A 54,853-nucleotide genomic window follows, 5' to 3' on the forward strand; every position below is an offset into this window, starting at 1 on the left:
GAAGGTGACGTGGACGGGCTCGTTGCCCAGCTCGCCGGTGCAGGTGGTCAGCGAGTGGTAGAAGCAGTCGTGGGTCTGGTTCACGTAGGGGGCGATGGACATGTAGGTCTCGTCCTCGGGCATGGGCAGGCTGGTCTCGCCGGTGTCGTCGGAGAGGATCAGTTCGTCGATGCGGATGGAGGCCATCAGTTCGGTGGAACGCTCGGCCCTGGGCGTCTGGTCCAGCTCGGTGATGATCTCGCGGGCGTCCTTGCCCTCCAGGCCGTGGGCGGCGAGGAGGTCGGCCTGGGAAATGGCGGCGTCGTCCCGGCCGGAATCGGTGGCCGCGCAGCCCGTCAGGGTCAGGGCGAGGGCGGTGACGAGAATGGCGGCGCGTTTCATGGGTTCTCCTTGCGGGCGGGACAGGGTCTTCATTGTTGATAGCACAGAACCGTGTTCCCTTTGAACAGGGAGAACGCTGGGGTGGGCGTCGATAAGCGGGGAGGTGGTGAAGCGCGCCACTGGCCGTGGGGTGGGGGAGCGGGCGATTCTGCAGGACAAGGGGAACCACGATGTTTCACGTGAAACGTGAAACATGGGCTTTGTCTAGGTTTCATGAAGATCGGCGGGGATTCGCGTTCGTGGGGTGGCGGAAAGGGTGATACTGGGGGCCATGACTGAACGCATTCTGGTCGTCGACGACGAAAAGCCGCTCGCGCAGATGGTGGCGTCGTACCTCGACCGCGCGGGGTTCGAGACGACCCAGGCGCACACCGGGCCGCAGGCGGTGGAGCTCGCGCGTTCCTTCACTCCGGACGTCGTCATCCTGGACCTCGGTCTGCCGGGGCTGGACGGGCTGGAGGTCTGCCGCCGCATCCGGGAATTCTCCGACTGCTACATCCTCATGCTCACCGCGCGCGGTGGCGAGGACGACAGGATCACCGGGCTGACGCTGGGGGCGGACGACTACGTCACCAAACCCTTCAGCGTCCGGGAACTGGTCACGCGGGTGCATGCGGTGCTGCGGCGACCGCGCTCGACGACACGGCGGCCGTACGCCTTCGGCGACCTGGAGATCGATCCGGCGGCGCGGATCGTGACGGTCGGCGGGGAAGAAGTGGACGTGACGCGCACTGAATTCGACCTGCTGGCCGCCCTCGCCAGCCGCCCCGGAGAGGTGCTCGACCGGCGCGAGCTCGTCACCGAGGTCTGGGACACCACCTGGGTCGGCGACGAGCGGATCGTGGACGTCCACATCGGGAACCTGCGCCGGAAGGTGGGGGTCGGGCACATCGCCACCGTTCGCGGCGTCGGCTACCGGATGGGGCAGGAATGAACCTTCCGCTCCGTTTCCTGCTCGCGCAGGCGATGGTGGTGGCGGTCAGTCTGCTGGTCGCCGCCGGCGTCGCGTCCCTCGTCGGTCCGCAGCTCTTCCATGACCATCTGCTCATGGCCGGCCTCGAGGATCCCTCCGCCGGCCTGCTCCACACGGAACGGGCCTACCGCGACGCCAGCCTCATCACCCTCGGTGTCGCGTTGCCGACCGCGCTGCTCGCGGCGCTGCTGGTGAGCCTGTGGTTCTCACGTCGCCTCCGGGAGCCGCTGCGTGACCTGACCCGCGCGGCCAGCGCCATGAGCGACGGCGACTACGAGGTCCGCGTCACGGCCGGCCACGCCGGCCCCGAGGTGGCGACGCTGGCGACGGCGTTCAACACGATGGCGGGCAGGCTCGGCGACACCGAGGCCGTGCGCCGCCGCATGCTCTCCGACCTCGCCCACGAGATGAGCACGCCGGTCTCCGTCCTGGCCGTGTACCTCGACGGCCTCGAGGACGGCGTCGTCGACTGGGGGCCGTCGACGCAGTCGGTCATGTCCGATCAGCTCACCCGGTTGACCCGGCTCGTCGAGGATCTCGACGAGGTCTCCCGCGCCGAGGAAAAACGCATTGACCTAGACCTGGCCGAGGAACCGCTCGGAGAACTCCTCCACGTCGCCGCGCTGACGGCCCGGGAGGCCTACGAACGCAAAGGCGTCAGCCTGTCCGTCGTGCCCGGGACCGGAACGGTCACCGTGGACCGCCAACGCTTTCAGCAGATCCTCGGCAACCTGCTGGCCAACGCCCTGCGCCACACCCCGGCGGGCGGGCGCGTCACAGTCGGCGCCACCCGGGTCGGCGCCGACGCCGTCCGCGTCGACGTCACCGATACCGGCGACGGCATGACCCCCGAGGAGCTGGAGCACGTCTTCGAACGCTTCTACCGCGGCGACTCCGCCCGCAGCCGTGAGCACGGCGGCTCCGGCATCGGCCTGACCATCTCCCGCGCGCTCGCCGACGCCCACGGCGGCACCCTGAGCGCCACCTCCCCCGGACCAGGGCGGGGCTCCGTCTTCTCTCTCACCCTGCCGCTGAAGCCATGAACGTCACCGACCGACGCGACCGGTCACCGCCGGATCGCCGTTGTTTCCGATCACCCGCATTCCACGAAAGGATCCACCATGAAACGACTGCTGACCGCCATCACCCTGACCTCCGCCCTCGCCCTCGCCGCCTGCGCCGACACCACGGAGAGCACGGAGAGCTCCCCGACCCTGACCACCGCAGAAGCCGAGTCCGCGGACAACGGTCACGGCGACCACCCCGCCGACGGCGGCCCGGCGCCGGCCGGCATCGTCGAGGCCGAGGACCCCACCTACCCGGTGGGCACGAAGGTCATCCTCAACGCCGACCACATGTCCGGCATGGAGGGTGCCGAGGCGACCATCGCGGGCGCCTTCGACACCACCACGTACTCCGTCAGCTACACCCCGACCGACGGAGGCGAGCCGGTGACCGACCACAAGTGGGTCGTGCACGAGGAACTCGAGGACCCGGGCGAGGCCCCGCTGGCCGAGGGCTCCACGGTCGTGCTCGACGCCGATCACATGTCCGGCATGGACGGCGCCGAGGCGACCATCGACTCCGCCACCGAGGAAACGGTCTACATGGTCGACTTCAGCGCCGACGGCATGGAGATGACCAACCACAAGTGGGTCGTCGAGTCCGAGATCAGCCCGGCGGAGTAACCGCAGTTCCGCAATTCTCCTGTTCTCCGGCCTCATCCGAGCGTGTGATTGCACGGTCGGATGAGCGGCCCGGGGCCGGTTCTTACCCGCGCCCCCGCTCCGCTAGCTCAGGTGCGCCGCGACGCTGACCACGTTGCCGTCGGCGTCGCGGTAGAAGAAGCGGCGGACGCCGAACTTTTCGTCGGTGAGCGGGTAGACGATCTCGATGCCGTGGGCGGAGGCGTCCTCGGCGCGTCGATAAGCGGCGTTGACGTCGGTGACGAACACCGTCGCGTCCGGGCGCGGCGCGGGCGTGGCCTCCGCGACGAGGTTGAGCTGGGGGCCGTCGACCTCGCCGAGCGCGCGCATGAAACCGTGATCCAGGATGATGTCCATGCCCAGCACGGCGCTGTGCGCGTGGGAGGATTCGTGGAGGTTGCTGACGACGAGGTTGGGGATGACGCGCTCGACGTCGGTGCGGTGCCGGGTCGGAGTGATGATCTCGAGCATCATGTCGGCGGCCTCGCTCGGCGTCTTGCCGACGGCCACGCCGACCGCCTCGAAGGCCTCCTTCTTCGCCTGGGCGGTACCGACCGAACCGGTGACGATCGCGCCTGCGTGACCCATGCGCTGACCCTCCGGGGCGGTGAAGCCGGCGACGTAGGCGACCACGGGCTTGCTCACGTGCTCGGCGATGTAGGCCGCCGCGCGCTCCTCGGCGTCGCCGCCGATCTCGCCGATCAGCACGATCGCCTCGGTCTGCGGATCGGCCTCGAAGGCCTCAAGCGCGTCGATGTAGTCGGTGCCGATGAGCGGATCGCCGCCGATGCCGACCGCGGTGGACACGCCGACGTCGGCGAGCTCGTACATCATCTGGTACGTCAATGTGCCCGACTTCGAGATCAGCCCGACCGGGCCTGACCCGGTGATCGTCGCCGGGATGATCCCCGCCAGGGACTCGCCCGGGGTGATGACGCCCGGGCAGTTCGGGCCGATGATGCGCGTGTGGCCGACGTTGCGGGCGTGCGCCAGCGCCTCGGCGGTGTCGCGGACCGGGATGCCCTCGGTGATGACGACGGCCAGGTCGATGCGCGCGTCGACGGCATCGACGATCGCGGCCTTGGCGAACGCCGGCGGCACGAAGATGACCGAGACGTTCGCCCCGGTGGCGGCCATGGCGTCGGCGACGGTGGCGAAGACGGGCAGCTTCTGCCCGCTGACGGTCACCGTGTGTCCGGCCTTGCGGGGGTTGGTGCCGCCGACGACTGTCGTGCCGGCGGCGATCATGCGCTGGGCGTGCTTCATGCCTTCGGCGCCGGTGATGCCCTGGATGATGACCCTGGAATCGCTGTCGAGGAAGATTGACATGGTTTCTGGGACCTTTCTCAGTGGGCCTGGGCCAGTGCGGCGGCTCGGTGGGCGGCGGCGTCCATCGACCCCATGACGGTGACCAGCGGATGCTGGAAATCGGAGAGTATGCGGCGGCCCTCGTCGACGTTGTTGCCGTCGAGGCGCACCACGATCGGGACGTTGGCGTCCCGGCCCAGGACCGCGAGGGCGCCGACGATGCCCTTCGCCACGACGTCGCAGGCGGTGATGCCGCCGAAGACGTTGATGAACACCGACCTCACCTGCCTGTCGGAGAGCACGAGCTTCAGGCTCGTCTCCATGACCTCCTGGGAGGCGCCGCCGCCGATGTCGAGGAAGTTCGCCGGCTTCTGGTTGCCGTAGAGCTTCCCCGCGGCCGCCACGACGTCGAGGCTGGCCATGACCAGACCGGCGCCGTTGCCAATGACGCCGACGGAGCCGTCGAGCTTCACGTAATTGAGGTCATGCTCCCGGGCGATCGCCTCGAGCTCACCGGCGTCACCGTCGCTCTGGTCCGGGTCCGGGTAATCGTTGTGGCGGAACTCCGCGTTGGCGTCGAGCGTGACCTTCGCGTCCAGCGCCAGGATCTCGCCGCCGGCGGTGCGGACCAGGGGGTTGACCTCCACGAGGGTGGCGTCGGAGTCGTGGTACGCGCGCCACAGTTTCTGCAGCACCGGGACCACGCGGTAGGCGACGTCACCGGTGAACCCGGCGGAGTCGGCGATCTCCCGCGCCTTGGCCTCGTCGACGCCGACGAGCGGATCGACGCTGACCCGGGCCAGCTTGTCGGGGTGCTCCTCGGCGAGGGTCTCGATGTCCACGCCGCCCTCGGTGGAGCACAGCGCCAGGTAGGAGCGGTTCGTGCGGTCGAGCAGCAGGGAGAAGTAGTACTCCTCGGCGATGTCGACGCCCTGGGCCACCATCACCTTGTGCACGGTGTGGCCCTTGATGTCCATGCCGAGAATCTTGGCGGCCGCGTTCTCGGCCTCCTCGGGGGAGTGCACCACCTTCACGCCGCCGGCCTTGCCGCGCCCGCCGGTGTGGACCTGGGCCTTGACCACGACCGTCCCCCCGAAGGCCTCGGCGGCCTCGCGGGCCTCGGCCGGGGTGGTGGCGACGCGCCCCTGCGCCGTCGGGACGCCGAAGCTCTCCAGAAGCTCACGGGCCTGGTACTCGTAGAGGTTCATGGTCACTCCTAAACGCCGCAGCCGCTGGACGTGACGCTGTAGGACCCGGAGGCGCTGTGGGAGCGCACCGAGCTGAACTCGACCGGGATTCCCGGGGACTGGGTGACGGTGACGTCGACGTCGACAAGCCCCGGTCCGACGTCCCAGCGCTCGGCGCCGAGGATGGCGCCGTTGATGCCGTACTGGGTGCCGCTGCCGCGCTGGCCGGTGTCCCGGTTGTGCCAGCTGATCTCGGCGGTCGTGTGCACGAAGGGAACCCAGCTGGAGACGTGGAAGGTGTCGGCCATCAACCGTTCCCAGGCGGCGTCGCGGGTGGTCACCGACAGGGTGGCCAGGCCCGGGGCGTCGTCGACGGGGGTGCAGCCGGTGGAGACGCCCACGTCGAGGGTGCGCGCCGGGCCACCCCAGGGATCGCCGATAACGAGGCGGCCTTCGTTGTAGGGGACGGTGGCGGAGGCGGTGACGGCGGGCGCGAGCATCACCAGTGCGGTGAGGGCGGCGGCCAGCGGCTTAGTGATACCCATGGTGACCATCATCACACGCCCGGCCGCGCACGTCCACCGTTCGCCTAATGGTCGCGCAGCGCCTTGATCAGCTCCGCCTTGTTCATGCTGGAACGCCCCTCGATCTCGAGCTCGGCGGCCCGCTTGTGCAGCTCGTCGACGGTCCAGTCCTCGTAGCTGCCCGCCTCGCCGCCCTTCTCACCGACCTCGCTGCGTGAGGTGTTGGCGGCGGCGTTGGCGATGCGGGCGGCCTTTTCCTTGCTGGCGCCGTCCTCGCGCAGGGACTGGTAGAGCTCGCCGTCCTTGACGGAGGCGCCGCCGGGGGTCTTGTCCGGGTTCTTGTCCTTGGTCATGACCTCCACGCTAGGCCCGGTCCCTGGCCCCTTCCTGTGGTCCACCTTCAATCCTGCGCAGTCGTCCCGCGCATCGAGGATAATCGCCCCATGGCCCACAAATTCCTGGAAATCGACGTCTTCGCCACCGGCCCCTTCACCGGCAATCCGCTCGCCGTCATCGCCGACGCCGACGATCTCAGCACCGGGCAGATGCGGGCCATCGCCCGCTGGCTGAACCTCTCGGAGACGACGTTCCTGCTCACGCCCACCACCGAGGAGGCCGACTACCGCGTCCGGATCTTCACGCCCACGGAGGAGTTCCCCTTCGCCGGCCACCCGACCCTCGGCTCCGCCCGGGCCTGGCTCGAACTGGGCGGGATCGCCCGCGGCGGGCGCGTCGTCCAGGAATGCGGCGTCGGCCTGGTGCCGGTGCGCGTCGACGGCGAGATGCTCTCCTTCGCCACGCCGCCGCGCACCCGCACGGGACCCCTGTCCGACGCCGAGCTCGAGCGGGCCGCGCAGATCCTGGGCGTCGGCACCGAGGAAATCCTCGCCCACGCCTGGGGCGTCAACGGCCCGACCTGGCAGCTGATCCAGCTTGCCGACGCTGACGCGGTCCGCGCCCTCCGTCCCGCCGGGGACCGCACGGGCGCCCACCTGGGCGTGGTCGGCCTGGCGCCCTCGGTCAGGGAGGTGGAGGTGCGCGCGATCCTCGAGTTCGGCGAGGATCCCGTGACCGGTTCCCTCAACGGGGCACTGGCGCAGTGGCTGCGCGAACGCGGCGTGATCGGGCCGGACTACGTGGCCCGGCAGGGCTCGGCGGCCGGCGCGGATGGGGAGGTGTTCGTCCACGATGACGGCGCCGATATCTGGGTCGGCGGGCGCACAGCTGTGCGGATCAGTGGAACCCTCGCCATGTGACCTGTGAATCTTAAGGATTCGTTGAAGAAGGAAAATCTTCTGGCTTGACTGGGGTTTGATGGCCCGAATCACACCGAGCGAGGAGACACCATGCGCATTGCAGTTGTCGGAGCGACGGGGAACGCGGGTACCGCCGTGCTCCGTGCCGCCCACCGTCACCCGGAGATCACGGAGGTCGTGGGCATCGCCCGCCGACTTCCCGACCAGAGTATTGAACCCTACGACCAGGCGGAATGGCGCTCGATAGACATCGCCGCCGGAACCGGGGAAGACGAGGCCGTGGCGGCCCTGACCGAGGCCTTCCAGGGCGTCGACGCGGTCATCCACCTCGCCTGGCTGGTGCAGCCGAACAACCGCCGCGAGCTGCTGCGGCGCGTCAACGTTGAGGGAACCAGGCGGGTGGCGGAGGCCGCGGCGGCGGCGGGCGTCGGCCAGCTCGTGGTCGCCAGCTCCGTCGGCGCCTACTCGCCCGATGAGGCACGCAAGCAGCTTCTCGACGACGGGAGCGAGCCGCCGCGGCGCGATGAATCCTTCCCGACCGAGGGGATCGACACCTCCCACTACAGCGTGGACAAGGCCTCCCAGGAGGACGTGCTCGACGCCTTCGAAGACGCGCACCCGGAGGTGACGGTCACCCGGCTGCGCCCGGCGCTGCTCTTCCAGTCGGACGCAGCCTCCGAGATCCAGCGCTACTTCCTCGGCAGTTCCGTGCCGCCCCAGATGCTGGCGCCGAAGTCGCTGCCGACCCTGCCGCTGCCGGCGGGGCTGCGCCTGCAGGCGCTGCACACCCAGGATGTGGGCGAGGCCTACGTGGCGGCGGTCGTCGCGAAGCGGCCCGGCGCCTTCAACGTCTGCGCCGACGACGTTCTCGGGCCGAAGGAGCTGGCGGGCATCCTCACCAGCTCCGGCCGCTATTTCGAGCTGCCTCCGGGGATCGTCCGGGCGGCGCTCGTCGCCGGGCACGCCTCGGGTGTGGTGCCCGCTGACGCGGGATGGCTGGACATGGGCATGCAGGTGCCGCTGATGGACAACGCGCGCGCCAAGAGCGAGCTCGGCTGGGCGCCCACCCACACCGCGGCGGAAGCGCTGACGGAACTGCTCGAGGGCCTCGCCGAGGGACGCGGCCACGCCTCCCCGCCCCTCATTCCGCGCAACAAGGTGGACAAGAACCTCCGGGGCACCGACCAGGGGGCCGGGGAGGGGGCGGGCGACGACCGGGTCACGTTGCCGGAGCACATCGACAGGGAGCTGTTCGAGCTCTACCTCTCCGACCACCTCACCGGCGCGACCGGCGGTCTCAACCGCAGCCAGCGCATGGCCAACGACTACGTGGACACCCCCGTCTACGCCCAGCTGGGCGAGTTCGCCGAACAGCTGGCGGGGGAGCGCGACTTCCTCGAGCAGCTGATTCACGATTTCGGCCTGAGCAGGAAGCCCTACCGGCAGGCGGTGGCCTGGACCGGAGAAAGAATCGGCCGCCTCAAGGGCAACGGACACGCGGTGACCCGATCGCCGATGACACTGCTGCTGGAAACCGACCTCATGCGGGGCGCGATCAACGGCAAGGTCGGCCTGTGGGAAACCCTGCGCGATCTCGCCCCCTCTCTCGGCCTGGAGGAAAAGGTGTTCACCGACCTCATCGACGCCGTGGCCCACCAGCGGGACCTTCTTGACCAGGTCCACGCCTACGCCCGGCCGCGCGCATTCACAGACACGGAAAGGAACTAGATCATGAAGGCACTGACCTGGCAGGGAAAGCGAAACGTCACCGTCGAAACGGTCCCGGATCCGGAGCTCAAGGAGGACACCGACGTCATCATCGAGGTCACCTCCACCGGAATCTGCGGCTCCGACCTGCACCTCTACGAGGTCCTGGGCCCGTTCATGGAACCCGGCGACATCATCGGGCACGAGCCGATGGGTCGCGTGGTGGAGGCGGGCAGCGCCAGCGGGCTGAGCGAGGGGGAACGCATCGTCGTCCCCTTCTCCATCGCCTGCGGCCACTGCTGGATGTGTGAGCGCGGACTGTTCTCCCAGTGCGAGACCACGCAGGTCCGCGAGCACGGTTCCGGCTCCGCGATGTTCGGCTACTCCAAGCTCTACGGTTCCGTGCCGGGCGGGCAGGCGCAGTATCTGCGGGTCCCGCACGCGGACTTCGGGGCGATTCGCGTCGGGGAGGAGCTCGAGGACCATCGCTACCTCTTCCTCAGCGACGTCGTCCCCACCGCCTGGCAGGGCGTGATGTACGCGGGCGTCGGCGAGGGGGACACCCTGGCCGTGTACGGGCTGGGCCCGATCGGACAGATGGCCGCCCGAATCGGGCGCCACCTGGGCGCCCGGGTGTTCGGCATCGACCCCGTGCCGGAACGTCGGGACATGGCCCGGCGCAACGGCATCGAGGTCTTCGACGCCACCGGGGACACCGCGGAGCAGATTCGCGACCTCACCGACGGGCGGGGCCCCGACGCCGTCGTCGACGCCGTCGGCATGGAGGCGCACGGCTCACCGGTGGGCAAGGCCGCCCACGACGCGGTGGGGCTGCTTCCCGACGCCGTGGCCAAGCCGTTGATGAAGAAGGCCGGCGTCGACCGCCTCGCCGCCCTGCACTCCTCCATCGACCTGGTCCGGCGCGGCGGCACGATCTCCCTCTCCGGCGTCTACGGGGGCATGGCCAGCCCGATGCCGCTGCTGACGATGTTCGACAAGCAGATCCAGCTGCGGATGGGCCAGTGCAACGTGAAGAAGTGGATCGACGACGTCCTGCCGCTGCTCGAGGACCCGGCCGATCCCCTGGGCGTGGATGACCTGGTCACGCACCGGCTTCCCCTCTCGGAGGGCCCGGGCGCCTACGAGAAGTTCCAGAAGAAGGAGGACGGCTGCATCAAGGTCGTGCTGGACCCGACGCTGGGCTAGGTTGGCCCCCATGGACCCAGACGCCAACCTCCGTGCGGGGGATCCCGAGCGTAATGCCGCCCTGGACCGGCTCGGCCGCTATTTCGCCGACGGTTACCTCGACATCCAGGAGTTCGACGAGCGCACCCGCAGGGCCGCGGCCGCCCAGACCCGGGGTGAGCTGGCCCAGCTGTTCGTCGATCTCCCGGTGGTTCCGGGCGTCGCGGCCTCGAGTGAACTCGTCGCCGAGGCCGGCGCGCAGGGCGAGTTGGATGAGGTGGTCCGACGCAACCGCAGGGTGCAGGCCATTGACGGGGTGATCTGGTCCGTCACGATGATCACGTTCTTCCTCGGGCTCTTCGTCCTCAACTGGAACTACTTCTGGGTGGTCTTCCCGCTGGCCGCCTTCACCAGTTGGGGAGTGCGGGCGGTGTTCCGTCTCGATCCGGAGGAGGAGAAGGTGGCCAAGGAGCTGGCGGAGAAGGAGAAGAAGGAACGCGCCGAGCGGCTCCGTCACGCGGCGGACAAGCGCACGGAACTGGGACGCTGAGTCGGCGGGCGTGTCTGCGGGAAACGCCTCGATGAGGTCGCGCCTGCGCCGCCGGAACCCGCACAGCTGTGCGGGTCAGCCTCTCCGACCGTGAACGACCCCTGCTCACCCGCCCGTCGTCCCGCATGGCCGGCGGACGGGCGGGGAGACGGTGGTTATTCTCCCGGCGACCCTTGTGGAAGAGGCCTCCGAGGCGTTGACTGGACGCTAAGAGGCCCCCGTTACCGACCCCGTCACCTCCGTCGACGCCGCTTCAACGCGCCCGGGACTTTCGCGTGAACACCCGAGAAGTATCGACCCCGAGAGGAAGCGTCATGCTCAGCGAACGCCAGAGGGACATCAGCACCGAGACCACGACCAAGCAGAAGACCGCGCTGCTGACCATTTTCGACGACGAGTACATGCAGCAACAGAGGGAGCTCGTCTCCGAGTGGGAGCGGCTGGACTGGCTTGTCGACGAACAGGGCAGGGAGTCATTCCCGGCGAGTGATCCGCCGGGGAACTACTGACCTGGGGACCCGGGACCGTGACCGTGCGTGGTCACGGTCCCGGCCTGTTTCCGGCGGGGCGCGCCGAACCCAGGCGCACAAGGTCGACCGCGGTGACCCCCAGGTCGGCCAGGGCCGTGTCGACGAGTTCGACCAGCGCCTCCGGCGAGGGTGTGAGCAGGTTCGCGACAATCGGGTACCTCCCGGTGCACGCCGCCACGAAGCGGCATTCCGGCAGCGCCCGCAGGCTCTCGCCGACCTTCCGGATGCGCCCCGGGAGGACGGAGAGCCAGAGGAAGGCGTCACCGGTTCCGCTGAGGGCCGCCGGATGAATCTCCGCCTCGAAGAAGAGAATTCCCTCCTCGACCAGCTTCGCGCGACGACGCGAGATCGTGGAGGGATCGACCCCGGCTTCCCGGGCGATGCGGCGGGTTTCCATGCGGCCGTCGCGGCCCAGCGCGTCGATGATGGCCCGATCGAGATCATCGAGCACCCGGTCAGCGGCGGGGGCGATGGCCTCCCCGCCGGGCCATTCCTCCAGGATCTCGAAGGTATCGAGCCTCCGAACCAGGGGGCTGCGGGGCAGCAGTCGCAGCACCGCGTTCTCTCCCTCGATCCTCGTCGTTGCGCAGATGAGTTCGGAGCCGTCCCGTGACAGGCGGACCCACCGCGTCTCCGGCAGCCGGGCCAGCCGGGCCGCCAGCGTCGGGGCGGCCGAGGGATCCGTGCTTGTCCGTGTGAGGACGGCGTCCCGGCCGTCGACGCCGGGAAGGACCCGGCCCACCACGCGGAGCAGCCCCTCCTCGCGCAGACGGGTGAATCTGCGCGAGACCGTGCGCTCCCCGACGCCGAGTGCGTGCGCGATCTCGGAGAGCGGGGCAACCGGGGCCCGGTCGAGTTCGAGCAGCAGCCTGCGGTCGGTGAGGTCCAGGTTCAGCGGACCCGGGGGTCCGGAACGTCGTGCGGTCATGGAGTTCTCCGGGTCGGGAATGGTCGTGCTCTCCTACGCGTGGTCCGGACCCCAGTATGGCGCAGAGCGGCGGCCGGTGTCCGGGGCTGCCGGGCTGGCCTCAGGGTTTCCTGATGTTGGTCCGCACCAGCAGATCCGTGCGGACGATCTGCGCGGAACGGATGAGCGCGGATACCAGGGCCAGGAGGGAGAGGACAAGGAAGGGGGAGCGGGCACCCGCGAGCGGGAGGAGAAGCTCCATGATCACGGGCAGACCGAAGCCGAGGTAGGCGGCGACGTAGAAGATGCCGACGGCGATGCCGTGGGAACGGGCGGGCGCGAGGTAGCTGACGTCGAGAAGCCCCTGCTGCAGGCTCAGGCCGTAGGCGCAGCCGAGGACCATGCAGGCCGGGACGAAGAGGGGCAGCGGAAGCGACGCTCCGCCGAGGGCGGCGAGCCCCATGCCAGCGCCGGCCAGCAGCGCACCGGCCACGCCCGCGCCGGGCCCCCAGGCCAGGCGGCGGCTGATCACCTGGATGAGCAGACCCGAACCGAAGGACAGCAGCGCCGCCAGACCGGGGACGAGCAGGGCCGGGACGGCGCCGGCCTGCGCGCGGGCCGAGAGGATGACCACCGCCGTCGTGACCGTGCTGAACACCCAGACCGCCATGGGCAGGGCGGCGGCCAGGGCGCGGCCGAGGGTGCGGTACGGGACGTCGACACGTGCCCGCGCCGCCTGCCGCGGGGCGGCCGGAGACGTCGCATTGCCGACGAGCAGTGCCAGCGCGATGGTGAGCAGCGAGAACGTGACGGTCAGCGCGAAGGCCGCCGGCAGGCTGAACCTCTCCGGGATGAGGTAGATGATCGCCCCGGAGAACACCGGTCCGACCGCGAAACCCGAGGTGAGGAAGATCCCGGCCAGGACCGCCCCGCCGTTCGGCCGGATCTGGCCGGCCCAGACGGTGCCGGCGCTGGTGGTCAGCCCCACGCCCAGTCCGACGATGAAGCGGCCGACCAGCACGCCGATCTCGTCATGCCAGAACAGCAGGCTGGTGTTGCCGACTGCGGCGAGCGTGGCGCCGGTGAGGACGACCCCACGAGCCCCGACCCGGTCGACGAGCGCGCCACCGCCGAGCAGGCTGGGCAGCAGTCCGAGCGCGTAGATGCCGAACGCGGCGTTGACGGTGACCCCGGAGAGCTCCTGCCAGTCGCGCAGCGGGCCGAGGAGGGAGGCGAAGTGGTTGGCCGCCCAACCGGCGCCGAGCAGGAGCAGCAGCACCGAGACAAATACCCGTTGGTGCGAAACTCGTGTGCTCATCGGTGCCTCCCGGGTGCGCGCCTATCTGTCTGTGATTCGAATCACCATACCGGTCGTGCCGTAGGCGCGCAGCGGATTGATGCGGAAGCACCCCTGGGTGGGCAGGCCGGGCCTAGTGCTCCAGCAGCCCGAGGAGATGATGGCGCAGCTCGTCCTTGCGATCCTCGGCGCTGGCGTCCTCGGTGCCGAAGCGGGGACGGGCCAGATCCACGGTGAGATCCTCGATGATGGTGGCCTCCGGGCCCGGTGACATGACGAGGACCCGGTCGGAGAGCAGGACCGCCTCGTCGACGTCGTGGGTGACCATCACGACGGTGCGGCGGTTGGCCTCCCACACCTCGAGCAGCAGGGACTGCAGCTGGCGACGGGTCAGGGCGTCGAGGGCGCCGAAGGGTTCGTCGAGAAGCAGGATGTCGGAGTCGATGGCGAAGGCGCGGGCCAGGCCGACGCGCTGCTGCATACCGCCGGACAGGCGCGCCGGGCGACGATCGGCGGCGTGTGCCAGGCCGACCTTGTCCAGGTACTCGTCGGTGAGTGTGGCGCGTTCCTGCCTCGACAGCGAGGGGCGGGCGGAGCGCAGCCCGAAGTCGACGTTGCCGCGGGCGGTCATCCAGGGCAGCAGGGCGTGGTTCTGGAACACCATGCCGCGATCCGGGCCCGGCCCGGTGACCTCGGTGCCCGCCGTCGTCACCGTGCCGGTGGAGGGGAAGTCCAGGCCGGCGATCATGTTGAGGATGGTCGACTTGCCCGAGCCGGAGGGGCCGAGCAGCGAGACGAACTGGCCCTCCCGGATGGCGACCGAGGTCTCGCCGATGATCGTCGTGGCGCCGTAGGACTTGGTGATGGCGTCGATCTCGATGTGGTTGTTAGTCATGGCGGACGACCTTCTGCAGGGAGGCGACGAGGTGGTCGAGGATCAGGCCGATCAGGCCGATGAGGACGATGGCGACGACGATCGCGTCGACGTCGAGGCGGTTCCACATGTTCCACACGAAGAAGCCGATGCCCTGGCCGCCGACGAGCATCTCGGCGGCGACGATGACCAGCCACGAGGTGGACAGCGACTGGCGCATGCCGGTGACGATGCCCGGCAGGGTGGCCGGAACCATGATGTAGATCAGTCGCTGCCAGCCGGAGGTGCCCAGTGTGGCGGCGAGGTTGCGGTAGGTCGGGTGGATGCCGCGCACGGCCTCGATCGTGTTGAGGAGGGTCGGCCACAGGGCGGACAGGACGATGACGAAGACGGCGGTGTTCTCCGCGTCGCGAAGCAGCGCGAGACCCAGCGGGAGCCAGGCCAGCGGGGAGACGGGGCGCAGAATCTGCACCATCGGATCCACCGCGCGGCGCAGCACCGTCGAGGTGCCGAGCCAGAAGCCGAGGGGAATGGCGATCAGCATGGCGATGAGGAACCCGATGATCACGCGGCGCAGGGAGGCGACCAGGTGCCAGAAGATGCCCACCGACGCCGGGCCGTCGCGGTAGAAGGGATCCGAGAGGATCTCGGCGCCACGCTGGAAGGTGCGCGCCGGGGTGGGGGCGATGTCGGAGAGCCAGCCCGCGGACGCGGCGCCCTGCCAGACGGCGATGAACGCGGCGAAGATCAGCAGTCCCAGAACGGGTGCCTGCCAGCGTTGGCGGGTGGTCATGCGTTGCTCCTTGGGTAGCCCTCGGTCGGGGTGTTCGGGTTGAAGAGGCGGCCGTTGATCTCCACCGGGGTCATGGCGGTGTCGGCCTCGCGGGGCAGCACCGAGGCGGCGGCGTCGATGATCGTGCGGTCGTCGAAGTCGATGCCGAGATCCCACCGGGCGATCTGCGCGGCCATCCAGGTGATCGCCGTGGCCGAGGTCGGATCGCCGAAGTTGATCATGTCCGGGTCGACGATCTCCTCGCCCGCCCAGGACAGGTAGGAACCGGCCAACGCCGGGGCGATGAGCTCGGCCTTCTGGTTGAGGTACTTCTCCTGCGCCAGCATCGGGGCGGCCTCGGCGGTGTGGGCCGGGTTGTCGACGAAGGCGGCGCCGTCGTGCAGCGCGGCGACCAGTGCGTCACGGACGCGGGGATCGGTGTCCTTGGCGACGGCGACCGAGCAGCACGGGTGTCCGTCCCACATCTCCTTCGTCGGGACGAAGATGCGACCGGACTTCGTGGCCAGGGCGCGCTGGTTGAAGGGTTCGGGCCCGATGAAGCCGTCGATGGTGCCCACGCTGAGCTGGGCGATCATGTCGGCCGGGCGAAGCAGGCGCAGCTCCAGGTCGGCGACGGGATCCACGCCGTGGGCGGCCAGGTAGTCGCGCAGGAGGAGGGCGTGCACCGAGTACTCGAAGGGGATGCCGAGCACCATGTCCTTCAGGTCACCGGCGTGCTGGACCCGCGGGTGGTGCGCGGCGGCCAGGGTGAGCGCCTGGCCGTTGGTGTTCTGGGTGAAGGCGAGCTCGGTGGGACGGGCGGCGGTGGTGGCGCCGGCGTCGGCAGCGATCGGCATGGGGGAGAGCATGTGGGCGACGTCGAGGGCGCCGGTGGCGTAGGCGGTCCACAGGTCGGCCCAGCCGGCGAACTTCTTGAGCTGGACGTTGAGCCCGTGGGCCTCGAAGGCGCCACGGGCGTGGGCCGCGAGCAGGGGAGAGGCGCAGGCGATCGGGACGAAGCCGATCGTCACGGGGGCAGAGCTTCCGGGGGCCGGGGAGTGCGGCTGGCTGGCCGCCGACGAGCACGCCGTCAGGGCCGCTCCGGCCGTGAAGGTACCGCCGATGGCGAGCGCGGCGCTCAGCAGCTGACGCCGGGTCATGTTCAGTGGCTCAACCATGTGGTTCTTTCCTCATAGACTGCTCTGTCTAAAATATCTGGTGGCGAATATTAACCCCTTGGACTTGAGTTTGTCACGTGACGGAGGATGGGCGGAGGCCACGAAAAGCCTGGGGGAACCGTGCGATCCTGCTGGTGATGCCAATTAATATTCAGTATCAGATAGGCTTCCACCAGCGCCGTTGAGGACAATGTTGTTCTCATAAAATAGACAACCTTGTCCGTTTTCAGTCGGGAAGATTATGCTCACGGGCAGAATAAAAATCGACATCAAGGAGAGTTTCATGTCTGACCTCACTCCGAACCACACCGCCGGCGAGCCGATCGAGCCGATCGACACCGAGGCACTCAAGGAACTGGCGCAGAAGAACATCGACAACCCGGAGGGCGGCCGCAAGAAGATCCGCACCCACACCGAGGCCGACGGCTACTTCCGCAACAACACCGAGGTCCGCGGCCACGTCATCAAGGTCGGCGAGCCGAAGCCGCTGCTCGGTGACGATTCCGCCCCCAACCCGACCGAGGTCGCCCAGGCGGGTCTGGCCGCCTGCATCGCCGTCGGCATCCAGGCCATCGCCCAGCACCGTGGCGTCACCCTGACCAAGCTGGACATCGACATCGAGTCCGACATCGACGTCTCCCCGACCTGGGGCGTCGGCGACCTCTCCGAGGACAAGCGCCCGGGCGTCTCCGACGTTCGCGTCAAGATCGACCTCGAGGGCGACGCCGACCGCGAGACCCTCGACCAGATCCAGAAGGACGCCGTCCAGTGGTCCCCGGTCGTCAACACCTACACCCGCCCGGCAAACCTGACCTCGGAGCTCGTCTAAACCCATGTCGAACTATCTCCCCGAAGCCCTGCTCGCGACCGTCGCCGAGAACGCCAAGGCGGTCGACAAGAACGAGAAGAGTGCGGCGTACGTCCTGGAGCTGCTCCGCGACGCCGACCTCACCGGCAAGGACGTCAAGACCTCGGTCAACGTCATCCGGGAGCTCTCCCGCGAGGACCTCTCCGTCGGCTTCACCACCTGGGCCACGTTCTCGACGTACACCTTCCTCGTCTCGGCCGGCACCGCCTACGGTGACGCCCAGGCCAGCAAGCTCGTCGAGGAGGCGCGTCCCGGCGTGACCGGCATGGCCGGCTCCTTCAAGGAGCTCGCGGGCGCGGGCGAGATCGACCTGACCTCCGAGAAGGTCGAGGGGGGCTACCGCATCAACGGCAAGCTCGGCTGGGCCTCCAACCTCTACGACAACGCGATCGTCGTCACCGGCGCCAAGGACGCCGAGGGCAACAAGATCATCTTCTCCTTCGAGGCGGGCCACGAGGGCGTCGGCTTCGGCCGACCCTTCGGCCTGCTGGGCCTCAACGCCACCCAGTCCTCCTGGGCCACCTTCGACGACGTCTTCATTCCGCAGGCGCAGGTCCTGACGGAAAACTTCCGCGAGTACATGCTCTCGGTCCGTTCGGCCTTCGTGCTGGGCCAGATCGCCGAGTGCCTGGGTGTCGCGGAGGCCGCCAACGCCGCCGCGGAGTCCAAGCTCACCGGGATCAAGGAAACCTTCCGCGCGGATCACGCGAAGTCCCTCGAACTCACCGCCGACGTCGCACGGCGGTGGGAGGCGCTGGTGGAGAAGGTCGCCTCCGGCGAGCAGCTCACCGACGTCATCGAGCTGCTGGAACTGCGTCTCGACGCCTCCGACGCCGCCGTCACCGCGGCCAACATCGAGGTCCGCGTTGCCGGCGGCGCCGGTTACGCGTCCTCCTCGAGCACCTCGCGCCGCTACCGGGAGGCCTCCTTCATCCCGGTCCAGTCCCCCTCGGAGGCGCAGCTGCGCTTCCAGCTGGAGCAGGCCCGCGCGAAGATCGCCTAACATCCAGGGCATGATTCGCGGAGTTGGGGTGGACGCACAGGGGCGGTGCGTCCACTACCGTTCGCTCGTCGACGTCGTCGGCAACCGCTGCGCCACCTGCGGCGACTTTTTTGCCTGCCACCTGTGTCACGCGCAGCTCACGGACCACGAGTTTGGGCGCATGCCTGTCGACGCCGCCGACGCCGTCATGTGCGGAGCCTGCGGGAAGACGATGGGTCACGGGGACTACGAATCCTCCTGCCCCGCCTGCGGGCACCGCTTCAATCCCGGCTGCCACAGCCACCGGCACCTCTATTTCCAGGTGTGAACGATCCGGTCGCCCCGCCCCGCTGCACTTCGCTTTCCGCGAGATTCCGCGTGAATAGGACGGGTGGCCCAGGGAGTATGTCCGGGGATTGAGGCCCGGGACGTCGCCCCAGCACGGGGCCGGCGATGGTGTTCCATTGCCTGGTGGTGGAACATGGCGACGGTTACGGTCCCGAGCACGTCGAACTGTGTGCCGACGCCCCCGAATGGCGGAGGTTTCACGTGAAACGTCACCTCTGCCGGGTGTGTTCCGTGGCGACCATCAACCGGGTCTTCGGAACCGCCCGTGGCCAGAAAGGCTCGGTGGACGCCAGGCCGTGAAAAGCGGAACCCTCCCGGACTTCTGCTCCACCGGTGCGACGGTGCCTGTCGGCAGGGTGCTGGAGCACCACACTTCCGCAGAGGCATTGACCTTCCCTTGGTGCTGTGTGACGATTGTCTCACCTTAGTGTTGCCAATTGGGTCGGTACCGACCTCCGGAAGTTTCTGAGACGGCGACGGGAGCCCAAAAGGTGCTGGTCGTGGCCATCTGCGCGTGGTGCCGACCTCCGCTGTGACGAGACGTCCGCACAACCGCAAGGGGACTAATCATGACCATCAAAGTTCAACAACCGCAGCCCTACGACATCGTCAGTAATACCGTTCAGATCGCCGGAACCGCCGGCGGGGCTTTCGAAGCCAGCTACAACTACCGCATCAGTGAGGGCCACGACGAGGTCGAGGGCTACTTTATGGCCGGTGACGGCGCTGGCGGACACGGCCAGTTTCAGACGGTGGCCGATGTCTCCGGCGCCGCATTCACCCATGTCGTGGCCTATGTTGAGGTATTCCACACCTCGCCCAAGGATGGCTCACCTCGCGACCGCGTCGTGGTGCCGGTAATCCTCGGCGCGCGCATCGTGCCCGGATATACCTCTTACTTCGAGCACGTGGTGAAGAGCGGTGAGACGCTGTGGGGAATCGCCCAGCAGCATTACGGCACCGGAAACCTGTACCACCGGCTGCTAGCGGCGAACCCCTCGATCACCAACCCCAACCTGATCCACGCGGGTGATGTCATCCGGGTGCCGCGCGCCTAGTCAGGCGGGCGTGGGCGTCGCGGTGCCCTACGGCTGCGGTAAGTGGCCTTAAGGTCAGGCCGTGGGCATGGCGCCGCTGCGTGCCGGAGGTGGTGCCGGAGATGTCAGATCGTCACGAATGTTCGGCTGGCGATCACCGCATCCGGAAGTTGTTGCGCTGTTGCGTTTCGAGCTCGTTTCACGCGGTTTCAGCCGGTGGGTACCGCGATTCTGCGGATGGGCGGTATCGGGATAAAGCCGGGAATCCGGACCTGCCCGGACTTTATGTAGTCCAATTTCCGGGGACCGGTGCACACCCCACACCCGTCCGGAGGGGCACGGAAGGCAGACAGAAAAATCGCCCCGACTGAGGCAGTCGAGGCGAGGGCTGTCCCTGGATGTCCAGGTCGCGCGGGCTAGAAGCTGGAGCCCAGGTTCGGCAGCCGGAGATTGACCTGGCCGGTGATCTGGGCGATGGCCTGCTCGATGATGGTCAGGACGTCGGGGATGACCACGGAGACCGGGCCGGCCGGGACGGTGACGTAGGGGGTGCCCGGGGCGACGCCGACGTTGATGGCGTCAGCCGGCGGTGCGGGCTGGGCCGGGGCGCTCGGAACGCCGGGAGCGTTCGGTGCCGGGGCGCTCGGGGCGGGGGCGCCCGGAGCCGGTGCCTGCGCGCCGCCACCCTTGAGGCCGCAGCGGTTGGCGGCCTCCTCGACGCGGTTGAGCGCATCGGTGATCTCGCCGCCACGCGGGTGGAAGGGGGCGACCAGCTGGGCCTGGGAGCGGATGGACTCGTACTCGGCCTCCGTGGTCCAGTAGGCCTCGGCCTGGGTGCAGGAGATCTGGCCCGCCGGGATCTTGGCGAGGGCGTCGTCGATGGCGTCGGCGTTCGCGATGGCGGGGGACAGGGTGACGGCGGTGGCGGCGGCGATGGCGGCGAAACGGGTCTTCATGCCGGCCATCATCGCACGGTTGTGACGGGAGTGAAAGCGCAATGCCCTGATTAGCCGACAAACTTGCGGATCAGCGAGTCGTAGGCCCGCACAGTGAGGTTGAGGTCCTCCAGGTGAAGGTGCTCGTCGTGGGAGTGCAGCTGCGAATGCGCCGCCGCCAGGCTGCGCTCCCTGGCGTGCAGCGCGAAACCGAAGCCCTTGCCCCCGGCGTAGCGGGCGAAGCGCAGGTCGGAGCCCCCCGTGGAGAAGATCGGGATGACGTCGCTGTCCGGGTAGAACTCGCCGTAGGTCTCGACGATGGCGTCCCACAGCGGGCCCTCCGGCGCAGACACCGTCGCCGGTTCAGTGAGCAGGTGCGTGATGGTGACCTGGTCGGCCATGTCGCCCAGCGCCTCGGTCAACATCGCGTCCACGTCCTCCTGTGAGACGCCCGTGGGCTGGCGAATGTCCAGGTCCAGTGACGCGGTCGACGGCAGCACGTTGATCGCGCTGCCGGCGCGCACGATGGTCTGCGCGATGGTGGTGTGGGAGAACGCGTCCGCGAAGGAGGCGAGGTCACCGAACTCGTGAAAGTCACCCTCGCCGCGCATCAGTGATTCGTTGAGCTCCTCGTCGAAACGGAAGGCCTTCACGAAGATCTGCCACGACCTGTCGTCGATCATCGGGCGGTGGGCCAGGGAAATGCGGCGGGCGACTTCCCCGATCTTCACGATCGCCGAGTCCCTGCCGTAGGGCGTCGACCCGTGGCCGGCGTCGCCGGAGACGGTCAGGCGTCGCTGCGCGGCGCCGTTCTCACCGACGTTGACGACGATGGTGTCCGATCCGTCGCGTCCCGGGATGTGGGAGCCGCCGGTCTCGGAGAGACAGTTCTTCCACGAGAACGCGTCCGGGGCGTTCTGGTGGATCCATCCGGCGCCGAGTCCGGCGCGGGCCTCCTCGTCGGCGAGTCCCACCATCGTCAGCGTGCCCCGGGTGCCACGCTTGGCCGCCTCGCGGGTGACGGCGGCCATCGTCGCGGTGATGAAGAGCATGTCGACGGCGCCGCGGCCGTAGATCTTCTCGTCCCTGATCTCCGCGCCGAAGGGGGCCACCGTCCACTTGGTGTGATCCACCGGAACCACGTCGGTGTGGCCGAGCAGCGTCAGCGGCTCCGCGTCCGGGTCGGACCCCTCGACGGTGAAGGCGATGGAGACGCGGCCCGGGTGCGGTTCAAAACGCTGGACCTTGACGTCGGTGCCCTCGAAGAACTTGGCGAGGGACTCCGCGTTGCGCACCTCCCCGCCGGAATCCGGCGTGCCGTCGTTGACGCACGCGTTGCGGATCATCTCCTGGAGGAGCTGAAGGGTGTCATGGTACAGGCTCATACGGCCATCCTATCGGGCGTAAAGGGGGGCCATGACAACTCTTCTCGTATTTGAATTCCCCTCCACCGGCCCCTTCGGCGCTGAGGCGGTCGAGGCCTACCGCGATCTCGCCATCGACATCGCCGGCGAGGAGGGCCTGGTGTGGAAGGTCTGGATCGAGGACCCGGCTCGCCAGGTCGCCGGCGGCGTCTACCTCTTCACCACCGAAGAGCTCGCCGACGCCTACACCGCCAAGCACACCACCCGTCTCGAGAGCTTCGGCGTCACCGGTGTCACCGCCACCAGGTACCAGGTCAACCAGGAGCTCTCCGAACTTGACCACGCCGTCCTCAGGCGCCCCTGACAGGGCGCACCTACACTCGGGGCCATGAACCTCAACACCACCCTCATTGATCTCGCTGACCGCGCCGAAGTTTCCGTCAAGACCCTCCCGGCACTGACCGCCGGGCAGCTCAACGCCCACCCGCTCGGCCACCCGAACTCCATCGCCTGGCTCCTGTGGCACACCGGCCGCGTGCTCGACGCTCTGACCAGCCCGCTGACCGGTGACGAGCAGCTCTGGGACGCGGAGTACAAGGCCAAGTTCGGTCTCGGCGCGCTCGCCGACGGCACCGGCGTCGGCCACACCACCGAGGAGGCCGCCCAGATCACCGCCGAGGATCAGGACCTCCTCACCGACTACATCGTCGCCGGCCTCGAGCGCTGGCGTCAGTACGTCGCCTCCGTCGAGAACGTCGATGAGTTCGAGGAGATCGTCGGTGAGTTCAAGGGCGGCCCCCAGACCCGCCAGGCGAAGCTCACCCTCGCCATGGTCGACGCCGTGCGCCACATCGACCAGGCCCTCTATGTCGCCGGCATGCCGGAGCTTTAACACCCGGCTTGTCGACGCCGGAGCGTGATCCCCGCGTCGGCGCGCTAAGGCAGAATCCGCTTGCCCAGCTTCAACGCGGTCCGCGCCACCGTCGCGAACTTCTCCCGGGGCAGGAATTCCGGCCCTGAGGTGGACATGAAGCGCTGGACGGCGATGGTGCGCGGCTCGGTGTACTTGAGCAGCCCGTGGTCACCCTGGCGCCGGCCGACGCCGGAGGCCTTCCAACCGCCCATCGGTGCGTGGAGGGAAATCCAGGCCGCGGAGTAGCCCTCATTGACGTTCACCGTTCCGGCGTGCATGCGGGAGGCCAGCGCGCGGCCGGTGGCGGTGGCCGCCCAGATGGAGGCGTTGAGTCCGTAGTGGGTGTCGTTGGCCCTGTGCACGGCGTCATCCAGGCTGTCGACGATCTCGATGTAGACCACCGGGCCGAAGACCTCCTCGCGGTGCAGGGCGGCGTCGGCGGGAACGTCGGTGAGGACGGTGGGGGCGTAGAAGGTGCCGCCGAGTGATTTTCCGCCGGTCAGCACCCTCGCGCCCCGGGACACGGCGTCCTCGACCAGGGCGGAGACCTTGGCGTGGTGCTCGGCCGAGATCAGCGAGCCCATGTCCACCGTCCAGTCGCGGGAGCCGTCGACGCGCATTGCCTCCACGTGGGCGACGAACGCGGGAATGAACTCCGCGGCGACGTCACGATGGACGTAGATCCGCTCGACGGAGATGCACAGCTGGCCCGCGTTGGAGAAGCAGGCGTTCACGGCGCCGCGGGCGGCGCGGGCGAGATCCGCGTCGGGGGCGACGATCATCGGGTTCTTGCCGCCGAGTTCTCCGGAGAAGCCGATCAGCCGCTGCCCGGCCTGCGCGGCCAGGGCGCGGCCGGTCTCGGTGGAGCCGGTGAACATGAGGTAGTCGCACTGCGCCACGATCTCCTGGCCGACCACCGAACCGGCCCCGGTGACGACCTGGAGCAGGTCCTCGTCCAGCCCGGCCTCATGGAGGAGCGCGGCGGCGGTGAGCGCGGTGCGCGGAGTCTTCGCGTCGGGCTTGATGACGACCGCGTTCCCCGCGATCAGGGCGGCGACGGCGTCGGACAGCGCCAGGATGAGCGGGTAGTTCCACGGGGCGATCACCCCGACGACGCCGACCGGTGCGTGCTCGACGTGGGTGGTGGTGATGATCGGCAGGGTCGGGCGCACGGTACGGGGCCGGAGCAGGCGGGCTGCCTGGTTGGCGTAGTGCCGGGCGGTGATGGCGGAGTCGAGGATCTCCTCGTGGGCGTCCTTGCGGGCCTTGCCGGATTCCTCCTGAATCACGTCCATGACCTCGTCCTGCCGGTCGAGCAGCAGGTCGTGGTAGCGGTACATGATCTTCTTGCGCTCGGAGACGGGGGTGTCGGCCCAGCGTCGTTGGGCGTGGCGGGCGCGGTCGAAGGCGGCCCGGGTGTCCTCGGCGGTGTGGGAGGTGACGGTCATGTTTCTCAGCATATGCTGAGAAACATGAAGAGCATCGTGATCACGGGAGCGGCCGGTGGCCTCGGCCGTGCGGTCGCCGAGAAGTTCCTGGCCGAGGGCTGGCTCGTCGGCGCGTACGACCTCAGCGAACCGGATCTGCCCGGCGCCGTCACCGGCGTCCTCGACGTCACCGACGCCGAGGCATGGGAGCGGGTCCTCGCGGAGTTCGCCGAGCGTTCGGGTGGGCGAATCGACGTGCTGCACAACAACGCCGGCGTCATCATCGAGGGCCCGCTCGCCGACGCCTCCGTCACCGGCGTCGACGGCGTCATCGCCGTCAACGTCCTCGGCGTGACCCTGGGCGCTCGGGCCGCGCACCCCTACCTGCGGAAAGCGAAGGGCACCCTGGTGGGCATGGCCTCGGCGGCGGCCATCCATGGACAGCCGGGCGTGGCGGTGTACTCGGCGACGAAGTTTTACGTCAACGGGTTGACCGAGGCCCTGTCGTTGGAGTGGCGCCGGGACGGCATCCGCGTCATCGACATCAACCCCTTGTGGGCGAAGACGCCGCTGGCCGAGAACAACGCGGCATCGGTGCGCCGGCTCGGCGTCCGCATCACCCCCGGACAGGTGGCCGAGCGGGTGTGGCAGGCCGTGCACCCCGCCAACGCCTGGGAGCGGGGCGGAATGCACTACGGCGTCTCCCCGCTGGACCGGTTCCTGCTCATGCTCGGTGGCTTCGCGCCGGATCGGCTGCGGCGTCTCCTCACCGGCCTGATCGCGGGCTAGGTCACCGCGGTGACCAGGTCGGCGACGTGGGCGTCGATGGTGTCGAGCTTGGGGATGGCCAGGTCGACGCCGTCGAAAAGCGGCGGCAGCTCCGTGCAGCCGAGAATGGCCAGCTGGGCGCCCTCCTCGGCGGCCAGGCGCTCGACGATGGCCGCGACCCCGTCGATGGTCTCCCGCCGGATGACGCCCTTTTCGATCTCCTCGGTGAGCTTGCGCTGGATGTAGGAGATTTCCTCGGCGTTGGGCGTGACGCAGCGGGTGCCGGTCGCCTCGATCGGGGCGGAGACGAAGGTGCTGGTCATGGTGAACTCGGTGCCGAGCAGCGCGACCGTCTCGTACGCCGCGCTGGCGCGGACCGTCGCGTCGACCGCGCTGACCAGGGGGATCGGGGAGTCGGCCGCCACCCGGTCGAAGACCGCGTGCGTGGTGAAGGCGGTCATGGCGGCCAGATCGCAGCCGGCGTCGGCGAGCGAGCGGATACCGCCGAGCAGGTAGGTCGTGAGGCCCGCCAGATCCCCGGCGCCCATGTACTCGAAGACCTCCAGGTAGGAGAGGTTCTCAATGGTCAGGGGTGCGACGACGTCCGTGCCGGTGGCCTCCTGGATGCCACGCAGGACCCGGTCGTAGTAGATGACGGTGGATTCGGGTCCGGTGCCGCCGATGAGGCCGAGTTTCTTCATGGCACCCACCTTAGAACCGTTCGGCCAGCTGTGAAACAGCTAAGGGAGTAGCATGCGGGTATGAAAGGCGACCTCAACCCCCGCGGTGAATTTCACCCTGTGTACGACTGCGTCACTGACGCGACGGGCGACACCCCGCTGGTCCGGATCGATGGGCTGCTCGCGCCCGTCACCGGCTACCCGCTCTGGGCGAAACTGGAGTCCTTCAACCCCAGCGGCTCCGCCAAGGATCGCACGGCGAAGGCCATGGTCGACGATGCGGTGGCCGCCGGGCTCCTGCGGCCCGGTTCCGTGGCGGTCGAGTCCAGCTCCGGCAACCTCGGCGTTGCACTGGCCCGCTTGTCGACGCTGGGTGGCTGGCAGTTCCACTGCGTCGTCGATCAGCGCACCAATTCCAGCACCCTGGCGCACATGAAGGCCCTCGGCGCGACGGTCCACCAGATCACCGCACCCGATCCCGAAACCGGGGACTGGCTCATCGCCCGGCGCAACCGCGTGGCCGAGCTGATCGAGGAGCTCGGCGCCATCAATTTCGACCAGTACTCCAACCAGGCGGCCTTCCGCGCCCACGAGGAGGGCACGATGACCGAGATCGCCGCCGCCCTCCACCACGCCCCGGATCACCTCTACGTCGCGGTGAGCACCACCGGCACCATCGGCGGCTGCCAGCGCTGGCTGCGGGCACATGACGCCCCGACCCGGGTGGTCGCCGTCGATTCCGTCGGCTCCGTGCTTTTCGACGGTGAACGCGGCACCCGCCTCCTGCCGGGCTACGGGGCGGGAACGGTCACCGACCTGTCGCGCCAGGTCAGGCCCGACACGGTGCAGCGGATGAGCCCCGCCCAGGCGGTCGACGGCGCCCGTCGGCTGGCCCGGACCACGGCCGTCCTGCCCGGCGCCTCCGGGGGAGCGGTCGTCGCGGCCTACCTCGACGACGTCCGCACCGGCGCCGTCCGGCCCGGCGAGGAGACGGTGCTCGTCCTGCACGACGAGGGCACCGCCTACCTGGACACCATCTACGACGACGACTGGGTGCATGAGAACATCGCCCCGATCCTGGAGGAGAACAAGCAGTGACCCGAATCGCGATCATCGGCGGCGGCCCCCGTGGACTCTGGGCCGCCGAGGAGGTCATCCGACTTTCCCGCGAACGCGGGCTACCCGTCCCCGACGTCGACGTCTACGACGATCCGGCGTCGGCAAGCGCCTACGACGTCGCCCAACCCGATTACTGGCGGGTCAATGTGCGCTCGGCGATCATCCGCACAGGCATCGGCGCCTTCGACGACTGGCGCGACCCCGATGACGGCTTCGGGGAATTCCCGCCCCGCGCCCTGGTCGGGCGCTTCCTCGAGGACTCCTGGGCGGTCCTCCCGGTCAACCGCATTCCGCGCCGGGTCGAGGACCTCGACACCGCGGCCTACGACGAGATCCTCCTCGCCACCGGCCACGCCTGCACCTGGCCGGGGGCGCTGCCCGGCGCCGTGCCCGTGTACCCCGCCGGGTCCCTCGACGTGGTCTCGCCCGGCGAGCGCGTCGCCGTCCGCGGTGCGGCGTTGACCTTCATTGACGCCTGCCTGGACCTCACCGTCGGCCGCGGCGGGTGCTTCCGGGACGGGCGCTACGTCGCCTCCGGGCGCGAACCCGCCGCGATCATGCCCTTCACCCGCTCGGGCCGGCTCATGGAGGTCAAGCCGGATCCGCCGACCCGCGTGGAACTGCTGCACGTCATCGATCCGGCCCGGCCCGCGGTGCTGAGGGCCCGTTCGCTGCCAGAGCTGATCGGCGTCATCGGCGCCACCGCCGCCCGGCTCGCCGACGCCTCCGGCACCTCCGACACCGATGCCTCCGCCGAGATCGACGCGGTCCTCGCCGGCACCGACGCCACCGACGACGAGCTCGGGGCCCTGCGCGCCGGAGTGGCCGGGACACGAAGCGCCCGCGCGGCCGTCGGCCTGGCGTTTCGTGAGCTTTACCCGGAGATCGTGTCCCGCTACTCCTACGGCGGCCGCGCCACGCTCGAGGGTTTCGGTGAGTTCGCGGCCCGCATGGAACGCCTCGCATTCGGCCCGCCCCGCCACAACGCGGAACGCCTGCTCATGCTCATCGACGCCGGCGTCGTCACCCTCGACCACCTCGGCTCCGGCTCTGCTCCCGAGGCCGACGTCCTGGTCGACTCCGTGCAGGCCCCGGCGCGGGTGCTGCCCGGGACGCTCGAGCACCGGCTGGTCACCGAGGGCGTGGCCCGCCTGGCGCCGGAGACCGAGGCGCTGGACGTGGAGGCCGACGGCACCCTGGTGGGCCAGTCCCACATCGCCGCTGTGGGGCGCATGACCGAGCAGGTCGTGCTGGGCAACGACACCCTCTCGCGGGCCATGCACACGACGATTCCGCGCTGGGCCGAGCGGGTGGTCGGCTCCCGGGGGCTCAACCCGGACCTCCACGGCACCCCGCCGATGACCGCCCGGCTGGAGCCGTGGATGTCCGCGCTGACGCCCGGTTCCGCCGCCGGCCTGCTCGCCGAGTACGGCAGCCCCGTCAACGTCCTGGAGACCGGCGCCTTCACCCGCAACGCGGCCGAGCTAGTGGCCTCCGGGGCGCGCAACGACGTCGACGTCCGCGTCTTCTACGCCCGCAAGGCCAACAAGGCGCTCGCTTTCGTCGACGCCGCCGTCGAGGCCGGCCACGGAGTGGACGTCGCCAGCTACCGCGAGCTGGAGCAGACCCTGGCGGCGGGGATGCCGGGGGAGCGCATCATCCTCAGCGCCGCCGTCAAACCGGACGCCCTGCTGCGCCTGGCCGTGGACAACGGGGTGACGGTGTCGGTGGATTCCGTCGCCGAGCTGCACCGGCTCTCCGCCCTGGCCGCGGGCCGGCCGGTGGCCGTCGCCCCGCGCCTGGCCCCGGACCCGGCCACGATGCCGCCGACCCGCTTCGGCGAGCGGGCGTCGACCTGGCGCGAGGCGCTGTCGGCGCCGGTGGACTCCGTCCGCGTCGTGGGTGTGCACGTGCACCTGCACGGGTACGCGGCCGCCGACCGGGTGGCCGCGCTGCGTGAGGCCATGGACCTCATCGATCTGCTCTCGCCGATCCATCCCGGCATCAGCTTCATCGACGTCGGCGGCGGCGTGCCGATGAGCTACCTCGACGACCGGGAGCAGTGGGAGCGCTACCAGTCGCTGCGCGCCGACATGGCCGCGGGACGGACCGAACCCTTCACCTGGAAGGGCGATCCGCTGGCGAACACCTACCCCTATTTCCAGGAGCCGGTGCGGGGGGAGTGGCTGGACGGGATTCTGGCGCAGGTGGGTCCCGCGCTGCGCGAGCGGGGCCTGCGCCTGCACCTGGAACCGGGTCGGAGCCTGCTCGACGGGTGCGGGGTGACGCTGATGGAGGTCGCCTTCGTCAAGACGCGCAGCGACGGGGTGCCCTTGATCGGGGTCGGCGCCAACCGCACCCAGGTGCGCACCACCTCGGACGATTACCTGGTGGATCCGTTGCTCCTGCGCACGCAGCCGCACTCGGAGGAGGTGGAGGGTTTTCTCGTCGGTGCCTACTGCATCGAGGACGAGATCATTCTGCGCCGCCGGATGCGTTTCCCCCGCGGCGTGGCGCCGGGCGACGTCCTGCTCATCCCCAACACCGCCGGTTATTTCATGCACATCCTGGAGAGCGCCTCGCACCAGATTCCGCTGGCCCGCAACGTGGTGCTTGGAGAGGACGGGCCGGAGCTCGACCGTATCGACGACTGAACGTCGTTCACCCTGGCCACCCCTGCAGTTGAACACTGTTCAGGGGCGGGGTTAGTCTCGTCGCATGACTGACATTCTGGATCGCATCCGCGCCACGACGCTGGCCACCGGCGCCTCCCTGCCCTACGACGGCCTGGTCGAGGTCCTCAACCTGCCCGACGAGCGGCTCGAGGAGATGGCCGCCCTGGCCCATGAGGTCCGCCTCGCCTGGGCCGGCGACCTCATCGAGGTCGAGGGCATCATCAGCCTCAAGACCGGCGGCTGCGGCGAGGACTGCTCCTTCTGCTCCCAGTCCGGACTGTTCACACAGTCCCCGGTCCGGGCGGTCACCCTCGACGTCGGCGAGCTGGTCGAGGCCGCCAAACAGTCCGCCAAGAACGGCGCCACCGAATTCTGCATCGTCGCCGCCGTCCGCGGCCCCGACGAGCGCCTGCTCGACCAGGTCGAGGCCGCCATCCAGGCCATCTGGCAGGAGGTCGACATCAACATCTCCGCCTCCCTGGGCATCCTCACCCCCGAACAGGTTCAGCGGCTCCAGGCAATGGGCGTGAACCGCTACAACCACAACCTCGAGACCGCCCGCTCCCACTTCCCGAACATCGTCTCCACCCACACCTGGGAGGAGCGCCACCAGACCCTGCGCATGGTCCGCGAGGCCGGCATGGAGGTCTGCTCCGGCGGCATCATCGGCATGGGCGAGACCCTCGAGCAGCGCGCCGAATTCGCCACCCAGCTCGCCGAGCTGGCGCCGGAGGAGGCCCCGATGAACTTCCTCGACCCCCGCCCGGGAACCCCGCTCGCCGAGCAGCGGATCGTCACCCGAGGCGAGGCCGCCCGCACCATCGCCGCCTTCCGTTTCGCCATGCCGGCCACCATCCTGCGTTTCGCCGGCGGCCGCGAACTCACGCTCGGCGACGACGGCACCGAGGCGGCCCTGCTCGGCGGGATGAACGCCATCATCGCCGGCAACTACCTGACCACCCTGGGTCGCCCGGCCGAGGACGACCTCGACATGCTCGACCGCATGCAGCTGCCGATCAAGCCGGTGAGCCGTGTTTGATCCCTACACCGGAGAAGACCTCAGCCTCGGCAGGGTGAAGGAACGCTCCCCGGGCGCCCGCGCCGGACTCGAGGCGCCGCGCTACTGCGAGTCCTGCGGTCGACGCATGGTCGTCCGGATCAACCCGATGGGCTGGGAAGCGACGTGCTCGCGGCACGGGGAGATCGCAGGCTAGACCTCGCCGTGCGGGACGATCACCGCGCGACCGGAGATCGTGCCGTCGACCAGCGCCTGGTAGGCCTCGAGGGCGTCGTCAAGCGAGTAGCGGGTGACCTGCGGGGTGATCTGGCCGGCCTTGTACATGTCGACGACCTCGTGGAGCTCCTCGACCGTGCCCCAGTAGGTGTTGACCAGCTCGGCCTCGTAAGGGGTAGTGAGGAAAGCCCACTCGTAGGGGGAGAGGTTGCCGATGCCCACGATGGTCACGCGCGACTGGCGACCGGCGGACTGCATGGCGGTCGTGACGGTGGCGCCGACCCCGACGAAGTCGAAGGCCGCGTCGACGCCCTGGCCGCCGGTGATCTCGCGGATGCGCTCGACCTGGCCCTCGCCGCCCGGGACGGTGACCGCGCCCAGCTTCTCGGCCTCGGCCATCGCCTCCTCTTTCATGTCGGTGGCGATGATCGTGGCGCCGGTCAGCGCCTTGAGGATCTGCACGGCGATCAGGCCCAGACCACCCAGGCCGATGACCAGCGCGAACTTCCCGCCCCCGTTGAGGTGCGGCAGAGCCAGCTTGATGGCGTGGTAGGGGGTGAGCGCGGCGTCGGCGAGCGGGGCGGCGTCGACCGGATCGGCGTCCCCGAGCGGGACGAGGTTGCGCGCCGGGGCGACGACGTACTCCGCCATACCGCCGTTGAGGCCCAGGCCGACGCCCGCGTAGGCCATCGTCGAGGCGTTCTCGCAGTAGGTGTCCTGGCCGCGGGTGCAGGCGCGGCAGACGCCGCAACCGACCGGACCGTAGATCAGGTACGCCGCGCCCTGCTCGATGCCCGTGACGCCCTCGCCGACCGACTCGACCCAGCCGGAGGTCTCGTGGCCGAGGACGAACTCCGGGTCCATCTGCGGGTTGAGGCCCTCGTCGAACTCGTGGAAGATCGCGACGTCGGAGTGGCAGGCGCCCGCCCCCGCCACCTTGAGCAGCACCTCGCCCGGGCCCGGGGTCGGCTTCTCGATGTCTTTCAGGGACGGGAACGTGTGATAGCCGGTGTGAACAACTGCCTTCATGACAATTCTCCTGAATCGTGGTGTGGGGGAGGATGTTTCCCTTAGCTGAAATGGTACGGAGATCCGGGGGTTGACGCGCTTCGTATTCTGGAGCCCATGAGCCTCCAGGATCCCGCCGTCGCCGCCACCCACGCCGCGGCGCTGCGCTCGATCGCCCGCGTCGTCGACGAGACCGTCACACCGACCGCCCCCGGCGAGGCCCTCGACCGTGTCGCCGATTCCCTGCGGCGCGGTCCCGCGCTGGTGCTCACCGGCGCCGGCGTCTCCACCGATTCAGGCATCCCGGACTACCGTTCCGAGGGCGGTCGCCTGCGCACCGGCCGGCCGATGACCTACCAGGAGTTCCGCCATGACCCCGCCGCCTCCCACCGCTACTGGGCCCGCGGGTTCGTCGGCTGGGCCACGATGAAGCGGGCCCAGCCCAACCGCACGCACTACGCGCTGGTCGAGCTCGAGCAGGCCGGCCTCGTCACCGGCGTCATCACCCAGAACGTCGACGGCCTGCACGCCGATGCCGGCACCTCGCGCCTGATTCCCCTGCACGGCGACATGTCCCACGTGGAATGCCTCGACTGCGGCTTCCGGGAACCGCGCCCCGGGTTCGACCTCCGCATGGAGGAGGCCAACCCCGGCTACCGCGACTCCATCGCCGTCGATCAGTCGATGGTCAACCCCGACGGCGACTTCGCGCTCACCGACGACCAGGTCGCCCGCTTCCGCATGCCCGGTTGCCTGCGCTGCGGCAGCCGACGCCTCAAGCCGGACGTCGTGTACTTCGGGGAATCGGTGCCCCGCGAGCGTCGCGCCCGCGCCGGCGAATTGCTCGCCGCCTCCTCATCCCTCATCGTCGCGGGTTCCTCGCTGGCGGTGATGAGCGGCTACCGCCTGCTTCTCGACGCCGTCCGCGACCGCAAATTCACCGCCGTCATCAACGCCGGCCCCGGCCGCGGCGACCGCAAGGCCGACGTCGTCTGGCGCACCGGCGTCGGCGGCGCCTTCGACTCGCTTCTCGACGCCTTCGAACTCTAGGTGTGCGCTCCTTGATCCGGATCAAGGAACGCGGCGTCCTCAGCTCGTAACTTGAGGGTCAGACAACGAACAGAAATCAGAAAGGACGCCCTCATGACCACCAAGACCACCACCCTCCGCTCCGACGAATTCTCCTGCCCCTCGTGCGTCACCAAGATCGAGACCAAGCTCAAGGGCCTCGAGGGCGTGAGCGACGCCGAGGTGAAATTCTCCTCCGGCCGCATCCTCGTCGAGCACGACCCGGCGCTCGTCAGCGTCCGGGACCTGGTCGGCGCCGTCAAGGACGTCGGTTACAACGCGAAGCCCTCGGCAATCTAGCCCTCCAAGAACCTGACGGGCCCGGTGATCACTCCCGGGTCCGTCCCGCGTTTCCCGCTCCTCTCGCGCGCCGTGCGCGCCGTGCGCGTCGTGCGCGCCGTGCGTCGAGGGCGCGCTTCGTTTCGAAACCCCTCGCCCCGAACTTGCGGGTCCTTTCGAAACGAAGGCCGGAGCTGCGAGGCCTCTGGGGACGAGGCCTTTCGAAACGAAGCTTCCCACCCCACGGCAACCCCTCCTCCCCTCAGCAAAACACCAGTGCGGCCCTCCTTGATCCGGGTCAAGGAACCCGGGAACCACACGCCATAGCTTGAGGGGTGTCAGACACCAACGGACCTCACAAGTAAAGGACAAAGACAATGACGAAGAACTTCTGGAGAACCTGGGGCGTGTCCATCGCCGCGGGCATTCTGATTCTCCTCGCCTTCCTCACCGGCGACGTCGACATCACCGGCGGTCACGATCACGGCGGCGGCTGGAACCACATCGTGCTGGCCGATTACCTCCTGCTCGCGGCCACGGTGGTCGCCGGGTACCAGATCGTCGTCAGTGCCGTCCGGGCGCTGCGTATCAAGCACATCTCGATTGACCTGCTGGTGTCGGTCGCCGCGATCGGCGCGATCATCCTCGGCAATTTCTGGGAGGCCGCGGCGGTCACCTTCCTCTTCGCCATCGGCGGCGCCCTGGAGAAGGCGACGCTGAACCGTACCCGCAAGGCGCTGTCCGACCTGGTCGATTCCGCCCCCGAGACCGCCACGAAGCTCAACCCGGACGGTTCCACCGAGACCGTCGAGCTGTGGGAGCTCATCCCGGGCGACACGGTCCTGGTCAAGAACGGTGAGCAGGTCCCGGTCGACGGCAGGGTCCTCTCCGGTCGCGGGGGCGTCGACGAGGCGCAGATCACCGGTGAGTCCGTCCCGGCCGAGAAGGCGGAGGGTTCCGACGTCTTCGCCGGTACCTGGCTGCGCTCGGGTCTGCTGCGTGTTGAGGCGGTCGGCATCGGCTCTGATTCCATGCTCGCCAAGATCATCCACCGCGTCGAGGACGCCCAGGACGACAAGGCCAGGACCCAGACCTTCATGGAGAAGTTCTCCCAGTGGTACACCCCGGGCGTCATGGTGGTGGCGCTGGTCATCGGCCTGATCACCGGCAACGTCGAACTCGCCCTGACCCTGCTGGTCATCGCCTGCCCTGGTGCGCTGGTCATCTCCATTCCGGTCTCGATCGTGGCCGGCATCGGCCGCGCGGCCCGCGACGGCGTCCTCATCAAGGGCGGCGAGTACCTGGAGACCGCGGCGAAGGTGGACCTGGTCATCGTCGACAAGACCGGCACCATGACCAACGGCCGTCCGGAGCTGACCGACGTCATCTCCCTGGATTCCGCCTACACCGAACACGATGTCCTCACCCTGGCCGCCCGCGCGGAGACCGCCTCCGAGCACCCGCTTGCCGACGCCATCATCCGCGGCGCCCGGAACCGGGGCCTGGAGATCGAGCACGTCGAGATCGCCGAGCCGGTCACCGGCAAGGGCATCTACGCCGAGGTCGACGGCCACAGGATCGCGGTCGGTTCCGCCGACCTGCTGGACGGCGAGGTCGATTCCGCGCCCATCCTCAAGCTGAACGAACTGGGCCGCACCGCCATGTTCGTCGGCGTCGACGGCTGGGCCATCGGCGTCGTGGCGGTCGCCGACACCATCCGCGACGACGCCCCGGCAGCCGTCAAGGCCCTTCACGACCGCGGCATCAGGATCGTCATGGCCACCGGCGACGCCGAGCGTGTCGCCGCCAACGTCGCTGCCGAGCTGGGCATCGACGAGGTCCGCGCCGAGCTCATGCCCGAGGACAAGCTCGACATCGTCAGGGAGTACCAGGAGAAGGGGCACACGGTCGCCATGGTCGGCGACGGCGTCAACGACACCCCGGCGCTGGCCACCGCCGACATCGGCGTCGCGATGGGCGCGGCCGGCTCCCCGGCCGCCATCGAGACCGCCGACGTCGCCCTGATGGCCGACAAGCTGCCGCGCATCCCCTACGCCTTCGGCCTGGCCCGACGCACGGTCCGCACGATGCGCGTCAACATCGCGATCGCCCTGCTGACGGTTGCGGTCCTGTTCGCCGGAGTCTTCGCCGGGGACGTCACCATGGCCCTGGGCATGCTGGTCCACCAGGCGTCGGTTCTGCTGGTCATCGCGATCGCCATGCTGCTGCTGCGCCCGACCCTGACGGAGGACGAGGTCACGGCGCCCCGTGCGGAGGCGGTCCGGGAGGCGGTGAACTCCTAAGGTCCCCGACCAGGCACAGACTGACACCGTCCACCTGCGACGCAGGTGGACGGTGTCGCGTTTCCCGGGGAGCTACTCGTCTTCGGGGGCGATGGTGACGGTGATGTCGGCGAAGTCCTCGTCGTAGGCGACCTGGCAGGACAGGCGCGAGCAGTCCGCGTCGAAGCCCTCGGCGTCCGTCAGGAGCTCGATCTCGTCGTCGCTGCGCGGCTGCAGCTTCTCGATGACGTCCTTCTCGAGGTACACGTGGCAGGTGGCGCAGGACTCGGTGCCGCCGCAGGACGCGAGAATCGGCATGTCGTTGTCGCGCAGCGCCTCCATGAGGACCTGGTCGTCGCCCCAGGGAATGACGTGGGCGTCGCCCTCGCGGTCGATGACGTTGATGTTCTGCTCAGACATGGGGATCTTCCTTTGTGTGGTGGGGTAGGGGATTAGGCGTCGACAAGCACGCTGGCGGCGTCGGAGAGGGAGACCTCCGGGTCGCGGGCGGCGGTGACGTTGATCGGGGTTTTGGCGGCGATGAGCTTCTTCGCCTTCTTGAAGTCGCCGAGGCGGCCGATGGTGTCGATGGCGGCGAGTCGCCCCTCACGCAGGTAGAGCACCGAGAACTTGCCCTCCCCGGGGTCGCCGCGCAGGACGACCTCGTCCTCGGGGTGGCGCACGCCCGCGGTCTGCAGGCGCTTGCCGTGCTGGACGGTCCAGAACCAGGCGATCTCCGGCTTCTGCGGCTCCTGGCCGACGATGTCGTGGGCCGTCTGCAGGGCCTGGTAGGTGGCGTTCTGGATGCATTCGAGGCGTCGCTCGGTGCCCTCGAAGGGGCAGACCGAGCGGGTGACGTCACCGACCGCGTAGATCTTCTCGTCGGAGGTGCGGCCCAGATCGTCGACGAGGATGCCGTCGGCGACCGCCAGGCCGGCGTCCTCGGCCAGCTGCTGGTTCGGGATGACGCCGATGCCCACGACGACCGCGTCGGCCTCGAAGACCTCGCCGGTGCTGGTGAGCACCTGCTCGACCCTGCCGTCGCCGCGGATCTCGGTGGCGCCGGTGTTGAAGCGGAACTCGGTGCCCTGCTCGCGGTGCAGTTCCTGGTAGAAGTGCGACACCGGCTCCGAGGTCACACGTGCCATGATCCGGTCCTGGAACTCCAGGACGGTGGTGTCGCAGCCGGCGGCGCGGGCGGCGGCGGCGACCTCCATGCCGATGTAACCGGCGCCGATGACGATGATCTTCCTGCCCGGCCGCAGGACCCGGCGCAGGTTCTCCGCGTCGGCGTGGGTCTTGAGCATCTGGACGCCGGGCAGGTCCGCGCCCGGAATCGGAAGGCTGCGGGCCGTGGCGCCGGTGGCGACGACGAGACGGTGGTAGGGCTGGACGGTGCCGTCGGCCAGCACGACGGCGTCGTTGTCGCGGTCGATTCGCTCCACCGGGACGCCGGCGCGGAAGTCGACGCGGTCCTCGAACCACTGCTCCTTCCTGAGCAGCTGCGGGCTGCCGTCGTGGTCGGTCTTCAGCAGATCCTTCGACAGCGGCGGGCGTTCATACGGGGTGGCGGCCTGTTCATCGATGAGGACGACGCCCTCGCTCCAGTTGAGCTCCAGCAGGCGGGCGGCCAGGGTGACGCCGGCGTGGCCGGCTCCGATGATGACGACGGGGTTCGTGGACATGGATTCTTTCCTCTCGGGATAGACCGCCCCCTTAGCGGGCGGACAGCTTCATGTGCAGGGAGGTGGGACCGTTGGAGATGTTGTTGCCGTGCGCGAGGGTGACGCCACCCTCCTCGTCGAGCTCGAGGTCACCGACCATCGTCGTGATCAGCTCGGTGGTGATGCGGGTTTCCAGCCGGGCCAGCGGGGCGCCGACGCAGGAGTGCACGCCGTGGCCGAAGCCGAAGTGGCCCTTGTTGTCGCGGTCGATGTCGAAGACCTCGGGGTTGTCGAACTTCTCGGCGTCGTGGTTGGCGGAGGCGATCAGCAGGCGCACGATCGAGCCCTCCGGGATGGTGTAGCCGGCGATCTCGGTGTCCTCCTTTACGCGACGAACGGTGCGGTGGACGGCGCCGCGGTAGCGGGCGAGCTCCTCGACGAACTTGTCGATGTCCTCCGGGTGCTCCCGCAGGCGGGCCAGCACCTCCGGCTCCCGGGACAGAACCCAGAAGGCGTTGGTCATGAGGATGGTGGTGGTGTCATGACCGGCGACGAACATGAAGGAGCACAGTTCGGAGGCCTCCTTGTCGGAGAGCTCGCCGGCCTTCCACATGCGCGCGATGTGGCCTCCGACGGCCTCGGACTCGGACTCGTAGAGCCGCTCGAGGTTCGTGAGCAGGTAGTCGAGGAAGTCGCGGGTGTTCTTCTCCGCGGTGTCGTTGCCCGGGGCGTTGCGGGCCAGCTGGGCGAAGTAGGTGAAGATCTCGTCGGACCAGAGCTTCATCAGGTCCAGGTCGTCGGCCGGCACGTCGAGGATGCCGGAGATGGTGGCCATGGACAGCTGCAGGGAGTAGTCGGCCACGAGATCGCCGCCGCCGTTCTCCAGCAGGCCGTTCATGAGCTGGGTGGCGCGCTCGCGGATGCGGTCCTCCATGATGCCGACGGACTTCGGGGTGAACGCGCCGGCGACGACCTTGCGCAGGCGGTTGTGGTTCGGGGCGTCGTGAAGCGTCAGGAAGGTCAGTGGCGGCGGCGTCATGACCTGGGAGGAGAAGATCTTCGGGGAACGAATCGCGGTGCGCACGTCCTCGTAGCGGGTGAGCAGCCACACGTCCGAGCCCGGGGCCTCGGAACGGACCAGCGGGGCGTTCTCACGGAGCCAGGCGTAGTGCTCGTAGGGCAGACCCTGGGAGCCGTCCTCGTCGATGACCTTGTAGGGCTGCATGCCCTCCGGCCAGTTCAGCTCGTGGGTGTACGGGGGCAGGGTCGTGGTGGCGGTGGCGGTGGCGGTGTCAACGGTGGTGGTCATGGTGACGTCCTTCGGGGTCGGGGGTTCGGGTGCTTAAACCGACTGGGAGACGGTTGTGGAGGTGTGCTTCTGCGCCGGGGCGGCTGTGCTGAGCTTCCTGATGTCGCGGCCCATGCGGTAGCCGAAGACCAGGGCCGGGCCGATGTGGGAGCCGTAGCCCGGGTAGCCGCCGCCGAAGACGGAGACCGCGGCCGAACCGACCGCGTACAGGCCGGAGATGGGGGCGCCGTCGGCGTCGACGACCGCGGAGCGGTTGTCCACGTCGATGCCGGCGAAGGACCCGAGGTCGCCCATCTTGATCTTGGCGGCGTAGTACGGCGCCTTCTCCAGGGCGGCGAGGTTCGGGTTCGGCTGGTGGGTCGGGTCGCCGCGGAAGTGGTTGTAGGCGGTGGAACCGCGGCCGAAGTCGAGGTCCTCGCCGGAGCGGGCGAAACCGTTGAACCTCTCGACGGTGGCTTCGAGAGTCTCCGGGTCGGCGCCGATCTTCTTGGCCAGCGCCTTGAGCGTGGGCGCCTTGACGAGGAAGCCGGTGTCGAGGAAGTATTTGCGCGGGATGGGCCAGGGCTTGGCGTAGCCGATGCCGTAAGTGTGCATGCAGGCCTCGTCGGCGATGATCCAGGCGTAGGTGTCCTTCTCGTCCTTGTCGTGCTCCAGCAGCTGGCGGCCGAAGTCGTGGTAGGACAGGGCCTCGTTGCCGAAGCGCTTGCCGTGGCGGTCCACGGTGATCATGCCCGGCAGGCCGATCTGGCGCAGGTGCGGGAAGAGGCGCTGCTTGCCGTCGCGAAGCTGCGTGAACTCGGTGATCGGCGCCCAGGAGCCCGGGGTGAAGACGTCGCCGTTGATGCGGCCGCCCGCGTCGAGCGCCATTTCGGCGCTGGAGCCGTTGTGGCCGATCGTGGGGGTGATGTGGTTGTCGCCGTTCGGGTCGTGCGGGAAGTGCTCGCTGCGCAGAGTGGTGTTTCCCGTGAAACCGCCGCCCGCGAGGACCACGCCGAGGCGGGCGGTGACCACGCCGGAGTGACGACCGCCGAGGACGGCGCCGACGACGTTGCCGTTCTCGTCGTAGCGCAGCGACTCGACCGGGGTGTCGGTGTGGACCTCGACGCCGGCGTCGAGGGCGGAACGGACCATGCGGGTCATGAGCGCGGAACCGTTGGTGCGCTTGAGCGGCTGGCCGCGCAGGGCCCGGTCGGCCCAGGTGCGGGTGAGCTTGCGGGCGACGTAGAGGAACGCGCTGAGGGAGCGGTTGGCCATGATGACCTTGTTCAGGTCCGGGCCGACCTGCGGCATGTAGCCGAAGACGGTGTAGGTGCTGAGGTAGGGCTGCAGCTCGTGGCGGCGGTCGCCGAGCATGCGGGCGTCGGCATCGTCGGGCAGGATGGCGCGCCCGCCCATCTTCGCGCCGGGCAGATCCATCTGGTAGTCCGGGGCCTTCTCCGGGTAGACGAAGTTGACCTCGGTGTTGTCCTCGAAAAAGGTGATCGCCTCGGGGACGGTGTCGAGGAAATCCTTCACGCCCTGCGCGTTGTAGGTGTCCGGGGCGAGCGCCCGGAGATAGGTCTCCATTTCCTCGCGGGTGTCGCCGGTGGCGGCGGCGCCCTTCGGGTTGCCCGGCACCCAGGCCCAGCCCGCGGAGATGGCGGCGGTGCCGCCGAAGTGGCTGTTCTGCTCGGCGACGATGACGTCGAGGCCCTGGTGGGCGGCGGCCAGCGCGGTGGCCATTCCGGCGACGCCGGAGCCGACGACAAGGACATCGCAGGTGCGTTCGGTGGTGCGATCGGTGGTGGTGGCAGACATGATGATGAGACTCCTGAACGGTGGTGGGGGATTTAGGCGCGGGCGGGGGCCGGGGCGGCTGCGACTGCCTCGAGGTAGGGACGACCCAGTTCGGTGATGGGGGTGTGTGCGGTCTCGCGGGAGAAGAACACCGCGAGGCCGGCGAGCAGGCTGACGACCGCGGCGAAGACCGCGACCGGAATCCAGCCGTAGTGGCCGTCGGTCAGGAGGACGGCGCCGATCATCGGACCGAAGCCGGCGACCACCAGGCCGAGCTGGTTGCCCATCGCCATGCCGGTGTAGCGCACCGGGGAGGCGAAGAGCTCTCCGAAGAAGGAGGGCCAGAGGCCGTTGAAGCCGGAGTAGAGGAAGGTCATCAGCAGCAGCGAGGCGGCGAAGACCAGCCAGATGTTTCCGCTGCCCAGGGCCAGGAAGTAGCAGGGCAGGACGAGGGCGCAACCCGTCATGGCCATCAGCAGCACCGGACGACGTCCGATGCGGTCGGAGGTGGCCGCGGCCAGCGGCATGACCAGCATGGACAGTCCGATGGTGACGGCGTTGACGGTGAGGATGTCGGAGCGTTCGAAACCGGCAGTGGAGGTCGCGTACGACAGACCCAGGACGGTGAAGATGGTCTGCATGACCGAGAACGCGGACATCAGGATGACGCGGAGGACGTCGCCGCCCTGGTAGCGCAGGACGTCGGCGGCCGGCAGGGTGGTCTTCCCGCCGGTGGCCTCCACCTGGTCCTCGAAGACCGGGGTCTCGTCGAGTCTGGTACGGACGTAGAAGGCGACGCCGAGGACGACGACGGAGAGCAGGAACGGGATGCGCCAGCCCCATGTCATGAGGGCCTGCTCCGGGAGCCGTGAGATCGGGATGAACACCACGGTGGACAGGACCATGCCGGCGGCGTAGCCGGACATGACGAAGGAGGTGAAGAATCCGCGCCGGCCCTCGGGGGAGTGCTCGATGGTGAGGGACGAGGCGCCGGCGGCTTCCGCCCCGGCGGAGAAGCCCTGCGCGAGGCGGGCGATGACCAGCAGGATGGTGGCCGTCACGCCGATGGACCCGTAGGTGGGGAGAAGGCCGATGGCCAGGGAGGCGACGCCCATGATGAGCAGGGTGTACATCAGGACCCGCTTGCGGCCGACGCGGTCGCCGAAGTGTCCCATCACCAGCCCGCCCAGCGGCCGGGTTATGTAGGCGACACCGAAGGAGGCGAAGGCGCCGACGGTGGCGATGACCTGGTTTCCCTCCGGGAAGAACAGCGCGGGGAAGACCAGGGCGGCGGCGGTGCCGTAAATGAAGAAATCGTAGTACTCCAGGGTTGAGCCGAGGAAGGAGGCGAGGGCGGCCTTCTTCGGGCTACGACGGGAACCCAGGCTCGGGGATTCGGGGGCCGGGGCGGCTGCAGGGGTCGTGACTGCGGAGGTCTGGGTCGTTGTCATGGGGCTCAGTTCCTTTCATCCGGGAGTTCGAAGTCGACGTAGGCGAGTTCCTCGACGTTGGGAAGCGAGTAGGGCTTGATCGCCTCGTGGAGGGGGTGGGTGTTGTAGGTCTGGATGTCCTCGGCGGACTCGAAGTCGACGATGAGGACGTGGTCCCAGGACTTGTCGGTGTGCAGGACGTCGGGGCCGTGGCTGAGGCCGAGCATTCCGGGGATGTTCCCGGCCATATTCTCGAGGCCGGCCACCCATTTCTTCTCGATGTCCTCGGTGAAGGAGTCCTTCCAGCGAAACATCAGGACGTGACGGATCATCTGTGGTCCTCAGACTCGTGCGTAGTTGGCGACGATGGTCCGGCCGGCCTGGTAGGCCATGGTCATGAGCGGGCCGAGGGTGGCGCCCGCGCCGGGGTAGCCGGCGGCGTAGGGCGACTCGGCGACGTTGCCGGCCGCGAACAGGCCCGGAATGGGGTTGCCGTCCACGTCCATGACCTGGGCGTTGCCGTCGGTGGCGACGCCGCCGCAGGTGCCGAAGGCGCCGTTGAGCACCTCGAGGGCGTAGTAGGGGCCGTACTGCAGCGGTCCGAGCGAGGGGTTGGGCCACTCGCTGGCGTCGTCGCCCCAGTAGCGGTCGTAGGCGGATTCGCCGCGGCCGAAGTCCTCGTCCCTGCCCTTGAGGGCCATGTCGTTGAACCTCTCGACGGTGGCGGTGAGGTTGGCCGCCGGGACGCCGATCTTGTCCGCGAGTTCCTCGAGGGTGTCGGCCTCGATGAGGTAGTCCGGGGTGGGCTGGCCGACGCGGTGGTCGAGGATGCCGTAGCGCTCGAGGTAGGACTGGTCGAAGACGACGTGGGCCGGGGTGTTCAGGGTGGTGTTGTTCGGGGAGTCCCAGGACTGGAGCGCACGGGCGAGGTCGTTGTAGTTCTGGGATTCGTTGGCGAAGCGCCGGCCGTGGCGGTTGACCATGATGGAGCCGGGACCCTGGCGCTCGAAGCGAAGCAGTGAGCCGATGGGCTGCCCGTCGCGGGTGCCGCCGGTCAGGGACATCGGCGCCCACCAGGCTTCGCGGGTGCCGCGGGTGGCGCCGCCGACGCGCTGGGCCATCTTGAGGCCGTCGCCGGTGTTCGACGGCGGGGAGCACATGGTGTACAGGCGGGAGGCCAGCATGGAGTCGGCCAGGGCGTGATCCCACTCGAAGCCGCCGGTGGCCAGCATGACCGCGTCGGCGGCGATGACGGTGTCGTCGATGACGACGCCCGTGATCCTCTCGGCGGTCGACTCGAGGCGCTGGACGCGGGCGTCGACGGCGAAGTGCACGCCCTTGTCGACGCACGCGGCGAGCAGCATCGAGACCAGGGCGTGGCCCTTGGCCGCGAACCCCTCCGCCACGCGCCGGTTGAGCTCGTCCCAGGGGAAGCGGGTGAATGCACCCCAGGTCTCGTACTCCTGCATGGTGTACGGGTGGCGCCCGTCGGTGCGGACGTGTTCGGCGAGGTCACCGAGCGCCTCGCGGTAGTTGAAGAGCTCCGGCTCGATGGTCCGGCCGCCGCTGACCGAACCGGGCAGGTCCATGCGGTAGTCGGGGAAGTTGTCGAGGAAGAGGAACTTCACGCCGAGCTTCTCGTCGAGGAAGGTCAGCATGTCGGCGCCGTGCTTCAGGGCGGCGTCGAGCAGCTCGGCGCGACCCCGGCCGCGGGCGACGGCTTCCACGTAGGTCCGGCCGGCCTCCGTGGAGTCGTTGAAGCCGCCCTGGCGTGCGTAGGGGTTGTCGACGACCCAGAGCATGCCGCCGGAGATGGCCGAGGTGCCTCCGAGCAGGGAGGACTTCTCCGCGACCAGGACGCTGAGCCCGGCCTCCGCGGCGGTGGCGGCGGCGGTCAGACCGGCCGCGCCGGAGCCGACGACGACGAGGTCGTAGTGTTCCTGTGTGTTCGCGTTGTCGAGCATTTTCATGGTTGTTCGTGTCCCTTCTCGCCTTGTCGCTCCACTGCGATGTGCGCCATGGAACGTCGTGTGACACATATCATGCGGAGCCCGGGCCAGGCCTGGGAAGGCGAATGTCATTCAATGAACAACATTCTCTTATTGAATGAAAACCGCTGGAAAACCAGGAGACCCAGGCGACAACGGCCGTTAACCTCCACTGGCATGACCTCAACCATGACCTCAACCATGACCCAGAAAAACGAACGTTTGTCAGGAAAAGTCGCCCTCGTCACCGGGGCCGGATCCGGTATGGGGGCCTCGCACGCCCGCATGCTCGTGGCGGAGGGCGCCAAGGTCGTGCTCACCGACGTGGACGACCGGGCGGGCACCCGGCTGGCGGGGGAAATCGGTTCCGAGCGCGCCCACTTCGTGCACCTCAACGTCACCGAGTACCAGGAATGGGAGAACGCCGTCCGGGAGGCCGAGGAGGTCTTCGGCAAGCTCGACGTCCTGGTCAACAACGCGGGCATCTTCACCGCCGGCAGCGTGGAGGACGCCAGCCTCGAGGACTGGCGCAGGACCATCGACATCGACCTCAACGGCACCTTCTACGGCATGAAGGCCGCATTGCCGGCGCTGAAGAAGAACGACACCGCCTCCATCATCAACATCTCCTCCATCGCCGGGTTGACCGGCTTCAAGAACCGCGCCGCCTACTCCGCCGCCAAGTGGGCGGTGCAGGGCCTGACCAGGACCTCCGCACTGGACCTGGGCAAGTACAACATCCGAGTCAACTCGGTCCACCCGGGCAGCGTGGAGACGCCGCTCACCGCCGGGCTGAAGCGCGGCTTCGGGCAGATTCCGCTGGGCAGGGCGGCGCAGGTCGAGGAAATCTCGCACCTCATCATCTACCTCGCGTCGGACGAGTCCACCTTCGCCACGGGCGGAACCTTCGTCCTGGACGGCGGCGAAACCGCGGGCAACAACCTCCGCGCGGACCAGTAGTTACCGGGAGGGGTAATTCTCCGGTTCCGGGTTGGTCTGCCGGTCCATGGGCAGCAGGTCATGGGGGATGCTGCCGTGGCGGCGCTGAATTGCGCGGGCGCACAGCCGCATTTGCGGAACGATGACGTTCAGATTCTCCTCACCGAGCGGGACAATGACCGTCACCGCCGCGATCACGTGGTTGGCGTCGGTGAACACGGGGACGGAGATGCCGGTCGATTCGGGGATCATCGCGCCACTGCTGGTGATGAAGCCGTCCCGGCGGGCGCGGGCGAACGCCTCCCGCAGTTTCGCCGGCTCGGTGATGGTGGTGTCGGTGTAGCGCTGCAGGTTTCGCCGCAGCATGAGGTCGCGGCCTTCCGGTGGGCCGAAAGCGGTGAGCACCAGGCCGGAGGAGGTCGCATGCGCCGGCAGCCGGGTGGCCACCGAGATGATGTTGACGGTGTTCTCGTGCGGGTTGAGGCGTTCCAGGTAGAGCACCTCGTTGCGGTCCAGGATGCCGATCGAGACGTGCGCGTGCAGGTTCGCCGCCAAATCCTCCATGGGGGGAAGGGCCGCGTCGCGCAGTGTCTGGGCGTGTGAGCCTTTCGAGGCGATCTCCCACAGCCGGTTGCCCTGCTGCCACAGGCCGTCCTCGGTGCGGGCGACCAGGTCCTCGGCCTCCAGCTCACGCAGCAGGCGGTAGGTGGTCGACAGCGGCAGGTGGGCCTCCTCGGAGAGAACGCGCACGGGAAGCGGGGTGTTGTGGGCGGGGAAGACCGCCAGCAACCGGACCACGCGCGTGATCAGTGATTCTCCGGAGGGGGAATTGGCCATGCCTTGCGAGCATAGCCACGCGGCCTGGGACTACCCCCGCCACGCCTTCGCCACCGCGTCGGCGACGGCCCGGGCGACCCGCCCGTCCAGGGCGGAGGGCACGATGTTGTCGGCGGTGGGCTTGTCGACGAGCGAGGCGATCGCGTCGGACGCGGCCAGCTTCATCCCCGGGGTGATCGCCGTGGCCTGCGCCTCCAGCGCGCCGAGGAAGATGCCCGGGAAGGCCAGCACGTTGTTGATCTGGTTCGGCCGGTCGGAGCGGCCGGTCGCGACGACGCCGCCGTGGCGCTCCGCGACTTCCTGGGCGATCTCCGGGTCCGGGTTCGCCAGCGAGAAGAGGATCGGGTCCTGCTGCATGAGCTGGACGGTCTCCTCCGGCACCAGCCCCCGGGAGACGCCGATGAAGACGCTCGCGCCGGCGAAGGCCTGGGTCGGGCCGCCGGTGACGCCGCGCGGGTTGGTGCGCGCCGCCAGATCCTGCTTGACCGGGTTGAGATCCTCCCGGCCGGAGTGGATGACGCCACGGGAGTCGAGGACGACGATGTCGGGGACGCCGGCGTCGAGAAGCATGTTGACGCACGCGATGCCCGCGGCACCCGCGCCGGAGACGACGACACGCAGGTCGGCGAGCTCCCGGGCGAGGACCTTCGCGGCGTTGCGCAGCGCGGCCAGGATGACCACCGCGGTGCCGTGCTGGTCGTCGTGCATGACGGGGATGTCGAGGGCCTCGATGACGCGCCGCTCGACCTCGAAGCAGCGCGGGGCGGCGATGTCCTCCAGGTTGATCGCCCCGAAGGAGGGCGCCAGCGCCGTGATGATGGCGACCAGCTCGTCGGTGTCCTGGGTGTCGAGGACGACGGGGATGGCGTTGAGGCCCGCAAACTGCTGGAACAGCTGGGCCTTGCCCTCCATGACCGGCAGCGCGGCCTTCGGCCCGATGTTGCCCAGGCCCAGGACCGCGGAACCGTCCGAGATGACCGCCACGGTGGTGCCGGTGCCGGTGTACTCGCGGGCCTTGGCCGGGTCCTCGGCGATGGCCTCGCACACGCGCGCGACGCCCGGGGTGTAGCTGATGGACAGGTCACGCATCGTGTGCAGGGGATGTACCGAGGTGACCGAGAGCTTGCCGCCCCGGTGCGCCTCGAAGATCTCGTCGTCGGTCAGTGGCGTGCGCAGGGACGGGTCGGTGTGCATGTCGGTCCTCCGGGGTGGGGAAGGGGCGGGTGGCTCCCAGCCTACGGAAGCATAATCGTGCCTCCGCCCATTGTCAGCGCCTCGTCGAAGGTCGTCGGCGTCGTGGTCACGCACTCGCTCGGCTCCTGGGCGAGGCAGAGCGGAGTGCCGGAGACGCCCGGACCCCGGTCGCCGGTTTCCTCCAGGTTGATCGAGGTGACCGTGAGCAGGTGGAAGCGTTCGGAGAACTCGACGCTCAGCTCCGGGGCGCCCAGGGTGATGCGCCGCAGCGCGCGGGCGATGTTGGCGGTGTCGTGGTGCCACAGGCGGTGCAGCACTCCGCCGGAAGTGAAGGTGAGCCAGTGGCCCTCGACGTCGAGAAGCTCCGCGGGGGAGTAGGTGTCTTCCTGCCGGCACAACCGCGCCTGAATCCAGTGGGTGCGGTGACCGGGCGTGTAGAGCCTGCAGGAGCGGTCGAAGCCGCCGGTGTAGTGGTCGTTGACGTAAGCGTGCAGGGATCCCATGGGAGCCTCCTGAAAATTGCGTTCTTCCCTGCCCGAGGTTGGCGGGCGGGCCGATCTTCCTCCGGGGGCACCGTGTGCGCGACGCGGTTGCCAGTCGGCGTGCCGGAGGGCTTGTCGCCGATCTTCCTGATCGTGTCCGCCACCCTAGCAAATGCAGACCAAGCTGTCTAGGGTGGTTTCGCTACGGTGGGGGCATGAATCCGCAGAACATGGAGAAGGTCACGTCGGTGGACGCAGCCGTCGACAAGCTCGTGGAGCTCTACGACACGGCCTGTGAGACTGCCCGGACCTGCATCGCCAGCCAGGACTACGAGGCCTACGTCGACGTCGTCTATCCGAAGATCACCGTCGACGTCAACGAGTGGCGCCCCATCGACCGCACGGAGCCCTACGGCTACGTCAACGAGGCCGGCCGTTACGCCGCCGAGGTGTCCAAACCCGGCCTCATGCGTGACTACCTGCACGACCAGCTCACCCGCTTGACCCGCAACTACCCCTGCGACGTCTTCGTGGGACCGAGCCAGACCCGCATCCCGCCCGAGTACATCGCCGGCATGCCCGACGTCAGCGAGGCCCGCCGGGCAGGCGACGTCGGGGAGGTCATCCCGCGCCCGACGCTCGACGACGTCCACGACGCCATCGTCGACGGCGACTGGGACGCCTTCCACGGCGAGGAACGCCCCCTGCTCCACTTCGGGCCGCAGCGCTTCGACATCGCCTGCGCCCGTCTGGAGCACTACACCGGCATCGACGTGGAGTCGCTGCAGAAGTACATCCTCTTCACCAACTACGCGATGCACACCACCGAGTTCGTGAAGTTCGGGCTCCGTCAGCTGCAGGATTCGCAGTCGCGCTACGAGCGGCTCATGCTGCCGGTCGGGGAGACCATCGGACGCGGCGATGAACGCGAAATCGAGGACCTCACTCTCGAATCCCGTTTCCAGATGCCGCGCTACGATCTGGTCACCGCCACCGGCGACGGCATCACCATGATCAACATCGGCGTCGGCCCCTCCAACGCCAAAACCATCACCGACGCCCTCGCCGTCCTCCGTCCCGAGGCGTGGATCATGATCGGCCACTGCGCCGGCCTCGACGCCCGCATGCGCATCGGCGACCTCATCCTCGGCAACGCCTACCAGCGCTACGACCACATCCTCGACGAGCGCATCGGCCACCACAACCCCATCCCGGCCGTGCCCGAGGTCCAGCGCGCGCTGGAGGCTTCCGTCCACTCCATTTACGGTGAGGAGAAGTCCCAGATGCGCACCGGCACCGTCATCTCCACCGACGACCGCAACTGGGAATGGAAGACCCCGAAGGATCTGTGGGAATGGCTGCGCGGCTCCACCGCCGCCGCCGTGGACATGGAGTCCTGCGCCATCGCCACCAACGGCTACCGCTACCGGATCCCCTACGGCACCCTCCTCAGCGTGTCCGACCTGCCGCTGCACGCCGTGCCCAAGCTGCCCGCCCAGGCGCAGGCCTTCTACGAGAACTCCAAACAGGCCCACATGATGTGCGCCGTCGACGCCATGGAGAAGCTGGCGCAGGACCCCGAGAAGCTGCACACCCGTAAACTGCGCAGGACCATGGGTGAGGTGCCGTTCCGTTAGCGGGTGGCGGCGCTAGTCGGTCGACCGTCGGCCAAAGATTGTCGGAATTGAGAGGAATGGAGAGGGGAAACCAGGAATAGAGTGGAGTGACCACATCAGGTGAGGAGTCGCCATGGCAGAATCATTCGAGTCGATGCGTCGGCGCGCTTACCTGGCCACCGGTGAGTCCACCCTGGAGGTCGGCGGTAAGCGGGTGATCGACAGACTGCGGATTCCGGTGACCGTCGAGGACCCGCGGAGTCTCTCGGTGCGGATCGCCTCCCGGCGCCCGCAGGGCCAGGTCGCGGTTCGTTTTGACGCGCACGCGTGCGGATTGGTCATGGCGGACGGGGTCTCGGCCCGTTCGGTGCGCTTCATCCACGGGCAGTCCGCGGACGGTCGGCTCGGCGTCACCGGGGTAGGCGAGGGCGCCTACGTCAGCGTCATCAACGAGTACCTCGAGGACGGGGAGTTCCGCAGCGGAGGCGGTGATGCGGGGATGGTCACGGAGAGCGAGGGTCGGCGGATCCACGTCCGCGCCAACGGCTCGAAGCCCTATGACCGGATGCTCTTCGAGGACGTCGAGGTGTGGATTGACCTGGACCGAGAGGTGACCGTCACCGCGGGGGCCCTCGATCCGTACCCGCATTTCCCCTTCGCCGAGTACCTCTTCTTCGAGAGCGGGTCGGACACCGAGGGACTCCGCGGCGAGGAGCTGCAGCAGTCCGTGTGCGTGCGCAACCGCAGCGGCGCAATCGGCCCGAAGCTGCAGGAGGTGCTGGGCGCGTATCATGCGCAGGGGAAGCGGCTCGACTGGTCCGGCGACCGGGTGGTGCAGTTGTGCGCCGACCTGGAGGAGGTCGACGAGAACACCCTGGTGGAGCGCGCCCGGGAGGCGGGCGTGTGCCTCATGCGGGTAGCCGATGGCGCACTCCTGTACGAGCCCCGCTAGATGTCGAATCCCTGGGCCCGGGCGACCTGGAGCGACTCGTCGTGGGGGTCATGATCGGTGGTGAGCCGGCCCAGGACCTGGTTGGTGAAACTGTCGACGCGTCGGTTGGCGTCGCGCAGGTCGTAGTAGGTGGTCATCTCGGCGTCGTACTCGGCCAGCGCCTCGGTCCAGTTCTCCTGCTGCTGGTAGCCGTTCTCCATGACGCGGAAATGCTTCGGCATCCGGGGCTTGAGCTGCGGATCCTGGTTCGGCCACCCCAGGGTCATGCCCACCACGGGGAAGGTCAGTTTCGGAAGATTCAGCGCCTCGATGACGCCGGCGGTGTCGTTGTGGATGTTGCCCAGGTAGTTCGCGCCCAGGCCGAGGGACTCCGCGGCGACCACGACGTTCTGGGCCATGAGGCAGGCGTCGGTGAATCCCTCGACGAACACCTGGGTGCGCGCGGCGGCGGCCTCGTCGCGGCCGTGCTCCCGGAGGATGGTGGCGTTACGGGCGGCGTCGACGATGAACAGCAGGTACACCGGCGCGCGGCGGACGTACTCCTGACGGCCGATCTCCGTGAGGCGGTCCCGCAGCGCCGGGTCCGTGACCCGGATGATGCCGCAGTGCTGCAACCCGCGGGAGGAAGCGGTCTGCATCGCGACGTCGTAGATGGTGTCCAGAATGTCGTCGCTGACGTCCTCGGTGGTGAACTCACGGATGGTGCGGTGCCTCAGCTGGGTGGAGATTGTTTCGTTGCTCATGGGGTACAGACTAGGGCAGGACCGCGGCGGGACCCATCGACGCCAGCCCGGAAACCATGGGCGTGGGGCAGGTGCGAGCACCGCCGTTGCGGGAGGAGGGGGCCGGGCCCGGGTGGTAGGTTCGGGGCAGGATCACACTTTCCGCCCGGGGCGGTCTGACCCGACGCTCTCCGGGGAGAACTCCCGTTTTGGAGGTCGGCACGTTATGAGCAGTCGATGGTCATCGCAGACCGGGCGGGTGGAGGCCGCCGAGATCCTGGCGGCCCGGCTGGACCGGCCGATGGGGTTTCTCGGGGTGCTCTTCCTCTTAGTTGTCCTGGGCCAGCTGCTCGTCACTGAACCGGGGTGGGTGAGGATCCTGAGCATCGCCGGGTGGGTGTTCTGGGCGCTGTTCGTCGCGGAGTTCGTGCTGCGCGCCTATGTCGCCGGTTTCCAGTCGAGGTTCTGGCGTCGCAACTGGTGGCAGGTCATCTTCCTGCTGCTGCCTTTTCTCCGGTTCTTCCGGGCATTGCGGGCGATCCGGGCTCTGCGGGTGGCGCGGCTGTCCCGGGCGGCACGGGTCGGCGGCATTCTCTCCGCCGGGGTGCGCGGGTCCCGGTCTGCGGGGCGGTTATTGTCCAACCGGATCGGCTGGCTGGTCTCCATCACCGCGGTCGTCATCCTGGCCGCCAGCCAGCTGTTGTATGCCATGGGGTCCGAGACGGACTACACCACAGCACTCTACGAAGCGACTCTCACAACGATCACCGGCACCGGGATCACCACCGACGATCCCTTCGCCAAACTGCTGCACCTGATCCTGGCCGCGTACTCCGTCGCCGTGTTCGCCACCCTGGCCGGTTCCTTGGGCGCTTTCTTTCTTCATGATCGGGGGAGTCGAGCCCACCGTAGCCCGGAACAATCTGCGGGCGGGAACGACGGGTCCGCCTAGATCCAGGCGCACCCGCTGCATCACCCGCAGTGAGTACCAACGACAGCAAACCCCCTGTTAACCGTCGGCGTCGCGATGATTCCGCGGACGGGTGACGTGCCGAGCGGGGCCAGATGCCCAGCAGTTTCGAGGCCGGTGCGGGCTGGGGCAGGCGTGAATGCCCGGGCCAGGCCACGGCCCGGCGGCGCCACCTGATCCCGGATTAGACGGTCGCGGTGTCCTTGCCCTTGTCCTTATCCGCACTATCGTCATCGTCCAGGATGGTGCGGGCCCGCTCGACGGCGGGCAGGGACTGCTCGGTGGCGGCCGTCGTCAGGTCCTCGAGCATGATGCGCAACTGGGTGGGAATCATGGCCGAACCCGCCCCGTAGAGATGGATCTCCCGGACCACCTCATGGAGCATGGCCCCGATGCGTTGCGGGTGGTGCACCACCCGGACCTGACCGTCCTCGTCGGCGATGTAGGGGCTGGGTTCGGTGACGGTGACCAGATAGCGAAAGATCCGGTGGAGCTCCTGGACGCATTGGGCGGCCGTCGCCGGATCGTTGATGCCCGGGGACAGCGCCCGGTCAGCGATGTCGACCAGTTGGCGCAGTCCGAACGCCACGTCCTGGTGGAGCTCCCTTTCTGTCCGTACTTCGATGGTGGAGAGCAGGATACGTCGATCGCGGTCGCTGAGTTTCCCCTCCCACCAAATCCGCAGCAGCGGCTGGCCTTCGACGAGGAATTCCCCCACGGACCGGTCGACCGTGATTACGGCTCCGTGCTCCGTGGCCCAGGAGATCAGCTTCCGGTAGTCGATCCAGACCAGGGAACCGTGGCTGTCGGCCGGGACCTCTTCTCGGTGGTCGTCGGGCCGGGGGGACCAGCCCGGCCCCTGGGTCGGGTCTGTGTCCCTGCTCTTGACGGGATAGATGCGTTCGGCCAGCGCCATCGTTTCCTTTCCGATCTCGGAGATCGCGTTGGCCACCCGCATCGAGGAGGTGATGGTCCGGATGAAGGCCATGAACAGCCCCAGGCATCCGAGGACCAGGAGGAAGGCCAGGGACACTGACACGCGGGGGACGAAGGCGGTGAGTTCCTCATCCTCGCTCCACACGTACCGGAGAACCGTCAAGGAGAAGACGAACGTGCCCAGGAACATCGCGAGGGTCGCCTGGACGATGCGGTTACGGAGGAAACCGTTGAGCATTCGGGGGCTGAACTGGCTGCTGACCAGCTGAAGTACCACCAGGGTGATGGAGAAGATGAGGCCAGTCACCGAGATGGTGGCCGATGCGATGGTGCCCAGCACCTCACGGGCGGCCGAGGGGCCGCCTCCGAAGGCAATTTCGGGCGGGGTCTCCGATAAGCCACGTTCCCACGTGGGCAGCAGAACACCGAGCACCACGGCGGCGACGACGCTGACGGTCGGTATCGCCCAGAACGGCCGCCACAGCCGGTCCCGCAGCGTTTCCCGGGGAACGTCCGGGATCGAACCACGGAGCCGGAAGCTCTCGGAGGTCTCGCGGTTGTTGTCCTTCACCCCACCATTGTGACACCGGCGACGGTTGGCAGGGGGTGATATGCCGGCTCGTCCCGCCGACGGGGGCCATCTCCCGGGTACGGCGTTCACAACCTACCGGGCTGGTGCGGCTAGGTCACGTACACCGGCGAAAATTCGACGTTCATCCGTGCCAGGCGTTCGCGGGTGATGGCGGCGAGCGTCGGCAAGCCCGCGTCGACGGCCCGCGGCCCGGCGGGTTCGGGTTGCTGGACGAGGATGAAGCGGCGCGCCCCGCCGTCCTCGGCGTTGGCGGCTTCCACGGCCACGCCGGTGGTGCCGGTGCCGGCGAAGAAGTCGAGGACGGTGGCCTCCGGGCCCGAGGCGGAGAGGATGAGCTTGCGCAGCAGCACGATCGGCTTGGGGTAGCTGAACTCGATCTCCCTGCCCATCACGGCCTCGAAATCCTTGCGGCCGACGGTGGTGCCGCCGTAGTTGAGGATGGAGCGCAGGTAGGTGGTGCGGCGATGGTCGGTGGGGATGACGCGGCGCGGCTGGCGGCGGCCGTCGCGCCCGAAGTAGAGCAGGTCCTCCTCCTGCAGGCGCCGGATTTCGTCGCGATCCCACTTCCACTGGCGGGTGAACTCGTCACCGTGCGGGCCGGTGATGGTGAAGTAGTTGGGGTGGTCGCTGCGCTCGCGGGAGGCGTTGACCGCGAGGTTCGCCGTCTGCAGCTCATGCTCGCGCCCGGCCAGCGCCTCGTGGATGCGGTTCCACTGGACCTGCGGACCGTGGCAGGCGACGACGTATTCGTGGCTGGAACGGACCGTGCGCACCTGTTTCAGCGTGCCCGACGAGCCCTCGGCCTCGGTGTTCCACACCAGCACCTCGACCCGGTCGTCGCTGAAGATCTCCTTGCACAGACGGGTCAGGGTGTCGAGCTCGTTGTCGTCGATGCTGATGAGCATGCTGCCGGTCGGTTTCAGGAGCCTGTGCGCGAGCAGCAGCCGCGGGTACATCATCGACAGCCACGCCTCGTGACCCGCGAAATTGTCGTGGTAGGTGAAGTCGTTGCCGGTGTTGTACGGCGGGTCGATGTAGATCAGATCGACCGGATCCTCGAGCGCGCGCAGCACCTCGAGGTTGTCACCCTCGACGACGACGTTGCCCTCGGGGAGCCCGATGCTTGTCGACGCCCGCTCAGCCTCCGCCGCCGCCGCCCGCTTGCCGTCCCACACCAGTTCAATAGCCATCGCGGCAATCATACGGGCGCCTGCCGGGACGGAGAACCTCCGGTTCTAGCGGATGACCTTGCGGTACTCGTCGAGCAACGCGTGCCCGTCCGGGGCGGAGATGGACGGGGTGCCTTCGCGGTCGGTGCGCTCGACGTCGACCAGCGAACCGGTCGTGCCGTGGGAGAGGACGTGTTCGGTCGGGGTCAGCTCGCGGATGGCGACGCCCTTGACGCGGTCCGGGTGCTCCTGAATCGCGTCGGCGTAGGTCAGCGGATCGTGCTGGCCGTTGTCCCCGATGAGAATCCACTCGGTGTTCGGGTAGTCGATGAACAGGTTGCGCAGCTGCACCTTCTTGTGCTCCTGCCCGGAACGGAACAGGCCGGTCGGGGTCGGGCCCCAGTCGGTCAGCAGCAGCGGCCCCTTCGGGAAGTTGTGCTCCTCGATGAAGGTGCACAGCGTCTCGTAGGTGTTCCACGCGCCCGTCGAGAGGTAGAAGACCGGCGCGCCCGGGTTCTCCTCGAGCAGCCGGGTGTAGAACTCCGCCATGCCCTCGACCGGTTTGCGCTGGTTGGTGTGGACGAACCAGGAATTGTAGGCAGCGTGCAGTGCACGGGGAAGGTTGGTCACCATGATCGTGTCGTCGATGTCGCTGACGATGCCGATCGGGGCGTCGTCGGCGGTGATGAGCACCTCGGCGGTCACCGTCTCGGCGCCCTCCGCCTCGACGATCACCTCCTGCCAGCCGGTCTCCAGGCCGTGATCCTCGACGAGGACGTCGAAGTAGCCGTTGCCGTTGGTCCGGGTCCGTACGGTATGGCGGCCGGCGTGGACCGTGACCGGGTGATCGCCGACCTGGATGGTGAAGAACTGGCGGTAGCCGCGCTGGGCCTGGGTGGACACCTGCTCCACCTGGGTGCGGGGGTTTCCGTCCTCGTCGACCTCGATCGGTGCC

General features: G+C 68.6%; 55 protein-coding genes, 1 pseudogene and 1 riboswitch (2 of these 57 only partly in view). Of the genes and pseudogenes, 26 read left to right on the top strand and 30 right to left on the bottom strand.

Annotation, left to right across the window (positions count from 1 at the left end; all coding sequences use genetic code 11):
- Positions 1-381 carry the 5' portion of a CueP family metal-binding protein gene (locus CGUA_RS00275; protein ID WP_290196536.1) on the bottom strand. 189 nt of this gene lie to the left of the window's left edge, so 381 of the gene's 570 nt are visible here — the first part of the coding sequence; its start codon is at positions 379-381; its stop codon lies off the left edge, out of view.
- A gap of 271 nt (positions 382-652) precedes the next feature.
- On the opposite strand from CGUA_RS00275, the gene CGUA_RS00280 reads away from it, so the two are divergent.
- From CGUA_RS00280 to CGUA_RS00290, 3 genes are all read left to right on the top strand, one after another.
- A complete protein-coding gene (locus CGUA_RS00280; protein WP_290196538.1) occupies positions 653-1,315 on the top strand; it encodes a response regulator transcription factor in 663 nt (220 codons plus the stop codon).
- Positions 1,312-2,397: a sensor histidine kinase gene (locus tag CGUA_RS00285; protein WP_290196540.1), complete on the top strand. Its 1,086-nt coding sequence runs from the start codon at positions 1,312-1,314 to the stop codon at positions 2,395-2,397. Before CGUA_RS00280 ends, CGUA_RS00285 begins: the two co-directional genes overlap by 4 nt.
- Before the next feature lie 78 nt (positions 2,398-2,475).
- Entirely contained in the window at positions 2,476-3,042 is a 567-nt protein-coding gene (locus CGUA_RS00290; RefSeq protein WP_290196543.1) for a YdhK family protein, read from the top strand.
- Between the two features lie 102 nt (positions 3,043-3,144).
- Here CGUA_RS00290 and CGUA_RS13175 read toward each other — a convergent pair whose 3' ends face one another.
- The 5 genes and pseudogenes from CGUA_RS13175 to CGUA_RS00310 form a co-directional block, all read right to left on the bottom strand.
- Positions 3,145-3,534 (bottom strand): VOC family protein, encoded by a 390-nt coding sequence (locus tag CGUA_RS13175; protein WP_353959863.1) that lies wholly within the window; start codon positions 3,532-3,534, stop codon positions 3,145-3,147.
- Positions 3,517-4,389: pseudogene (sucD, locus tag CGUA_RS00295) on the bottom strand (succinate--CoA ligase subunit alpha); the annotation flags it as partial. The pseudogene sucD and the gene CGUA_RS13175, both read right to left, overlap by 18 nt.
- Positions 4,390-4,406: 17 nt before the next feature.
- A complete protein-coding gene (sucC, locus tag CGUA_RS00300; protein WP_290196545.1) occupies positions 4,407-5,576 on the bottom strand; it encodes an ADP-forming succinate--CoA ligase subunit beta in 1,170 nt (389 codons plus the stop codon).
- 8 nt (positions 5,577-5,584) lie between these two features.
- A complete protein-coding gene (locus CGUA_RS00305) occupies positions 5,585-6,100 on the bottom strand; it encodes a hypothetical protein (RefSeq protein ID WP_290196547.1) in 516 nt (171 codons plus the stop codon).
- A gap of 44 nt (positions 6,101-6,144) precedes the next feature.
- Entirely contained in the window at positions 6,145-6,432 is a 288-nt protein-coding gene (locus CGUA_RS00310) for a DUF7218 family protein (protein WP_290196549.1), read from the bottom strand.
- Between the two features lie 90 nt (positions 6,433-6,522).
- Between CGUA_RS00310 and CGUA_RS00315 the strand changes: the two genes are divergently transcribed.
- The 5 genes from CGUA_RS00315 (at position 6,523) to CGUA_RS00335 (ending at position 11,286) form a co-directional block, all read left to right on the top strand.
- A complete protein-coding gene (locus tag CGUA_RS00315; protein ID WP_290196551.1) occupies positions 6,523-7,335 on the top strand; it encodes a PhzF family phenazine biosynthesis protein in 813 nt (270 codons plus the stop codon).
- Positions 7,336-7,425: 90 nt separating this feature from the next.
- The gene (locus CGUA_RS00320; RefSeq protein ID WP_290196553.1) at positions 7,426-9,063 is read left to right on the top strand and encodes an NAD-dependent epimerase/dehydratase family protein; all 1,638 of its coding nucleotides are present in this window, start codon (positions 7,426-7,428) and stop codon (positions 9,061-9,063) included.
- A gap of 3 nt (positions 9,064-9,066) precedes the next feature.
- Positions 9,067-10,248 carry a zinc-dependent alcohol dehydrogenase gene (locus CGUA_RS00325; protein WP_290196556.1) on the top strand — a complete coding sequence of 394 codons (1,182 nt, stop codon included), beginning with the start codon at positions 9,067-9,069 and terminating at the stop codon, positions 10,246-10,248.
- 10 nt (positions 10,249-10,258) lie between these two features.
- A complete protein-coding gene (locus CGUA_RS00330; RefSeq protein WP_290196558.1) occupies positions 10,259-10,777 on the top strand; it encodes a DUF1707 SHOCT-like domain-containing protein in 519 nt (172 codons plus the stop codon).
- Positions 10,778-11,091: 314 nt separating this feature from the next.
- Positions 11,092-11,286 carry a hypothetical protein gene (locus CGUA_RS00335; protein ID WP_290196560.1) on the top strand — a complete coding sequence of 65 codons (195 nt, stop codon included), beginning with the start codon at positions 11,092-11,094 and terminating at the stop codon, positions 11,284-11,286.
- Positions 11,287-11,317: 31 nt separating this feature from the next.
- On the opposite strand, the gene CGUA_RS00340 is transcribed toward CGUA_RS00335, so the two are convergent.
- The 5 genes from CGUA_RS00340 to CGUA_RS00360 form a co-directional block, all read right to left on the bottom strand.
- Positions 11,318-12,235, bottom strand: coding sequence for an Lrp/AsnC family transcriptional regulator (locus tag CGUA_RS00340; RefSeq protein ID WP_290196562.1), 918 nt, complete (start codon positions 12,233-12,235; stop codon positions 11,318-11,320).
- 100 nt (positions 12,236-12,335) lie between these two features.
- Complete coding sequence (locus tag CGUA_RS00345; RefSeq protein ID WP_290196563.1) at positions 12,336-13,532, bottom strand: MFS transporter; 1,197 nt, start codon at positions 13,530-13,532, stop codon at positions 12,336-12,338.
- Positions 13,533-13,644: 112 nt separating this feature from the next.
- Positions 13,645-14,406 (bottom strand): ABC transporter ATP-binding protein, encoded by a 762-nt coding sequence (locus CGUA_RS00350; RefSeq protein ID WP_290196565.1) that lies wholly within the window; start codon positions 14,404-14,406, stop codon positions 13,645-13,647.
- Positions 14,399-15,178 (bottom strand): ABC transporter permease, encoded by a 780-nt coding sequence (locus CGUA_RS00355; protein WP_290196567.1) that lies wholly within the window; start codon positions 15,176-15,178, stop codon positions 14,399-14,401. Before CGUA_RS00355 ends, CGUA_RS00350 begins: the two co-directional genes overlap by 8 nt.
- Positions 15,175-16,335, bottom strand: a complete 1,161-nt coding sequence (locus CGUA_RS00360) for an ABC transporter substrate-binding protein (protein ID WP_290196569.1) — start codon at positions 16,333-16,335, stop codon at positions 15,175-15,177. Before CGUA_RS00360 ends, CGUA_RS00355 begins: the two co-directional genes overlap by 4 nt.
- Before the next feature lie 283 nt (positions 16,336-16,618).
- Here CGUA_RS00360 and CGUA_RS00365 point away from each other — a divergent pair, with 283 nt between their 5' ends.
- The 4 genes from CGUA_RS00365 to CGUA_RS00380 all read left to right on the top strand — a co-directional run bounded on the left by CGUA_RS00365 (position 16,619) and on the right by CGUA_RS00380 (position 19,591).
- Positions 16,619-17,164 carry an OsmC family protein gene (locus CGUA_RS00365; RefSeq protein ID WP_290196570.1) on the top strand — a complete coding sequence of 182 codons (546 nt, stop codon included), beginning with the start codon at positions 16,619-16,621 and terminating at the stop codon, positions 17,162-17,164.
- Between the two features lie 4 nt (positions 17,165-17,168).
- On the top strand, positions 17,169-18,206 hold the full coding sequence (locus tag CGUA_RS00370; protein WP_290196572.1) for an acyl-CoA dehydrogenase family protein: 1,038 nt from the start codon (positions 17,169-17,171) through the stop codon (positions 18,204-18,206).
- A gap of 10 nt (positions 18,207-18,216) precedes the next feature.
- A complete protein-coding gene (locus CGUA_RS00375; RefSeq protein ID WP_290196574.1) occupies positions 18,217-18,513 on the top strand; it encodes a CHY zinc finger protein in 297 nt (98 codons plus the stop codon).
- Between the two features lie 589 nt (positions 18,514-19,102).
- Positions 19,103-19,591, top strand: coding sequence for a Gmad2 immunoglobulin-like domain-containing protein (locus CGUA_RS00380; RefSeq protein WP_290196576.1), 489 nt, complete (start codon positions 19,103-19,105; stop codon positions 19,589-19,591).
- Positions 19,592-19,986: 395 nt separating this feature from the next.
- On the opposite strand, the gene CGUA_RS00385 is transcribed toward CGUA_RS00380, so the two are convergent.
- Together CGUA_RS00385 and CGUA_RS00390 are read right to left on the bottom strand one after the other, a co-directional pair.
- Positions 19,987-20,526, bottom strand: coding sequence for a hypothetical protein (locus CGUA_RS00385; RefSeq protein WP_290196578.1), 540 nt, complete (start codon positions 20,524-20,526; stop codon positions 19,987-19,989).
- Between the two features lie 50 nt (positions 20,527-20,576).
- Entirely contained in the window at positions 20,577-21,890 is a 1,314-nt protein-coding gene (locus CGUA_RS00390; protein WP_290196580.1) for a M20/M25/M40 family metallo-hydrolase, read from the bottom strand.
- Between the two features lie 31 nt (positions 21,891-21,921).
- Between CGUA_RS00390 and CGUA_RS00395 the strand changes: the two genes are divergently transcribed.
- Together CGUA_RS00395 and CGUA_RS00400 are read left to right on the top strand one after the other, a co-directional pair.
- On the top strand, positions 21,922-22,233 hold the full coding sequence (locus CGUA_RS00395; RefSeq protein ID WP_290196583.1) for a monooxygenase: 312 nt from the start codon (positions 21,922-21,924) through the stop codon (positions 22,231-22,233).
- 24 nt (positions 22,234-22,257) lie between these two features.
- Positions 22,258-22,761 carry a DinB family protein gene (locus CGUA_RS00400; protein ID WP_290196586.1) on the top strand — a complete coding sequence of 168 codons (504 nt, stop codon included), beginning with the start codon at positions 22,258-22,260 and terminating at the stop codon, positions 22,759-22,761.
- A 44-nt stretch (positions 22,762-22,805) separates the two neighbouring features.
- Here CGUA_RS00400 and CGUA_RS00405 read toward each other — a convergent pair whose 3' ends face one another.
- Entirely contained in the window at positions 22,806-24,365 is a 1,560-nt protein-coding gene (locus CGUA_RS00405; protein WP_290198407.1) for a succinic semialdehyde dehydrogenase, read from the bottom strand.
- Here CGUA_RS00405 and CGUA_RS00410 point away from each other — a divergent pair.
- The gene (locus CGUA_RS00410; protein WP_290196588.1) at positions 24,255-24,998 is read left to right on the top strand and encodes an SDR family oxidoreductase; all 744 of its coding nucleotides are present in this window, start codon (positions 24,255-24,257) and stop codon (positions 24,996-24,998) included. The genes CGUA_RS00405 and CGUA_RS00410 overlap by 111 nt on opposite strands.
- Here CGUA_RS00410 and CGUA_RS00415 read toward each other — a convergent pair.
- Complete coding sequence (locus CGUA_RS00415) at positions 24,995-25,678, bottom strand: aspartate/glutamate racemase family protein (RefSeq protein WP_290196590.1); 684 nt, start codon at positions 25,676-25,678, stop codon at positions 24,995-24,997. The two genes, CGUA_RS00410 and CGUA_RS00415, sit on opposite strands and share 4 nt — an antisense overlap.
- A gap of 60 nt (positions 25,679-25,738) precedes the next feature.
- Between CGUA_RS00415 and CGUA_RS00420 the strand changes: the two genes are divergently transcribed.
- The 4 genes from CGUA_RS00420 to bsaP all read left to right on the top strand — a co-directional run bounded on the left by CGUA_RS00420 (position 25,739) and on the right by bsaP (position 30,665).
- The gene (locus CGUA_RS00420) at positions 25,739-26,755 is read left to right on the top strand and encodes a pyridoxal-phosphate dependent enzyme (protein ID WP_290196592.1); all 1,017 of its coding nucleotides are present in this window, start codon (positions 25,739-25,741) and stop codon (positions 26,753-26,755) included.
- A complete protein-coding gene (locus tag CGUA_RS00425; protein ID WP_290196594.1) occupies positions 26,752-29,430 on the top strand; it encodes an FAD/NAD(P)-binding protein in 2,679 nt (892 codons plus the stop codon). The genes CGUA_RS00420 and CGUA_RS00425 overlap by 4 nt, the downstream gene beginning before the upstream one ends.
- A 64-nt stretch (positions 29,431-29,494) precedes the next feature.
- A complete protein-coding gene (gene bioB, locus CGUA_RS00430) occupies positions 29,495-30,490 on the top strand; it encodes a biotin synthase BioB (protein WP_290196596.1) in 996 nt (331 codons plus the stop codon).
- A complete protein-coding gene (gene bsaP / locus CGUA_RS00435; protein ID WP_310169391.1) occupies positions 30,483-30,665 on the top strand; it encodes a biotin synthase auxiliary protein BsaP in 183 nt (60 codons plus the stop codon). The genes bioB and bsaP overlap by 8 nt, the downstream gene beginning before the upstream one ends.
- Here bsaP and CGUA_RS00440 read toward each other — a convergent pair.
- Entirely contained in the window at positions 30,662-31,714 is a 1,053-nt protein-coding gene (locus CGUA_RS00440) for an alcohol dehydrogenase catalytic domain-containing protein (RefSeq protein WP_290196600.1), read from the bottom strand. The genes bsaP and CGUA_RS00440 overlap by 4 nt on opposite strands.
- 96 nt (positions 31,715-31,810) lie before the next feature.
- Here CGUA_RS00440 and CGUA_RS00445 point away from each other — a divergent pair, with 96 nt between their 5' ends.
- The 3 genes from CGUA_RS00445 (at position 31,811) to CGUA_RS00455 (ending at position 35,343) form a co-directional block, all read left to right on the top strand.
- Positions 31,811-32,743, top strand: a complete 933-nt coding sequence (locus tag CGUA_RS00445) for a Sir2 family NAD-dependent protein deacetylase (protein ID WP_290196602.1) — start codon at positions 31,811-31,813, stop codon at positions 32,741-32,743.
- Between the two features lie 93 nt (positions 32,744-32,836).
- Entirely contained in the window at positions 32,837-33,061 is a 225-nt protein-coding gene (locus tag CGUA_RS00450) for a heavy-metal-associated domain-containing protein (RefSeq protein WP_290196605.1), read from the top strand.
- Positions 33,062-33,417: 356 nt separating this feature from the next.
- A complete protein-coding gene (locus CGUA_RS00455) occupies positions 33,418-35,343 on the top strand; it encodes a heavy metal translocating P-type ATPase (RefSeq protein WP_290196607.1) in 1,926 nt (641 codons plus the stop codon).
- A gap of 72 nt (positions 35,344-35,415) precedes the next feature.
- Here the strand turns inward: CGUA_RS00455 and CGUA_RS00460 are convergent, their stop codons facing one another.
- The 7 genes from CGUA_RS00460 to chcC1 are packed head-to-tail and all read right to left on the bottom strand — an operon-like array spanning position 35,416 to position 43,471.
- Positions 35,416-35,742: a 2Fe-2S iron-sulfur cluster-binding protein gene (locus CGUA_RS00460; RefSeq protein WP_290196609.1), complete on the bottom strand. Its 327-nt coding sequence runs from the start codon at positions 35,740-35,742 to the stop codon at positions 35,416-35,418.
- Between the two features lie 32 nt (positions 35,743-35,774).
- Entirely contained in the window at positions 35,775-37,007 is a 1,233-nt protein-coding gene (locus tag CGUA_RS00465) for an NAD(P)/FAD-dependent oxidoreductase (RefSeq protein ID WP_290196611.1), read from the bottom strand.
- Positions 37,008-37,038: 31 nt separating this feature from the next.
- Positions 37,039-38,295: a cytochrome P450 gene (locus tag CGUA_RS00470; RefSeq protein ID WP_290196613.1), complete on the bottom strand. Its 1,257-nt coding sequence runs from the start codon at positions 38,293-38,295 to the stop codon at positions 37,039-37,041.
- 33 nt (positions 38,296-38,328) lie between these two features.
- Positions 38,329-40,092, bottom strand: coding sequence for a 4-oxocyclohex-2-ene-1-carboxylate 5-dehydrogenase (gene chcC2 / locus CGUA_RS00475; RefSeq protein ID WP_290196615.1), 1,764 nt, complete (start codon positions 40,090-40,092; stop codon positions 38,329-38,331).
- Between the two features lie 32 nt (positions 40,093-40,124).
- Positions 40,125-41,522, bottom strand: coding sequence for an MFS transporter (locus CGUA_RS00480; protein WP_290196617.1), 1,398 nt, complete (start codon positions 41,520-41,522; stop codon positions 40,125-40,127).
- Between the two features lie 5 nt (positions 41,523-41,527).
- Positions 41,528-41,833: a Dabb family protein gene (locus CGUA_RS00485; RefSeq protein ID WP_290196619.1), complete on the bottom strand. Its 306-nt coding sequence runs from the start codon at positions 41,831-41,833 to the stop codon at positions 41,528-41,530.
- 9 nt (positions 41,834-41,842) lie between these two features.
- Entirely contained in the window at positions 41,843-43,471 is a 1,629-nt protein-coding gene (chcC1, locus tag CGUA_RS00490; protein ID WP_290196621.1) for a 4-oxocyclohexanecarboxylate 2-dehydrogenase, read from the bottom strand.
- 195 nt (positions 43,472-43,666) lie between these two features.
- Here chcC1 and chcB1 point away from each other — a divergent pair, with 195 nt between their 5' ends.
- Entirely contained in the window at positions 43,667-44,449 is a 783-nt protein-coding gene (chcB1, locus tag CGUA_RS00495) for a trans-4-hydroxycyclohexanecarboxylate dehydrogenase (RefSeq protein ID WP_290196624.1), read from the top strand.
- Here the strand turns inward: chcB1 and CGUA_RS00500 are convergent, their stop codons facing one another.
- Genes CGUA_RS00500 through CGUA_RS00510 form a run of 3 tightly spaced genes read right to left on the bottom strand, consistent with a single transcriptional unit; the run spans position 44,450 to position 46,962 of the window.
- Complete coding sequence (locus CGUA_RS00500; protein WP_290196625.1) at positions 44,450-45,265, bottom strand: IclR family transcriptional regulator; 816 nt, start codon at positions 45,263-45,265, stop codon at positions 44,450-44,452.
- Positions 45,266-45,295: 30 nt separating this feature from the next.
- Positions 45,296-46,459 carry an NAD(P)-dependent malic enzyme gene (locus tag CGUA_RS00505; RefSeq protein WP_290196627.1) on the bottom strand — a complete coding sequence of 388 codons (1,164 nt, stop codon included), beginning with the start codon at positions 46,457-46,459 and terminating at the stop codon, positions 45,296-45,298.
- A 41-nt stretch (positions 46,460-46,500) separates the two neighbouring features.
- Positions 46,501-46,962 carry a hypothetical protein gene (locus tag CGUA_RS00510; RefSeq protein WP_290196629.1) on the bottom strand — a complete coding sequence of 154 codons (462 nt, stop codon included), beginning with the start codon at positions 46,960-46,962 and terminating at the stop codon, positions 46,501-46,503.
- 15 nt (positions 46,963-46,977) lie between these two features.
- A riboswitch (SAM riboswitch) is annotated at positions 46,978-47,094 on the bottom strand.
- Positions 47,095-47,156: 62 nt separating this feature from the next.
- Between CGUA_RS00510 and amn the strand changes: the two genes are divergently transcribed.
- On the top strand, positions 47,157-48,578 hold the full coding sequence (amn, locus tag CGUA_RS00515) for an AMP nucleosidase (protein WP_290196631.1): 1,422 nt from the start codon (positions 47,157-47,159) through the stop codon (positions 48,576-48,578).
- A 112-nt stretch (positions 48,579-48,690) separates the two neighbouring features.
- Complete coding sequence (locus CGUA_RS00520; RefSeq protein WP_290196633.1) at positions 48,691-49,509, top strand: hypothetical protein; 819 nt, start codon at positions 48,691-48,693, stop codon at positions 49,507-49,509.
- Here CGUA_RS00520 and CGUA_RS00525 read toward each other — a convergent pair.
- Entirely contained in the window at positions 49,506-50,252 is a 747-nt protein-coding gene (locus CGUA_RS00525) for a nitroreductase family protein (protein ID WP_290196635.1), read from the bottom strand. The genes CGUA_RS00520 and CGUA_RS00525 overlap by 4 nt on opposite strands.
- A 205-nt stretch (positions 50,253-50,457) precedes the next feature.
- Between CGUA_RS00525 and CGUA_RS00530 the strand changes: the two genes are divergently transcribed.
- Positions 50,458-51,183, top strand: coding sequence for an ion transporter (locus CGUA_RS00530; protein ID WP_290196636.1), 726 nt, complete (start codon positions 50,458-50,460; stop codon positions 51,181-51,183).
- Positions 51,184-51,385: 202 nt separating this feature from the next.
- Here CGUA_RS00530 and CGUA_RS00535 read toward each other — a convergent pair whose 3' ends face one another.
- From CGUA_RS00535 to CGUA_RS00545, 3 genes are all read right to left on the bottom strand, one after another.
- Positions 51,386-52,708: a DUF2254 domain-containing protein gene (locus CGUA_RS00535; protein ID WP_290196637.1), complete on the bottom strand. Its 1,323-nt coding sequence runs from the start codon at positions 52,706-52,708 to the stop codon at positions 51,386-51,388.
- Positions 52,709-52,818: 110 nt separating this feature from the next.
- On the bottom strand, positions 52,819-53,919 hold the full coding sequence (locus tag CGUA_RS00540) for a site-specific DNA-methyltransferase (RefSeq protein ID WP_290196639.1): 1,101 nt from the start codon (positions 53,917-53,919) through the stop codon (positions 52,819-52,821).
- 45 nt (positions 53,920-53,964) lie between these two features.
- Positions 53,965-54,853: the 3' portion of an App1 family protein phosphatidate phosphatase gene (locus CGUA_RS00545; RefSeq protein ID WP_290196641.1), read on the bottom strand. Its footprint extends 176 nt past the window's final position; the window shows 889 of its 1,065 coding nt (coding positions 177-1,065); its start codon lies beyond the right edge, outside the window; it ends in the stop codon at positions 53,965-53,967.

The sequence above is a fragment of the Corynebacterium guangdongense genome, assembly GCF_030408915.1.
GTDB lineage: Bacteria > Actinomycetota > Actinomycetes > Mycobacteriales > Mycobacteriaceae > Corynebacterium > Corynebacterium guangdongense.

Coding starts and splice junctions, on each gene's coding strand:
- CGUA_RS00380 (WP_290196576.1), top strand. CDS start 19,103: ATGACCATCAAAGTTCAACAACCGCAGCCCTACGACATCGTCAGTAAT.
- CGUA_RS00440 (WP_290196600.1), bottom strand. CDS start 31,714: ATGAAGGCAGTTGTTCACACCGGCTATCACACGTTCCCGTCCCTGAAA.
- amn (WP_290196631.1), top strand. CDS start 47,157: ATGAATCCGCAGAACATGGAGAAGGTCACGTCGGTGGACGCAGCCGTC.
- CGUA_RS00530 (WP_290196636.1), top strand. CDS start 50,458: ATGAGCAGTCGATGGTCATCGCAGACCGGGCGGGTGGAGGCCGCCGAG.
- CGUA_RS00470 (WP_290196613.1), bottom strand. CDS start 38,295: ATGACCACCACCGTTGACACCGCCACCGCCACCGCCACCACGACCCTG.
- sucC (WP_290196545.1), bottom strand. CDS start 5,576: ATGAACCTCTACGAGTACCAGGCCCGTGAGCTTCTGGAGAGCTTCGGC.
- chcB1 (WP_290196624.1), top strand. CDS start 43,667: ATGACCTCAACCATGACCTCAACCATGACCCAGAAAAACGAACGTTTG.
- CGUA_RS00520 (WP_290196633.1), top strand. CDS start 48,691: ATGGCAGAATCATTCGAGTCGATGCGTCGGCGCGCTTACCTGGCCACC.
- CGUA_RS00455 (WP_290196607.1), top strand. CDS start 33,418: ATGACGAAGAACTTCTGGAGAACCTGGGGCGTGTCCATCGCCGCGGGC.
- CGUA_RS00280 (WP_290196538.1), top strand. CDS start 653: ATGACTGAACGCATTCTGGTCGTCGACGACGAAAAGCCGCTCGCGCAG.
- CGUA_RS00350 (WP_290196565.1), bottom strand. CDS start 14,406: ATGACTAACAACCACATCGAGATCGACGCCATCACCAAGTCCTACGGC.
- CGUA_RS00385 (WP_290196578.1), bottom strand. CDS start 20,526: ATGAAGACCCGTTTCGCCGCCATCGCCGCCGCCACCGCCGTCACCCTG.
- CGUA_RS00460 (WP_290196609.1), bottom strand. CDS start 35,742: ATGTCTGAGCAGAACATCAACGTCATCGACCGCGAGGGCGACGCCCAC.
- CGUA_RS00525 (WP_290196635.1), bottom strand. CDS start 50,252: ATGAGCAACGAAACAATCTCCACCCAGCTGAGGCACCGCACCATCCGT.
- CGUA_RS00410 (WP_290196588.1), top strand. CDS start 24,255: ATGAAGAGCATCGTGATCACGGGAGCGGCCGGTGGCCTCGGCCGTGCG.
- CGUA_RS00340 (WP_290196562.1), bottom strand. CDS start 12,235: ATGACCGCACGACGTTCCGGACCCCCGGGTCCGCTGAACCTGGACCTC.
- CGUA_RS00540 (WP_290196639.1), bottom strand. CDS start 53,919: ATGGCTATTGAACTGGTGTGGGACGGCAAGCGGGCGGCGGCGGCGGAG.
- CGUA_RS00330 (WP_290196558.1), top strand. CDS start 10,259: ATGGACCCAGACGCCAACCTCCGTGCGGGGGATCCCGAGCGTAATGCC.
- CGUA_RS00445 (WP_290196602.1), top strand. CDS start 31,811: ATGAGCCTCCAGGATCCCGCCGTCGCCGCCACCCACGCCGCGGCGCTG.
- CGUA_RS00450 (WP_290196605.1), top strand. CDS start 32,837: ATGACCACCAAGACCACCACCCTCCGCTCCGACGAATTCTCCTGCCCC.
- CGUA_RS00365 (WP_290196570.1), top strand. CDS start 16,619: ATGTCTGACCTCACTCCGAACCACACCGCCGGCGAGCCGATCGAGCCG.
- CGUA_RS00395 (WP_290196583.1), top strand. CDS start 21,922: ATGACAACTCTTCTCGTATTTGAATTCCCCTCCACCGGCCCCTTCGGC.
- chcC1 (WP_290196621.1), bottom strand. CDS start 43,471: ATGAAAATGCTCGACAACGCGAACACACAGGAACACTACGACCTCGTC.
- CGUA_RS00485 (WP_290196619.1), bottom strand. CDS start 41,833: ATGATCCGTCACGTCCTGATGTTTCGCTGGAAGGACTCCTTCACCGAG.
- CGUA_RS00325 (WP_290196556.1), top strand. CDS start 9,067: ATGAAGGCACTGACCTGGCAGGGAAAGCGAAACGTCACCGTCGAAACG.
- CGUA_RS00500 (WP_290196625.1), bottom strand. CDS start 45,265: ATGGCCAATTCCCCCTCCGGAGAATCACTGATCACGCGCGTGGTCCGG.
- CGUA_RS00335 (WP_290196560.1), top strand. CDS start 11,092: ATGCTCAGCGAACGCCAGAGGGACATCAGCACCGAGACCACGACCAAG.
- CGUA_RS00310 (WP_290196549.1), bottom strand. CDS start 6,432: ATGACCAAGGACAAGAACCCGGACAAGACCCCCGGCGGCGCCTCCGTC.
- CGUA_RS00315 (WP_290196551.1), top strand. CDS start 6,523: ATGGCCCACAAATTCCTGGAAATCGACGTCTTCGCCACCGGCCCCTTC.
- CGUA_RS00505 (WP_290196627.1), bottom strand. CDS start 46,459: ATGCACACCGACCCGTCCCTGCGCACGCCACTGACCGACGACGAGATC.
- CGUA_RS00510 (WP_290196629.1), bottom strand. CDS start 46,962: ATGGGATCCCTGCACGCTTACGTCAACGACCACTACACCGGCGGCTTC.
- CGUA_RS00420 (WP_290196592.1), top strand. CDS start 25,739: ATGAAAGGCGACCTCAACCCCCGCGGTGAATTTCACCCTGTGTACGAC.
- CGUA_RS00480 (WP_290196617.1), bottom strand. CDS start 41,522: ATGACAACGACCCAGACCTCCGCAGTCACGACCCCTGCAGCCGCCCCG.
- CGUA_RS00400 (WP_290196586.1), top strand. CDS start 22,258: ATGAACCTCAACACCACCCTCATTGATCTCGCTGACCGCGCCGAAGTT.
- CGUA_RS00360 (WP_290196569.1), bottom strand. CDS start 16,335: ATGGTTGAGCCACTGAACATGACCCGGCGTCAGCTGCTGAGCGCCGCG.
- CGUA_RS00320 (WP_290196553.1), top strand. CDS start 7,426: ATGCGCATTGCAGTTGTCGGAGCGACGGGGAACGCGGGTACCGCCGTG.
- CGUA_RS00465 (WP_290196611.1), bottom strand. CDS start 37,007: ATGTCCACGAACCCCGTCGTCATCATCGGAGCCGGCCACGCCGGCGTC.
- CGUA_RS13175 (WP_353959863.1), bottom strand. CDS start 3,534: ATGATGCTCGAGATCATCACTCCGACCCGGCACCGCACCGACGTCGAG.
- CGUA_RS00415 (WP_290196590.1), bottom strand. CDS start 25,678: ATGAAGAAACTCGGCCTCATCGGCGGCACCGGACCCGAATCCACCGTC.
- CGUA_RS00305 (WP_290196547.1), bottom strand. CDS start 6,100: ATGGGTATCACTAAGCCGCTGGCCGCCGCCCTCACCGCACTGGTGATG.
- CGUA_RS00370 (WP_290196572.1), top strand. CDS start 17,169: ATGTCGAACTATCTCCCCGAAGCCCTGCTCGCGACCGTCGCCGAGAAC.
- CGUA_RS00375 (WP_290196574.1), top strand. CDS start 18,217: ATGATTCGCGGAGTTGGGGTGGACGCACAGGGGCGGTGCGTCCACTAC.
- CGUA_RS00390 (WP_290196580.1), bottom strand. CDS start 21,890: ATGAGCCTGTACCATGACACCCTTCAGCTCCTCCAGGAGATGATCCGC.
- bioB (WP_290196596.1), top strand. CDS start 29,495: ATGACTGACATTCTGGATCGCATCCGCGCCACGACGCTGGCCACCGGC.
- CGUA_RS00290 (WP_290196543.1), top strand. CDS start 2,476: ATGAAACGACTGCTGACCGCCATCACCCTGACCTCCGCCCTCGCCCTC.
- CGUA_RS00345 (WP_290196563.1), bottom strand. CDS start 13,532: ATGAGCACACGAGTTTCGCACCAACGGGTATTTGTCTCGGTGCTGCTG.
- chcC2 (WP_290196615.1), bottom strand. CDS start 40,092: ATGTCTGCCACCACCACCGATCGCACCACCGAACGCACCTGCGATGTC.
- CGUA_RS00285 (WP_290196540.1), top strand. CDS start 1,312: ATGAACCTTCCGCTCCGTTTCCTGCTCGCGCAGGCGATGGTGGTGGCG.
- CGUA_RS00355 (WP_290196567.1), bottom strand. CDS start 15,178: ATGACCACCCGCCAACGCTGGCAGGCACCCGTTCTGGGACTGCTGATC.